General features: G+C 55.1%; 53 protein-coding genes (2 of these 53 running past the window's edge). 26 read left to right on the top strand and 27 right to left on the bottom strand.

All coding sequences use genetic code 11. The features are described 5' to 3' along the window. The 6 genes from rsxD to ydgT all read right to left on the bottom strand — a co-directional run. Positions 1-168 carry the beginning of an electron transport complex subunit RsxD gene (rsxD, locus tag HHI26_RS03160; RefSeq protein ID WP_167864611.1) on the bottom strand. 894 nt of this gene lie to the left of the window's left edge, so 168 of the gene's 1062 nt are visible here — the first part of the coding sequence; it begins with the start codon at positions 166-168; its stop codon lies beyond the left edge, outside the window. Further along, complete coding sequence (gene rsxC, locus HHI26_RS03155) at positions 169-2505, bottom strand: electron transport complex subunit RsxC (protein ID WP_171148575.1); 2337 nt, start codon at positions 2503-2505, stop codon at positions 169-171. Beyond that, a complete protein-coding gene (gene rsxB / locus HHI26_RS03150; RefSeq protein ID WP_133845193.1) occupies positions 2498-3073 on the bottom strand; it encodes an electron transport complex subunit RsxB in 576 nt (191 codons plus the stop codon). Before rsxB ends, rsxC begins: the two co-directional genes overlap by 8 nt. Then, positions 3073-3654 carry an electron transport complex subunit RsxA gene (gene rsxA / locus HHI26_RS03145; RefSeq protein ID WP_133845191.1) on the bottom strand — a complete coding sequence of 194 codons (582 nt, stop codon included), beginning with the start codon at positions 3652-3654 and terminating at the stop codon, positions 3073-3075. The genes rsxB and rsxA overlap by 1 nt, the downstream gene beginning before the upstream one ends. Before the next feature lie 126 nt (positions 3655-3780). Then, positions 3781-4221, bottom strand: coding sequence for a DUF2569 domain-containing protein (locus HHI26_RS03140; protein WP_133845189.1), 441 nt, complete (start codon positions 4219-4221; stop codon positions 3781-3783). 120 nt (positions 4222-4341) lie between these two features. Then, complete coding sequence (gene ydgT, locus HHI26_RS03135; protein ID WP_159337200.1) at positions 4342-4557, bottom strand: transcription modulator YdgT; 216 nt, start codon at positions 4555-4557, stop codon at positions 4342-4344. A gap of 490 nt (positions 4558-5047) precedes the next feature. Between ydgT and ytfQ the strand changes: the two genes are divergently transcribed. The 4 genes from ytfQ to yjfF are packed head-to-tail and all read left to right on the top strand — an operon-like array spanning position 5048 to position 9566. After that, positions 5048-6004: a galactofuranose ABC transporter, galactofuranose-binding protein YtfQ gene (gene ytfQ, locus HHI26_RS03130; RefSeq protein WP_133845185.1), complete on the top strand. Its 957-nt coding sequence runs from the start codon at positions 5048-5050 to the stop codon at positions 6002-6004. Positions 6005-6054: 50 nt separating this feature from the next. Further along, positions 6055-7578 (top strand): galactofuranose ABC transporter, ATP-binding protein YtfR, encoded by a 1524-nt coding sequence (ytfR, locus tag HHI26_RS03125; protein WP_133845183.1) that lies wholly within the window; start codon positions 6055-6057, stop codon positions 7576-7578. Further along, positions 7571-8590 carry a galactofuranose ABC transporter, ATP-binding protein YtfT gene (gene ytfT, locus HHI26_RS03120; RefSeq protein WP_133845181.1) on the top strand — a complete coding sequence of 340 codons (1020 nt, stop codon included), beginning with the start codon at positions 7571-7573 and terminating at the stop codon, positions 8588-8590. Before ytfR ends, ytfT begins: the two co-directional genes overlap by 8 nt. Then, positions 8583-9566: a galactofuranose ABC transporter, permease protein YjfF gene (yjfF, locus tag HHI26_RS03115; RefSeq protein ID WP_133845179.1), complete on the top strand. Its 984-nt coding sequence runs from the start codon at positions 8583-8585 to the stop codon at positions 9564-9566. Before ytfT ends, yjfF begins: the two co-directional genes overlap by 8 nt. Positions 9567-9810: 244 nt before the next feature. Here the strand turns inward: yjfF and HHI26_RS03110 are convergent, their stop codons facing one another. The 4 genes from HHI26_RS03110 to HHI26_RS03095 form a co-directional block, all read right to left on the bottom strand. Then, entirely contained in the window at positions 9811-10947 is a 1137-nt protein-coding gene (locus HHI26_RS03110; protein ID WP_171148689.1) for an amidohydrolase, read from the bottom strand. Positions 10948-11018: 71 nt separating this feature from the next. Further along, positions 11019-12230, bottom strand: coding sequence for a hypothetical protein (locus tag HHI26_RS03105; protein ID WP_133845176.1), 1212 nt, complete (start codon positions 12228-12230; stop codon positions 11019-11021). A 246-nt stretch (positions 12231-12476) separates the two neighbouring features. Next, positions 12477-13982 carry an L-arabinose isomerase gene (araA, locus tag HHI26_RS03100; protein WP_133845174.1) on the bottom strand — a complete coding sequence of 502 codons (1506 nt, stop codon included), beginning with the start codon at positions 13980-13982 and terminating at the stop codon, positions 12477-12479. An 11-nt stretch (positions 13983-13993) separates the two neighbouring features. Further along, positions 13994-15679: a ribulokinase gene (locus HHI26_RS03095; RefSeq protein ID WP_159337198.1), complete on the bottom strand. Its 1686-nt coding sequence runs from the start codon at positions 15677-15679 to the stop codon at positions 13994-13996. Positions 15680-16051: 372 nt separating this feature from the next. Here HHI26_RS03095 and HHI26_RS03090 point away from each other — a divergent pair, with 372 nt between their 5' ends. From HHI26_RS03090 to HHI26_RS03070, 5 genes are all read left to right on the top strand, one after another. Further along, positions 16052-17035: an arabinose ABC transporter substrate-binding protein gene (locus tag HHI26_RS03090; RefSeq protein ID WP_133845170.1), complete on the top strand. Its 984-nt coding sequence runs from the start codon at positions 16052-16054 to the stop codon at positions 17033-17035. Positions 17036-17259: 224 nt separating this feature from the next. Continuing rightward, entirely contained in the window at positions 17260-18783 is a 1524-nt protein-coding gene (araG, locus tag HHI26_RS03085) for an L-arabinose ABC transporter ATP-binding protein AraG (protein WP_171148574.1), read from the top strand. Positions 18784-18800: 17 nt separating this feature from the next. Next, positions 18801-19781, top strand: coding sequence for an L-arabinose ABC transporter permease AraH (gene araH / locus HHI26_RS03080; protein WP_133845166.1), 981 nt, complete (start codon positions 18801-18803; stop codon positions 19779-19781). Between the two features lie 11 nt (positions 19782-19792). Beyond that, the gene (araC, locus tag HHI26_RS03075) at positions 19793-20713 is read left to right on the top strand and encodes an arabinose operon transcriptional regulator AraC (RefSeq protein ID WP_133845164.1); all 921 of its coding nucleotides are present in this window, start codon (positions 19793-19795) and stop codon (positions 20711-20713) included. Positions 20714-20785: 72 nt separating this feature from the next. Further along, positions 20786-21826, top strand: a complete 1041-nt coding sequence (locus tag HHI26_RS03070; RefSeq protein ID WP_133845162.1) for an oxidoreductase — start codon at positions 20786-20788, stop codon at positions 21824-21826. Positions 21827-21878: 52 nt separating this feature from the next. On the opposite strand, the gene add is transcribed toward HHI26_RS03070, so the two are convergent. Continuing rightward, on the bottom strand, positions 21879-22877 hold the full coding sequence (gene add, locus HHI26_RS03065) for an adenosine deaminase (RefSeq protein ID WP_159337196.1): 999 nt from the start codon (positions 22875-22877) through the stop codon (positions 21879-21881). Between the two features lie 172 nt (positions 22878-23049). On the opposite strand from add, the gene HHI26_RS03060 reads away from it, so the two are divergent. The 3 genes from HHI26_RS03060 (at position 23050) to HHI26_RS03050 (ending at position 25474) form a co-directional block, all read left to right on the top strand. Next, on the top strand, positions 23050-24390 hold the full coding sequence (locus HHI26_RS03060) for a hypothetical protein (RefSeq protein ID WP_171148573.1): 1341 nt from the start codon (positions 23050-23052) through the stop codon (positions 24388-24390). A 365-nt stretch (positions 24391-24755) separates the two neighbouring features. After that, a complete protein-coding gene (locus HHI26_RS03055) occupies positions 24756-25076 on the top strand; it encodes a peptidoglycan recognition family protein (protein ID WP_171148572.1) in 321 nt (106 codons plus the stop codon). Beyond that, positions 25067-25474, top strand: a complete 408-nt coding sequence (locus HHI26_RS03050; RefSeq protein ID WP_159337193.1) for a hypothetical protein — start codon at positions 25067-25069, stop codon at positions 25472-25474. The genes HHI26_RS03055 and HHI26_RS03050 overlap by 10 nt, the downstream gene beginning before the upstream one ends. A 130-nt stretch (positions 25475-25604) precedes the next feature. On the opposite strand, the gene HHI26_RS03045 is transcribed toward HHI26_RS03050, so the two are convergent. After that, on the bottom strand, positions 25605-27107 hold the full coding sequence (locus tag HHI26_RS03045) for a YdgA family protein (RefSeq protein ID WP_171148571.1): 1503 nt from the start codon (positions 27105-27107) through the stop codon (positions 25605-25607). Between the two features lie 137 nt (positions 27108-27244). Then, a complete protein-coding gene (manA, locus tag HHI26_RS03040; RefSeq protein ID WP_171148688.1) occupies positions 27245-28429 on the bottom strand; it encodes a mannose-6-phosphate isomerase in 1185 nt (394 codons plus the stop codon). Positions 28430-28628: 199 nt separating this feature from the next. On the opposite strand from manA, the gene fumC reads away from it, so the two are divergent. Next, positions 28629-30026, top strand: coding sequence for a class II fumarate hydratase (gene fumC, locus HHI26_RS03035; protein ID WP_133845150.1), 1398 nt, complete (start codon positions 28629-28631; stop codon positions 30024-30026). A 36-nt stretch (positions 30027-30062) separates the two neighbouring features. On the opposite strand, the gene tus is transcribed toward fumC, so the two are convergent. Next, positions 30063-30998, bottom strand: a complete 936-nt coding sequence (tus, locus tag HHI26_RS03030; RefSeq protein ID WP_171148570.1) for a DNA replication terminus site-binding protein — start codon at positions 30996-30998, stop codon at positions 30063-30065. A gap of 181 nt (positions 30999-31179) precedes the next feature. Continuing rightward, positions 31180-32388 carry an MFS transporter gene (locus tag HHI26_RS03025; protein WP_339506390.1) on the bottom strand — a complete coding sequence of 403 codons (1209 nt, stop codon included), beginning with the start codon at positions 32386-32388 and terminating at the stop codon, positions 31180-31182. A gap of 162 nt (positions 32389-32550) precedes the next feature. Here HHI26_RS03025 and HHI26_RS03020 point away from each other — a divergent pair, with 162 nt between their 5' ends. The 6 genes from HHI26_RS03020 (at position 32551) to HHI26_RS02995 (ending at position 38485) form a co-directional block, all read left to right on the top strand. Beyond that, positions 32551-33438 (top strand): LysR family transcriptional regulator, encoded by an 888-nt coding sequence (locus HHI26_RS03020; protein WP_133845146.1) that lies wholly within the window; start codon positions 32551-32553, stop codon positions 33436-33438. Positions 33439-33618: 180 nt separating this feature from the next. Further along, positions 33619-34836, top strand: coding sequence for an ROK family transcriptional regulator (locus HHI26_RS03015; RefSeq protein WP_133845144.1), 1218 nt, complete (start codon positions 33619-33621; stop codon positions 34834-34836). A 122-nt stretch (positions 34837-34958) separates the two neighbouring features. Further along, positions 34959-35624: a dethiobiotin synthase gene (bioD, locus tag HHI26_RS03010; protein ID WP_133845142.1), complete on the top strand. Its 666-nt coding sequence runs from the start codon at positions 34959-34961 to the stop codon at positions 35622-35624. A 393-nt stretch (positions 35625-36017) separates the two neighbouring features. After that, positions 36018-36209 (top strand): hypothetical protein, encoded by a 192-nt coding sequence (locus tag HHI26_RS03005; protein ID WP_171148569.1) that lies wholly within the window; start codon positions 36018-36020, stop codon positions 36207-36209. Between the two features lie 182 nt (positions 36210-36391). After that, a complete protein-coding gene (locus HHI26_RS03000; protein WP_171148568.1) occupies positions 36392-37657 on the top strand; it encodes an MFS transporter in 1266 nt (421 codons plus the stop codon). A gap of 3 nt (positions 37658-37660) precedes the next feature. Then, positions 37661-38485, top strand: a complete 825-nt coding sequence (locus HHI26_RS02995; RefSeq protein ID WP_171148567.1) for an arylamine N-acetyltransferase — start codon at positions 37661-37663, stop codon at positions 38483-38485. A gap of 41 nt (positions 38486-38526) precedes the next feature. Here the strand turns inward: HHI26_RS02995 and osmV are convergent, their stop codons facing one another. From osmV to HHI26_RS02975, 4 genes are all read right to left on the bottom strand, one after another. Then, the gene (gene osmV, locus HHI26_RS02990) at positions 38527-39666 is read right to left on the bottom strand and encodes an osmoprotectant ABC transporter ATP-binding protein OsmV (protein ID WP_133845136.1); all 1140 of its coding nucleotides are present in this window, start codon (positions 39664-39666) and stop codon (positions 38527-38529) included. Then, positions 39666-40313: an osmoprotectant ABC transporter permease OsmW gene (gene osmW / locus HHI26_RS02985; RefSeq protein WP_159337188.1), complete on the bottom strand. Its 648-nt coding sequence runs from the start codon at positions 40311-40313 to the stop codon at positions 39666-39668. Before osmW ends, osmV begins: the two co-directional genes overlap by 1 nt. A 9-nt stretch (positions 40314-40322) precedes the next feature. Further along, entirely contained in the window at positions 40323-41183 is an 861-nt protein-coding gene (locus HHI26_RS02980) for a glycine betaine ABC transporter substrate-binding protein (protein WP_227536378.1), read from the bottom strand. An 80-nt stretch (positions 41184-41263) separates the two neighbouring features. Then, the gene (locus tag HHI26_RS02975) at positions 41264-41977 is read right to left on the bottom strand and encodes an ABC transporter permease (RefSeq protein WP_133845130.1); all 714 of its coding nucleotides are present in this window, start codon (positions 41975-41977) and stop codon (positions 41264-41266) included. A 312-nt stretch (positions 41978-42289) separates the two neighbouring features. On the opposite strand from HHI26_RS02975, the gene HHI26_RS02970 reads away from it, so the two are divergent. Beyond that, complete coding sequence (locus HHI26_RS02970; RefSeq protein ID WP_133845128.1) at positions 42290-43747, top strand: MDR family MFS transporter; 1458 nt, start codon at positions 42290-42292, stop codon at positions 43745-43747. A 42-nt stretch (positions 43748-43789) separates the two neighbouring features. On the opposite strand, the gene HHI26_RS02965 is transcribed toward HHI26_RS02970, so the two are convergent. Both HHI26_RS02965 and HHI26_RS02960 read right to left on the bottom strand, forming a co-directional pair. Further along, positions 43790-44086: a DUF1161 domain-containing protein gene (locus tag HHI26_RS02965; protein WP_133845453.1), complete on the bottom strand. Its 297-nt coding sequence runs from the start codon at positions 44084-44086 to the stop codon at positions 43790-43792. Between the two features lie 53 nt (positions 44087-44139). Then, positions 44140-44487: a DUF1283 family protein gene (locus tag HHI26_RS02960; protein WP_133845451.1), complete on the bottom strand. Its 348-nt coding sequence runs from the start codon at positions 44485-44487 to the stop codon at positions 44140-44142. 132 nt (positions 44488-44619) lie between these two features. Between HHI26_RS02960 and HHI26_RS02955 the strand changes: the two genes are divergently transcribed. Continuing rightward, the gene (locus HHI26_RS02955; RefSeq protein WP_171148566.1) at positions 44620-44946 is read left to right on the top strand and encodes a YnfA family protein; all 327 of its coding nucleotides are present in this window, start codon (positions 44620-44622) and stop codon (positions 44944-44946) included. A 22-nt stretch (positions 44947-44968) separates the two neighbouring features. Here the strand turns inward: HHI26_RS02955 and ydfG are convergent, their stop codons facing one another. The 4 genes from ydfG to HHI26_RS02935 all read right to left on the bottom strand — a co-directional run bounded on the left by ydfG (position 44969) and on the right by HHI26_RS02935 (position 47601). Beyond that, positions 44969-45715, bottom strand: coding sequence for a bifunctional NADP-dependent 3-hydroxy acid dehydrogenase/3-hydroxypropionate dehydrogenase YdfG (ydfG, locus tag HHI26_RS02950; protein ID WP_133845124.1), 747 nt, complete (start codon positions 45713-45715; stop codon positions 44969-44971). Positions 45716-45877: 162 nt separating this feature from the next. Then, a complete protein-coding gene (locus tag HHI26_RS02945; RefSeq protein WP_171148565.1) occupies positions 45878-46306 on the bottom strand; it encodes a hypothetical protein in 429 nt (142 codons plus the stop codon). Continuing rightward, complete coding sequence (locus tag HHI26_RS02940; RefSeq protein WP_133845120.1) at positions 46303-47004, bottom strand: hypothetical protein; 702 nt, start codon at positions 47002-47004, stop codon at positions 46303-46305. The genes HHI26_RS02945 and HHI26_RS02940 overlap by 4 nt, the downstream gene beginning before the upstream one ends. A gap of 114 nt (positions 47005-47118) precedes the next feature. Next, the gene (locus HHI26_RS02935; RefSeq protein ID WP_133845118.1) at positions 47119-47601 is read right to left on the bottom strand and encodes a type VI secretion system tube protein Hcp; all 483 of its coding nucleotides are present in this window, start codon (positions 47599-47601) and stop codon (positions 47119-47121) included. 592 nt (positions 47602-48193) lie between these two features. Here HHI26_RS02935 and guaD point away from each other — a divergent pair. From guaD to dcp, 5 genes are all read left to right on the top strand, one after another. Then, entirely contained in the window at positions 48194-49525 is a 1332-nt protein-coding gene (gene guaD / locus HHI26_RS02930; protein WP_171148564.1) for a guanine deaminase, read from the top strand. Continuing rightward, entirely contained in the window at positions 49522-50964 is a 1443-nt protein-coding gene (gene xdhA, locus HHI26_RS02925) for a xanthine dehydrogenase small subunit (protein WP_171148563.1), read from the top strand. The genes guaD and xdhA overlap by 4 nt, the downstream gene beginning before the upstream one ends. Continuing rightward, positions 50954-53317 (top strand): xanthine dehydrogenase molybdopterin binding subunit, encoded by a 2364-nt coding sequence (gene xdhB, locus HHI26_RS02920; protein ID WP_133845112.1) that lies wholly within the window; start codon positions 50954-50956, stop codon positions 53315-53317. Before xdhA ends, xdhB begins: the two co-directional genes overlap by 11 nt. Next, positions 53310-54083 (top strand): xanthine dehydrogenase accessory protein XdhC, encoded by a 774-nt coding sequence (xdhC, locus tag HHI26_RS02915; RefSeq protein ID WP_133845111.1) that lies wholly within the window; start codon positions 53310-53312, stop codon positions 54081-54083. The genes xdhB and xdhC overlap by 8 nt, the downstream gene beginning before the upstream one ends. A gap of 64 nt (positions 54084-54147) precedes the next feature. Continuing rightward, complete coding sequence (gene dcp, locus HHI26_RS02910; protein ID WP_167864629.1) at positions 54148-56292, top strand: peptidyl-dipeptidase Dcp; 2145 nt, start codon at positions 54148-54150, stop codon at positions 56290-56292. 44 nt (positions 56293-56336) lie between these two features. On the opposite strand, the gene HHI26_RS02905 is transcribed toward dcp, so the two are convergent. Together HHI26_RS02905 and ascB are read right to left on the bottom strand one after the other, a co-directional pair. Beyond that, the gene (locus HHI26_RS02905; RefSeq protein ID WP_171148562.1) at positions 56337-57320 is read right to left on the bottom strand and encodes a nucleoside hydrolase; all 984 of its coding nucleotides are present in this window, start codon (positions 57318-57320) and stop codon (positions 56337-56339) included. Positions 57321-57418: 98 nt separating this feature from the next. Then, positions 57419-57671 carry the end of a 6-phospho-beta-glucosidase gene (ascB, locus tag HHI26_RS02900; protein ID WP_133845105.1) on the bottom strand. 1142 nt of this gene lie beyond the right edge of the window, so the window shows 253 of its 1395 coding nt (coding positions 1143-1395); its start codon lies off the right edge, out of view; it ends in the stop codon at positions 57419-57421.

The following is a 57671-nucleotide window of genomic DNA, read 5'->3' as shown; positions in this document are numbered from 1 at the left end:
ACCGATGGCAGCGATGGCAGCAATCAGGACCTGAATCAGGTTACCCCAGCCAAAATAGTACCACTGTGCCACCATGCCAGGCACGGCGGCAATCAGCACCAGCAGCATAATGGTGCTGGTGCTGCGGCGGTTGTGGGTGTAAGGCGAACTTGCAATACGAAAAGCCATTTAATCCTCTTGCTGCGTTGAAGGCTGCTGCGATTTACGCGCTTTCACGCGCGCAATGGCCGCTGCCACCGCCGCTTTACGTGCATCATCTGAAGCGGCAGGCGCTTCACTCTCTTCTGTTTTCACTGACTCTGCGGTCTGCGCGGCTTTCTTCGCTTTTGCCCGGGCAATGGCGGCCTCAATAGCCGCTTTGCGCGCATCCACCACCGGTTCAGCCGACGGCGATTCGGCTTCAGCGGGTTGTGCTGCGCTGGCAGTGGCCTGCGCAGCTTTCTTCGCTTTTGCGCGGGCAATGGCGGCCTCAATAGCCGCTTTGCGTGCATCCACCACCGGTTCAGCCGACGGCGATTCGGCTTCAGCGGGTTGTGCTGCGCTGGCGGTGGCCTGCGCGGCTTTCTTCGCTTTTGCCCGTGCAATGGCGGCTTCTACTGCCGCTTTGCGTGCATCCACCACCGGTTCAGCCGACGGCGATTCGGCTTCAGCGGGGTCTGCTGCACTGGCAGTTGCCTGCGCGGCTTTCTTCGCTTTTGCGCGGGCAATGGCGGCTTCTACTGCCGCTTTGCGTGCATCCACCACCGGTTCAGCGGCAGGGGGTTCGGCTTCAGCAGGTTCCGCTGCGCTGGCGGTGGCCTGCGTGGCCTTTTTCGCTTTTGCCCGTGCAATGGCGGCTTCTACTGCCGCTTTACGCGGATCGTCAGTCTGGCGGGTAACGGGTTCGCTGCTGGCCTGTTCTTCCACCTGGCGGGCATGGGCTTCCGCCTGACGCGCTTCCCGCTGCGCCTGTTTTGCTGCCTGATTTGCAGCATCCTGGCCGGATGTTTCAGCCTGCTTCGCTTTGACTCGCTCGCGTGCCGCGCTGATCGCATCGGCGTCACTGGCGGCTACGCTGCGTTTTGCCTGTTGATGTTTGGCATCGCGCGCGGCTTTTTCACGTTCAAGGCGAAGCTGGCGTGCTTCAAAACGGCTCTTCGCCAGCGCATTACGTTCGGCCTCCTGGTCAATAGCCAGGATCTCCGCTTTCTCCTGACGGTAATACTGTACCAACGGGATATTACTCGGGCAGACGTAAGCGCAGGCACCGCACTCAATACAGTCAGCAATATTATGTTCACGCGCTTTATCGTGATCGCCGCCCCGGCTGTACCAGTAAAGTTGCTGCGGTAACAGGGCTGCCGGGCAGGCATCGGCACAGGCGCTGCAACGGATGCAGCCCTGTTCCGGTTCGTTCTGGCCCATTTCGCTGGCGGCGGGCGCGAGAATACAGTTGGTGATCTTCACCACGGGCACATCCAGCGTTGGCAGGGTAAAGCCCATTAATGGGCCGCCCATCACCACCATCTGCTCTGCACCCGGCATAAAATCAGCCTGTTGCAACAGATGGCTGATGGGGGTGCCGAGACGCGCCCAGACATTGCCCGGCTTTGCCACAGACTCACCGGTCAGGGTGACCACGCGTTCGGTCAGTGCTTCACCGTCGACAATGGCGCGCTTAACGGCAAAAGCGGTGCCGACGTTTTGCATCAGTACGCCGATATCGGTTGAACGACCACCGTGCGGCACTTCCTTCCCGGTCAGAATTTTTGTGAGCTGTTTGGCACCGCCTGAGGGGTACTTGGTCGGGATCACCCGGATATGCAAATCCGTGGCGCTGCCTAACGCCTGCTTAAGCGCGGCAATCGCCTCGGGTTTATTATCCTCGATGCCGATTAAGACCTGCTCTGCCTGCAGGATCCACGCGAGGATGCGGCTGCCTTCCAGCACGTCATCGGCACAGTCCTGCATCAGACGGTCATCGGCGGTGATATAAGGCTCGCACTCGGCGGCGTTGATGATCAGCGTGTTTACACCCCGCAGGCCACCTTTCAGTTTTGTCGCCGTAGGGAAACCCGCGCCGCCAAGACCGGCAACGCCAGCCTGATGGACTTTCTCTACCAGGATACTGCGTTCCACGCTGCGATAATCGCTCAGGGTTTGCTTATCCACCCAGAGGTCTTCACCATCAGGGGTAATAAACAGGCACATTTCAGCCAGCGCCGACGGATGGGCCGTCATATGTGGCGCAATCTTCGTGACAGTACCCGACGTCGGCGCGTGGATCGGTAACATGCGGCCGTTGCCGAAGGTCAGCGGTTGCCCGCGCAGCACCTTATCGCCCGGACGCACGCCAATCTCGCCTTCATGGCCAATATGCTGCTTCAGGGGCAGAATAAATTGCGCAGGTAACGGCAGGTGACGCAGCGGCACGCCATTAGACTGGGTTTTCATCTCCGGTGGATGAATGCCACCTTCGAAATCCCAGAGCCGATCTTTTTTAAAGAAATTAAGCAGGTTAAACATGACTTTCTACAGGAATAACCCGGATTGGGATGGTGTTGAGATCCCATTTCCAGTTAGCAGTGGTAGTCGCAACCGGACGCATCTCAATGCAGTCGGTCGGGCAGGGGGCAACGCACAGATCGCAGCCGGTACAGACGTCGCTTAACACGGTGTGCATCGCGCGCGTGGCACCGACAATGGCATCAACCGGGCAGGCCTGAATACATTTGGTACAACCGATACAGTTGGCTTCGTCAATCCAGGCCACTTTGCGTTCCGGCTCCGTGGGCATTTCATCGCCCAACGGTTGAGGATCAACATTAAGCAGCGCCGCCAGCTTAAGCATGGTCTGCTCGCCGCCGGGAGCACATTTATTGATCATCTCACCGTTATTGCCCACGGCGTCCGCGTAGGGACGGCAGCCAGGGTAACCGCACTGGCCGCACTGGCTTTGTGGCAGAATCGCATCGATCTGCTCAACAATCGGATCTTCTTCCACTTTGAAACGGCGCGAGGCATACCCCAGCAGTCCACCGAAAACCAGACTGAGCGCACTTAACACGGCAATCGCTATCCAAATCGCACTCATCAGAACTTGACCAACCCGCTAAAGCCCATAAATGCCAGCGCCATCAGTCCGGCGGTGATCAGTGCAATGGAAGAGCCTTTAAACGGTGCCGGGACATCGGCCAGCACCAGGCGCTCGCGGATACCGGCGAACAGCACCATCACCAGAGAGAAGCCCAGTGAAGCACTGAAACCGTAAAGCGCGGCCTGAAGGAAAGTATGATTAAGATTAACGCTTAACAGCGGCACGCCAAGCACGGCACAGTTAGTGGTGATCAGCGGCAGGAAAATGCCTAACAGGCGATAAAGGTCAGGACTGGTCTTACGCACCACCATCTCGGTGAACTGCACCACCACGGCGATCACCAGGATATACGCCATGGTACGCAGATAGACGAGGTCCAGCGGCAGCAGGATCAGATGGTTCACCAGCCAGGCGCAAATGGAGGCCAGTGTGATGACGAATGTCGTGGCGAGTCCCATGCCAATTGCCGTTTCCAGTTTTTTGGAAACGCCCATAAAGGGACAGAGGCCGAGAAACTTCACTAAAACGAAGTTATTCACCAGCACTGTGCCAATAAAAAGAAGCAGGTATTCGGTCATTGATACGCCTGAAAATATAGAGAAAGCCGCTTATTATCAGGCATTGCGTGCCTGACCACAACCGCTCCGGGTCTGTGGGTTTTTAATAGCGCACTCAGGATTAAATTTATGACGCTTTTTTCGACATCAGGGTGCGATAAAAGTGTTTTTAACCCGCTGAGAACGCTTGAAATAGGGCACAAACACGCTGGCCGCCAGCAGAGCGAGCAGCAAGCTGTTGACCACCGCGCTGTCTTCCACTGGAGCGAAGAGAAAGGCCTTAAGCGCCAGTAGCACGTTGATCAACAGCCAGATAATGTAATGGCGCGGCAGGCGCGGAGAACGCTTGCAGAACATCCAGATAATCCAGGTACTGTAGCTCAGCATCAGTATTGTCGTCAGCAGGAAGGCCCCCCACAGCAACAGCGCAGACGATGGCAGATTGGTTAACGCACTGCGAAAGGCTGGGCCAATCAGTCCGCCCCCATAGATTATCAACACCAGAATCATGTTCATGACGACTAACACCAGCCAGGTCAACGGCACAAAAAGCCAGCCACCGAGGCGCGGTTTAGAATTAACAGGCACAGATTGTCCTTATTCAGCCAGAGACGGCAAAGCGCGCATTGCACAGAGCCCTACGCATGATGAGGAGGATTATACGGAATATCGCGCTTAAGGTCATCAGGACGATAATCAACTGCCGGACTACACCACGTAGTGCCAGACCGTTTTCGGGACGCAGCCGAGGTCGAACAGGCGTCCGCCGGAGGCCAGCTCCGCCCGACGATGGTCGGCGGCGCGGTACATCTTGATAATATCGCTGTCATCGGTCAGGGAGTAATTCAAATGGTCAAAGAGTTTTTCCAGCGTCTCCAGAGAATTAACTTTGCGAAATTTTAACAAATAGTCTTGAACGGTCATTGCGGTCAGCCAGCGACAGAATAATGAGTCGCTGATTATATGTTGCAGAGAAAAAGATTCCACGTTGTTTCGGCTTTGTAATATAAAAATCAGAAAATTCAGCATTCCTTCTAAGCCATACGCAATACGGCACCGGCGGGCAGCTGGTTTTACGCGACAGATTAAACTGTGCAGCAGCTCACAAATCTGCTGTTTGATCGGGGATGAACGGAAGGGGAGTACGGGTGACAGAACTTCACGCGGTATTGTAATCGCTTCCAAATGCTTCTGGCGCAACCGCTTATGTTTATTACAGTTATTTAACCTTCTTTTGGCGCCCTGTGCGCGTTTTTTCCATATCGATTAGCACAGAAACAGATCGGTCTTGTCGCGTAAGCTATTTGATTTGTTGAATTTTGTGAGCATTGTCGTAAATGTTTTGCGGTGAATAGTCCAGGCTTTAGTGGCTCTTAACCCTATACGATAAAATCCCATCAGAGGAAAAATGATCATGTGGAAGCGTTTACTCTTAACCACTCTCATCAGTGCCAGCCTGTCTGCACCGGCACTGGCCGAATCCATGACCGTTGGATTCTCACAGGTTGGCTCTGAATCGGGCTGGCGCGCAGCAGAAACCAGCGTAGCAAAAAGTGAGGCTCAGAAACGCGGCATTACGCTGAAAATCGCGGACGGCCAGCAAAAACAAGAGAATCAAATCAAAGCTGTACGCTCCTTTATCGCTCAGGGCGTTGACGCAATATTTATTGCGCCCGTCGTTCAGACAGGCTGGGAGCCGGTGCTCTCGGAAGCCAAAGACGCCAAAATTCCGGTCTTCCTGCTCGATCGTGCCATCGTCGTCAAAGATAAATCGCTCTATCAGGCCGTCGTCACCGCCGATAACGTTTACGAAGGTAAGTTGATCGGTGACTGGCTGGTCAAACATCAGGCAGGCAAACCCTGTAACGTCGTAGAGCTGCAAGGCACGGTGGGTGCCAGCGTGGCCATTGACCGTAAAAAAGGCTTTGCTGAAGCCATTGCTAACACACCCAATATTAAAGTGATCCGCTCGCAGTCCGGTGACTTTACCCGTAGCAAAGGGAAAGAGGTCATGGAAAGCTTTATTAAGGCAGAAAACAACGGCAAGAATATCTGCATGGTTTACGCCCATAACGATGATATGGCGATTGGTGCCATTCAGGCTATTAAAGAAGCCGGACTTAAACCGGGTAAAGATATTTTAACCGGATCGATTGATGGCGTGCCGGATATTTATAAAGCGATGCTGGCAGGTGAGGCAAATGCCAACGTGGAGCTGACGCCAAATATGGCGGGGCCGGCGTTTGATGCGCTGGAAAAACTGAAAAAAGACGGCACCATGCCGCCAAAAATTATCAAAACTGAAACGAAACTTTTCCTGCCAGCCGATGCTCAGGCACAGCTGGACACCAAAAAAGGGATGGGTTACTGATCCCCTCACCGCCCCTTTCGGGGCGGTTTACTCATGGCCTGAGGCACAACATGACCATCGACACCCCTCTGCCCGCATTGCTGAATATCAGCAACGTCAGCAAATCTTTTCCCGGCGTCCGGGCGCTGGATAATGTCTCGTTTGACCTTCGCCCTGGCGAAATCATGGCGCTACTGGGGGAGAACGGTGCAGGAAAGTCCACGTTGATCAAGGTACTGACTGGCGTCTATCAGCGCGATGCCGGGACCATCATGCTCGGCGGGCAGGCGATAAATCCCCGCAACACGGCAGAAGCCCAGCAGCTGGGAATTGGCACCGTCTACCAGGAAGTGAACCTGCTGCCAAATATGTCAGTCGCTGACAATCTGTTTATCGGCCGCGAGCCGAAACGCTTTGGTCTGATTGACCGTAAGACATTAAATCAGCGGGCGGTGAAGCTGATGGCCGACTACGGTTTTGAGCTGGATGTGACACGTCCCCTTGGACAGTACTCGGTGGCGATGCAGCAAATTATCGCCATCTGCCGCGCGGTGGATCTCTCGGCAAAAGTGCTGATCCTCGACGAGCCGACTGCCAGTCTGGATGCCAGTGAAGTCACCATGCTGTTCACACTGATGACGCAACTCAAAGAGAAAGGCATGAGCCTGATCTTTGTCACCCACTTCCTTGACCAGGTTTACCGCATTACCGACCGTATTACCGTGCTGCGTAACGGGCAGTTTATCGCCACACGCGATACCCGGACGCTGCCGCAAATAGAGCTGATCAAGCTGATGCTGGGGCGCGATCTGCTGGAAACCGCCTTACAGCGGGCTGGCAGCACGCTGAAAAGCAATCAGCCCGTGGTGGAATTTAAAGACTATGGCAAAAAAGGGACGATTGAACCCTTCAGCCTGAGCGTGCGTCCCGGGGAGGCTGTTGGGCTGGCTGGCCTGTTGGGGTCAGGACGGACGGAAACCGCTGAACTGTTGTTCGGCATTAAACGTGCTGACAGCGGCCGTGCCTTCATCAAAGGAAAACCGCAAACAATCCGTTCACCGGCCCAGGCATCGAAGCTTGGCATGGGCTTCTGTCCGGAAGATCGTAAAACCGACGGCATTATTGGTGCAGCATCGGTACGCGAAAATATCATCCTGGCGTTGCAGGCCCAGCGCGGCTGGCTGCGACCGATCCCCAAACGTGAGCAGCAACAGGTGGCTGACCGCTTTATCAAAAGCCTGGGGATCCGTACCCCGGACGCAGAGCAGCCGGTGGAATTGCTCTCCGGCGGTAACCAGCAGAAGGTTTTGCTGTCCCGCTGGCTGGTCACAAAGCCGCAGTTTCTGATTCTGGACGAACCCACGCGTGGCATTGATGTGGGTGCCCACGCAGAGATTATCCGCCTGATTGAGACGCTCTGTGCCGACGGCCTGGCGCTGCTGGTGATTTCGTCGGAGCTGGAGGAACTGGTCGGATACGCTGACCGCGTGGTGATCCTGCGCGACCGCCAGCAGGTGGCGGAAATACCACTGGAGCAACTGTCCGTTGCGGCCATTGTTAACGCGATTGCCGCAGGAGGGGAGCAACATGCCTGAATCGCATCTGATGGCGGGGAAACCACCGATGTTAAAACGAAAACTACCACCGGGATTACCGCAGATTGGCGCACTGCTGCTGGTGCTGATTATTGACAGTCTGGTGGCAAACAACTTTTTTGCTGTCCATCTGCAGGACGGACGACTGTTCGGTAGCCCGATTGATATTCTCAACCGCGCCGCCCCCGTCGCGATCCTGGCTATCGGTATGACGCTGGTGATCGCCACCGGGGGCATCGATCTGTCGGTGGGTGCCGTGATGGCGATTGCAGGCGCAACGGCGGCCACGCTGACCGTGGCCGGGCACAGTATTCCGGTGATTATTCTGGTCACGCTGGGCAGCGGCATTCTGTGTGGATTATGGAATGGGGTGCTGGTGGCGTTGCTTAAGATCCAACCGTTTGTGGCCACATTAATCCTGATGGTGGCGGGGCGCGGTATCGCGCAGCTGATCACCCAGGGGCAAATTGTCACCTTCGACAGTGATGCGCTGGCGCGGCTCGGCAGCGGGACACTGCTGCTGTTGCCCGTTCCGGTTTGGATCACGCTGACCCTCGCACTGCTGGTGTGGTTGCTGACGCGAAAAACAGCGCTGGGGATGTTTATTGAAGCGGTGGGGATCAACCTGCGTGCGGCGCGCAATGCGGGCGTCAACGGCTGGCTGGTGGTGATGAGCACCTATATTCTCAGCGGGCTGTGTGCCGCGGTGGCCGGGCTGATTGTGGCGGCGGATATTCGCGGTGCCGATGCCAACAACGCCGGATTGTGGCTGGAGCTGGACGCGATTCTGGCGGTGGTGATTGGTGGTGCATCTCTGATGGGCGGGCGATTTAATCTTCTGTTGTCGCTGATTGGCGCGCTGATCATTCAGGCCATGAACACCGGTATTCTGCTTTCCGGTTTCCCGCCAGAACTGAATCAGGTGGTGAAAGCGGTGGTGGTGATGCTGGTTCTGTTGCTGCAATCCCCGCGCTTTATTCAACTGTTTAAACGAGGGCACCGCCGTGATTAAACGTCATCTGCCATTAATGATCACCCTGCTGGTGTTTGTGGCGGGGTATCTGTTCTGTCTGAGCCAGTTTCCGGGGTTTGCTTCAACAAGGGTGATCGCCAATATTCTCACGGACAACGCCTTCCTCGGTATTATTGCCGTTGGCATGACCTTTGTGATCCTCTCTGGCGGTATTGACCTGTCGGTGGGCGCGGTGATCGCCTTTACCGGGGTGTTCCTTGCCCGTTTGATTGGTGATTTCCATGTCGACCCGTGGCTGGCCTTTGCGCTGGTGATGTCGCTGGGGACGGCGTTCGGTGCCTTTATGGGCTGGCTCATTGATGCCCTGAAAATCCCGGCGTTTATTATCACGCTGGCCGGGATGTTTTTCCTGCGCGGCTGTAGCTATCTGGTGGCTGAAAGTTCATTACCGATCGATCACCCACTGTATGCCACGCTCTCATCCATGGCGTGGAAGATCCCGGGGGGCGGGCGCCTGAGTTTGCTGGCGGTGATTATGCTGGTGGTGGTGGCGTTCGGTATCCTGCTGGCGCACCGCAGCCGTTTTGGTAATCAGGTCTACGCCATTGGCGGCAACGCCACCTCTGCACAGCTGATGGGGATTTCCACCCGCAGCACCACGGTGCGGATCTATATGCTGTCATCGGGTCTGGCGACGCTGGCAGGCATTGTATTCTCCATTTATACCTCGGCGGGTTATGCGCTGGCAGGAATGGGCGTGGAGCTGGACGCCATCGCCTCGGTGGTGATCGGCGGCACGCTGCTGTCGGGGGGTGTCGGCACGGTACTGGGGACGCTGTTTGGCGTGCTGATCCAGGGGCTGATTCAGACCTGGATTAACTTCGACGGCACATTGAGTTCATGGTGGACGAAGATTGCCATCGGCGTGCTGCTGTTTGCGTTTATTGCGCTGCAACGGCTGCTGACGGTGATGTGGGATCGGCAGCAGAATGCGCCGGTGAAGCGATTAAGTTAAGTTCACAACTCATAACCTCAAGGGCGGGCCTTCTTATGCGGTCCGCCAGTCGCCGCCGCCCTTTGCGGCAGGCGCTGCGTCCACTGCGTGGATGCCTTCGCAAGCGCGGTTCACTTCACGTAGGGGCAGACCCTTTTTTCCGGTTTGCCCGTGATGTTGAGCAGGGGCCTTACCCGGTTTTACGGGGAGATCATCTAAATATGTCTTGCCAGTGATCTGGCAAGACAGTGTCTACGTGATGAGGTTAAAAATCATCCTGTTGCAGGTAGCACCAGGCGTACTGCGCATAAAGTTCGGCCCCGGTCACCATCACATCTTCATCGATATTAAAACGGCCGTGGTGGTGCGCCCAGTCGGTGCCTTTCTCGGCATTGCCACAGCCGAGCAGGGCAAAACAGCCGGGGATATTTTCCATAAAGAAGCTGAAATCCTCACCACCGGTGGTCGGTTTCTCGTCAAACAGCACCCCGGCCCCAAACGCATCGCTGATCACGGACTGTGCCAGTAGCGCACTGCGTGCCTCGTTAATCACCGGCAGTGTGCCGTAGGTGTACTCAACCTGCGCTGTTGCACCATAGATTGCCGCCGTATGCTGCGCATAACGCTCAATCGCCGCTTTAAGACGTTCACGGGTGTCGACGTCAAAGCAGCGCACCGTGCCATCGAGAACCGCATTTTCGGCGATAACGTTAAAACGTGTGCCCACTTCCATACGCCCGATGGTCACCACGGCGGACGCCAGCGCGGACGTTTCCCGCGCCACAATGGCCTGCAGATTCATCACAAACGATGAGGCCACCACCGCCGCGTCAATACAGGCTTCCGGCATCGAACCGTGGCCACCGCGCCCTTTAAACGTGACTTTCAGCAGGTCGGCGGAAGCAAAGGATGAACCGACGTTGCAGGACACTTTACCAGAGGCAGTGGTCGTCCAGATATGCATGCCAAAAACGTTATCAACGCCGTCCACCGCGCCCTGTTTCACCATGGCACGTGCACCCTGGGCGATCTCTTCTGCAGGCTGGAAAATCAGTCGTACATTACCGCGCAAACGGGTGCGATGCTCCTGTAATGCTCTGGCTGCCGTCAGCAGCATTGCGGTGTGGGCATCATGCCCGCAGGCGTGCATTTTACCGTCGGTCAAGGATTTATAGCTGAGTGAGTCGCTGAGCTCCTGCACTGGCAGCGCATCCATGTCGGCGCGCAGGGCAACAGTTTTACCCGATTTACCCCCACGGATCTCGGCAATGATCCCGGTCGGTTGCGTGCGGCGATAGTCGATGCCCATTTCATCCAGCAGAGCGGCCACCGTATTGGTGGTGCGTACTTCTTCCCATGGCAGTTCCGGGTGGGCATGCAGGTCGCGGCGCAGGGCGATCATCGCGTCAACATGCGCATGGACGGATTTTTTAATATCGTGATTAATCACTGTTTAGCTTCCTTGTTGGTTTTTTATGCAGGAATAATATACGCCACCATGACACCGGCCATCACCACGGACACCATGGTCACGGAGATAAATCCACCGACCAGCATCGGGGCCAGCATGTGCTGCATCAGCACCTCGCGCTCATTTTCATCGCGGGTCAGGGCGGTAATGGCTTCATGGGTAATAATATAGTCTGCCGGGAAACCGTACATTGAGGTCAGGGCGATGGCGAAGGCCATCTCGGTGCTGACGCCCAGCAGCTTACCCACCACCCAGCAGACGATAAACATGCCGATAACCGCAGTGGCGATCAGCACCAGCATGGGCAACAGCAGGCGCAATAACATCTCCGGCGTCGCGCGGTTCAGCGTATCAAAGATAAACAGCATCAGCCCCATCACCGCAAAGCCAAAACCGTTGGCTTTCTGTAATGGCTGCTTCTCTAAAAAGCCTAGCGTGGTCGCCACCACGCCAAACAGCAGGCACAGGACAAACGGGCTGACGGAGATGACTGGCGCCAGCCAGCCAGACACCCGATACGCCAGATAGCCGACGGCCGCCAGGCGCAGGAATTTAAAGTAGCTGGTGTTGTAATGGGCTGGAAAGCGTTTAAACAGGCGTGGCATGACATCCGCTGACGGGTGCGCTGTCACCGCAGGCGTCTCTGCTGTCACGACTGCCTGAGGCCACGCCCCGCTGCGGTACAGGCTCAGCACTCGCTTGCCCTCGCGTTGCAGCATAATGGCGGTTAGCGGATAACCGGCAAAGCCCTGCATCACGTAGATCAGAATGGCGAATACCGACAAATCGACCAGACCCGCACTGGCCGCGCCTTTCGACATAATAATTGCCGAAACGATACCGCCAACCAGTGGCGGGATAGTGACGATAGCCGTATTAAAATCGAACAGTAGCAGGCAGACGCCAAAGACTGTGACAAAAATACCGGCGATACCGGCCAGAGAAATAACAATCGTCTTCCACTGACGGATCAACTCCGGCACGGACAGCAGCGTGCCCATATTGGTGATCAGCAGATACATCAGCATCACCGCTACCACCGGCGTGATCCCGGCAACGCTGACAATATCTTTGGGGAAAAAAGTCCAGTAACCGATTAAAAACAGTACCGCGCAGACAAAGACGGAAGGCACCCACGCTTTCGTTCTGACTGAAACCAGATCACCGAGATATAGAATAGAAATAATCAGTAAAAGAGCGAGCATTTGCGACATGAACCACTTCCATTTGAATAATTATCAGAATAATTCCTCTGACCGAGGCGCGAATGACGATGTGATTAAAACTCAATGAAATCATGGAGTTTCCAGCTTCGGGGTTTCATAGTAAGCGGAATGCAGCCGTGCTGACCAGCAGAGATTGAAATAAAGTGAAAGGCGGTGGAAACAGGAAGGCACGACGGTGGGACGGGAGGGGCGGACCTCTTGCGGTCCGCCTGATATCTCCCTGAACCCGTGGGATTAACGCTGATTCAAACGGTAGTACGCTTCGTTCCAGCGCAGGGCATCGCGGAACCCGTGCAGCGTTGTCTCCTCATCAATCACCAGCACCTCAATTCCGTGCAGTTCAGCATAGAGGCGCATATCTTCCACCGTCAGCGCCTGGCTGAACACCGTATGGTGTGCACCGCCGCCGAGGATCCAGGCTTCAGACGCTGTCGCCAGCGAAGGCTGCGCACGCCACAGTGCACGGGCCACCGGAAGCTTAGGCAGGGCCTGCGGCTGTTCAATCGCATCCACCACATTCACCAGCAGGCGGAAACGGTCGCCCATATCTATCACACTGGCGTTCACCGCGCGCCCGGCAGGGGCAGAGAAGATCAAGCGGGCCGGATCGGCTTTGCCACCTATACCCAGCGGCTGCACATCCAGCAGCGGTTTGGCTTCGCGTGCAATGGTCGGGCAGACTTCAAGCATATGGGAACCCAGCACCAGATCGTTACCCGGTGCGAAGTGATAGGTGTAATCCTCCATAAACGAGGTGCCGCCCGGTAAATCCCCTGCCATCACCTTGAACACATGCAGCAGTGCAGCGGTTTTCCAGTCACCTTCACCGGCAAAACCATAGCCTTGCTGCATCAGGCGCTGAACCGCCAGACCTGGCAACTGCGTCATGCCATGCAGGGTCTGGAAATTCGTGGTAAACGCACGGCAGCCTTCATCGTCCAGGAAGCGCTTGATCCCCAGCTCAATACGGGCAGCATCCAGCACATTCTGGCGCTTATTACCGTTTACCGCTGCCGCCGCGCTGAACTCATAGCTGCTTTCATACTCGTCGATTAGTGTGTTCACATCGCCGTCGCTGACCTGGTTGATCACGTCCACCAGATCGCCCACGCCCCAGCCATTGACCGCATAGCCGAACTGGATCTGTGCCGCGACTTTATCGCCTTCGGTCACCGCGACTTCACGCATATTGTCGCCAAAGCGCGCCACTTTGAGCTGCTGGCTGGCGAGCAGGGCGGCGGCACCGCGCATCCATTGGCCGATACGCTGCTGGGAACGCTCGTCCTGCCAGTGTCCGGTCACCACCTGATGCGGCAGGCGCATACGCGCGCCAATAAAGCCGAACTCACGCCCGCCGTGTGCGGTCTGGTTCAGGTTCATAAAGTCCATATCCATCGTGTCCCACGGGATTTCCGCATTGAACTGGGTATGGAACTGCAACAACGGTTTATTCAGGATCGACAGGCCGCCAATCCACATTTTTGCCGGAGAGAAAGTATGCAGCCAGGTGATAATGCCCAGGCAGCTTTGATCGTGATTAGCCTCGCGGCACAGCGACAGCGCTTCATCAGGGGTTTTCACCAGCGGTTTAAGGACCAGCGGGAAGGGCAGTTTACCCGCCCGGTTTAAGCCATCCACCACCTGCTGTCCGTGCTGCTCCACCTGGCGCAGGGTTTCCGCACCGTACAGATGCTGTGTACCAATCACAAACCATACGCTACGGGCGTTTAACTGTGTCATAAAACGATTCCTTAACTGACTGATGAAGGTTGTGGGGCAAACTGCGGTTCCGCCAGTTCACACCATTCAAGATAACGTTGATAAAGCTGCTGGAAGCGGGCAACGCGCATCGGGTCCGGTTGCAGGGTTTGTTCCAGCGGGCTGGCCATCTGCGCCTGTGCTGCGGGGATATCCGCATACACGCCAGCGGCCACCGCAGCAAAAATCGCTGCACCAAGGGCACAGCACTCATCGGAGGCGACAATATCCAGTGGACGGTTCATCACATCGCAACACACCTGCATGATGGTTGGTGATTTGCGGGCAATCCCACCCAGCGCGAGGATTTGCTGTACCGGAATATCCTGCTGTTCGAAACACTCCATAATGGCGCGCGCGCCAAATGCGGTCGCCGCAATAAACCCGCCAAACAGCGTTGGGGCATCGGTGCCCAGATTCAGATCGGTGATCACGCCTTTCAGGCGCTGGTTGGCAAAGGGGGTACGACGACCGTTAAACCAGTCGAGTACCACCGGAAGATGGTCGAGCTGTGGGTCAGCCGCCCAGGCGGCGGTCAGCTGTTCCAGCAGGCTGTGCTGGATCGCTTCCAGCTGCGGCTGCAGGTCGGGGTGCAGCGTGGCCGCCTGCACTAACGGCCAGCTCAGCAGGCGGCCAAACCAGGCATACATATCGCCAAAGGCTGACTGTCCGGCCTCCAGGCCAATCATGCCCGGTACCACGCTGCCGTCCACCTGGCCGCAGATGCCTTTAATCGCCCGGTCAGCCACGCGATCCGCATCGGCAATCAGAATGTCGCAGGTGGAAGTGCCAATGACTTTCACCAGGGTATAAGGCTGTGCGCCTGCGCCCACCGCGCCCATATGGCAGTCAAATGCCCCGCCGGACAGCACGACATGGTCTGGCAGACCAAGACGTTCGGCCCATTCGGCGCTCAGCTTGCCGACAGGCACATCGGCGGTCCAGGTCTCGGTGAACATCGGGTGATCGAGATCGGCCGTGAGCAACGGATCGAGAGCATTAAGGAATTTCGCTTCCGGCAGTCCCTGCCATAAAGGGTGCCAGAGGGATTTATGACCGGCAGCACAGCGGCCACGCTTCAGCTCGGCAGGGGCGGTAGTGCCGCTGAGCAGGGCGGGTACCCAGTCGCACAGTTCCACCCAGGAAACGGCGGCCTCACGTACCGCCGCATCGTTGCGGCTGATGTGCAGGATCTTGGCCCAGAACCATTCGGACGAATAGATACCGCCGATAAAGCGCGAGTAATCCTGATAGTCACCGCTGTGGCACAGCCGGGTAATAGCTTCGGCTTCTTCAATCGCGGTGTGATCTTTCCACAGCACGAACATCGCATTGGGGTTGTCTGCAAACTCCGGGCGCAGCGCCAGCACGCGGCCTTCACGATCGACAGGGGCGGGGGTGGAACCGGTGGAGTCCACGCCAATACCCACCACGTTAAGGCGCTGCTCAGGGGTTAATTTAGTGACAACGTCACGAATGGCCTGTTCCAGGGCATCAATATAGTCCTGCGGATGGTGACGGAACTGATTGTTCGCCGGGTTGCAGAATCGCCCGGCCTTCCAGCGAGGATAGGCAACCACGTGCTTGTGCAGCTCACGACCACTGGCGCAATCGACCGCCAGCGCCCTGACCGAGTCGCTGCCGAAATCCAGACCGAGGGTAATCGCACCCTTATGCATAGTTGTTCTCCGTTATGTTCAGAAGAGGCTCTTTTACTGTTCCTCTATCCTGGAAACATCGCGGCGGAGTGGTTAGGTGCGGCTGGCTGCAAATATGCACTTTTCTGTCATGCAGGGTGGGAATGTGATGGGCTTCAAATGTTGCCTGTCGGTTAAATTGGCTGAATAGATGGACAAAACGACTGTAATTTCAGGGTGTGATAGCGCTCTACATATTTCCCTTTACTTGCGGGTAAAACTAGCGCACTACCGCCACTGTTAAGTTGTCAGTGCTCAGGTAAGGTCTTGTTTAAATGCTTTTAATTTTTTCAACAACCGATTGTTACCGTTTACACAATCCCGCCCTGAGCGGGCACTGAGCCGGAGAGCCTCATGCACAAATTCACTAAAGCGCTGGCCGCGATTGGCCTCGCAGCCGTTATGTCACAATCCGCTATGGCGGAAACCATGAAGCTGGGTTTCCTGGTGAAACAACCGGAAGAACCCTGGTTTCAGACTGAATGGAAATTTGCCGATAAGGCCGGTAAAGATCTCGGCTTCGAGGTGATCAAAATCGCTGTGCCGGATGGTGAAAAAACCCTGAATGCTATCGACAGTCTGGCGGCCAGCGGCGCGAAAGGGTTTGTTATCTGTACACCTGATCCCAAACTCGGCTCTGCCATTGTGGCCAAAGCACGCAGTTATGGCCTGAAAGTGATCGCGGTGGATGACCAGTTTGTGACCGCGAAAGGCAAACCGATGGACACCGTACCGCTGGTGATGATGGCTGCCACCAAAATTGGCGAACGTCAGGGCCAGGAACTGTACAAAGAGATGCAGAAACGCGGCTGGGATGTGAAAGACACCGCGGTGATGGCGATCACCGCCAATGAGCTGGACACCGCCCGCCGCCGTACCGGTGGCTCTATTGATGCCCTGAAAACAGCCGGATTCCCGGAAAAACAGATTTACCAGATCCCCACCAAATCTAACGATATCCCCGGCGCCTTTGATGCCGGTAACTCCCTGCTGGTTCAGCATCCTGAAGTGAAGAACTGGCTGATTGTTGGCATGAACGATAACACCGTACTGGGTGGCGTCCGTGCGACCGAAGGTCAGGGCTTTAAAGCGCCGAATGTGATTGGGATTGGCATTAACGGTGTGGATGCAGTGAGTGAACTGTCGAAAGGCCAGGCGACCGGATTCTATGGTTCGCTGCTGCCAAGCCCGGATGTCCACGGTTATCGCAGTATCCAGATGCTGCATGACTGGGTGACGAAAGATATCGAGCCTGCCAAATTTACCGAAGTGACCGATGTGGTGCTGATCACCCGCGACAACTTCAAAGCAGAACTGGCGAAAAAAGGCCTGATGTAATCCGTGGCAGCGGGTCGGGCATGCCCGACCCCTACATAACACATGACCGCTGGGGTAAGGGATGCCCGCCCCTGCAAAACACATGACCGCAGGGGTGAGGGATGCCCGCCCCTGCATAACACACGACCGCAGGGGTGAGGGATGCCCGCCCCTGCATAACACACGACCGTAGGGGCGAGGCATGCCTCGCCCGGATGCCTCCACCCAAAAATGCAGGAGACACCATGACTTCGCAACCACCGTACCTCAGCTTTCACGGCATCAGCAAAACCTTCCCGGGCGTGAAGGCGCTACAGGACATCAGTTTTGACTGTTATGCAGGACAAGTGCATGCCCTGATGGGGGAAAACGGCGCCGGGAAATCAACGCTGCTCAAAATTCTCAGCGGAAGCTATCAGGCCAGCGGCGGTGAGATTCGCCTGCAGGGCCAGCCAGTTAATTTTCAAAACACCACCGATGCGCTCAATGCCGGGGTGGCGATTATTTATCAGGAACTCCATCTGGTGCCGGAAATGTCGGTGGCAGAAAATATCTTTTTAGGCCAGTTGCCACAACGTGCCGGGCTGGTCAATCGCTCCCGCCTGCGCTCAGAAGCCGCGCGTCAGCTCAAAATCCTCGGTATGGATATTGACCCGGATATGCCGCTGAAATACCTCTCTCTCGGGCAGTGGCAGATGGTGGAAATTGCCAAAGCGTTAACGCGTAATGCGCAGGTTATCGCCTTTGATGAGCCGACCAGCTCGCTCTCGGCGCGTGAAATTGATCAGCTGTTCCGCGTGATCCGCCAGCTGCGTGCCGACGGCCGCGTGGTGCTGTATGTCTCCCATCGCATGGAGGAGATTTTTGCCCTCAGCGATGCCATCACGGTGTTTAAAGATGGCCGCTACGTACGTACCTTTACCGATATGGTCACCACCGGAAACGACGAACTGGTGCAGGCGATGGTGGGGCGTGAAATTGGTGATATCTACGGTTACCGACCACGCGCGCAGGGCGATGTGAGACTGAAGCTGGACAATGTGCATGCCAAAGGCGTGCGCAGTCCGGTATCGTTCAGCGTGCGTGCAGGGGAAATTGTCGGGCTGTTTGGCCTGGTGGGGGCCGGGCGCAGTGAGTTGATGAAAGGGTTGTTTGGTGCCACGCGTCTGACCAGCGGTGAACTGTGGCTGGATGGTAAAAAACTCCAGATTAATGAGCCGATTGAAGCCATTCGCGCCGGTATTATGCTCTGCCCGGAGGACCGCAAGGCCGATGGCATCATCCCGGTACATTCCGTGCGCGACAACATCAATATCAGCGCCAGGCGTAATAACCTCAAGGCAGGTTGTCTGATCAACAACAGCTGGGAAGCCAGTAATGCCGGAGTGCATATCCGCTCGCTCAATATCAAAACCCCGTCGGCAGACCAGCTGATTATGAATCTGTCCGGGGGCAATCAACAGAAGGCGATCCTCGGTCGATGGCTGTCCGAAGAGATGAAAGTCATCCTGCTGGATGAACCCACGCGCGGCATTGACGTCGGCGCGAAAAACGAAATTTATCAGCTGATTTACGCCCTGGCCGACCAGGGTATTGCGGTGCTGTTTGCCTCCAGTGACCTGCCCGAAGTGATGGGGCTGGCTGACCGTATTCTGGTGATGCGCGAAGGCGAAATCGCCGGAGAGCTGGACCATAACGACGCCACTGAAGCCCTGACGCTGAGTCTGGCGATGCCAAAAACCGCCAAACCTGCCACACACGTGGCCTGACTATGCAGGAGAAATCTATGTCAACGACCTCATCTGTTACACCCGCTGCCCCATCGCGCTTCAGTCTGAGCCGCGTGTGGGACAACTTCGGCATGCTGGTGGTGTTTGCCGCGCTGTTTATTGCCTGCATGGTGTTTGTGCCGAATTTTGGTTCCCTTATCAATATGAAAGGCTTAGGGCTGGCGATGTCGATGTCCGGCATGGTGGCCTGCGGTATGCTGTTCTGCCTGGCGTCCGGCGACTTTGACCTGTCGGTGGCCTCGGTGATTGCCTGTGCCGGTGTCGTCTGCGCGGTGGTCATCAACATGACCGAAAGCCTGTGGATCGGCGTGATTGCCGGGCTGTTACTCGGCGTGGCCTGCGGCTTTGTGAACGGTTTCGTGATTGCCAAACTGAAAATCAACGCCTTGATCACCACGCTGGCCACGATGCAGATCGTGCGCGGGCTGGCGTATATCTTCTCCGACGGTAAAGCCGTGGGTATCGAAGACGAGCGCTTCTTCGCCCTGGGTTATGCCAGCTGGCTGGGCGTGCCGGCCCCGGTATGGTTGACCATTATTACCCTGGTATTGTTTGCTTTCCTGCTGAACAAAACCACCTTTGGGCGCAACACGCTGGCGATTGGTGGCAATGAAGAAGCCGCCCGTCTGGCCGGTGTGCCGGTGGTACGCACCCGTATCATCATCTTTATTCTTTCCGGCCTGGTGTCGGCAGCGGCGGGAATTATTCTGGCATCGCGTATGACCAGCGGCCAGCCGATGACCTCGCTGGGTTATGAACTGATTGTTATCTCAGCCTGTGTGCTCGGCGGCGTCTCCCTGAAGGGCGGTATTGGGAAAATTTCTTATGTGGTGGCCGGGGTTTTGATCCTCGGAACGGTGGAAAATGCGATGAATTTACTCAATATATCGCCTTTCTCACAGTACGTGGTACGTGGTCTGATATTGTTAGCAGCGGTGATTTTCGACCGTTACAAACAAAAAGCGAAAGCGGTCTGACAGGAGGCGTTATGTATCATCGTCTGGCGCCCGTGGCGCAATCCAACCCGTTACTGCCCGGCTATCCGTTTAGCGCCTGGCTGGTGGCGGGGCTGACGCCCATTAATGCGATGGGGCCGCTCGATTTCTTTATCGACCGTCCCCACGGCATGAAAGGCTACATTCTCAACCTGACGATCAAAGGGCGCGGGCGGGTGTTTGACGGTGAAGCGGCCTTCGATTGTGAACCCGGTGACCTGCTGCTGTTTCAGCCTAAAACACCGCATTATTACGGGCGTCTGCCGGACAGCGATTGCTGGTATCACCGCTGGGTTTATTTTCGTCCGCGCGCCTACTGGAGCGACTGGCTGGAGTGGCAGGATGAGGCGCAGGGCGTGGGGCGACTGCGGCTGCCGGAGTCATTACGCGGTGAGTTTGACCGTCTGTTTGCCAATATCGAACATACCCATAACTCCGGGCGTCCGTTTGCAGAAGAGCTGGCAATGAACCTGCTGGAGCGTTTGCTGTTGCGGGCGGTACAGGAAGATCCGCGCAGCCAGCAGCAGGTGCGCGATGCGCGTGTGGTAGAAGCCTGCCAGTATGTGACCAACAACCTGGCCGCAGAGGTGAAAATCGAAGAGGTGGCCAAACATGTCTGTCTGTCACCGTCACGGCTGGCGCATCTGTTCCGTGAGCAAATGGGCGTGAATCTGCTGCGCTGGCGTGAAGACCAGCGGGTGATCCGGGCCAAACTGCTGTTGCAGACCACTCAGGAGCCGATAGCCAGCATTGGCCGTGAAGTGGGCTATGACGACCAGCTCTATTTCTCGCGCGTGTTCCGCAAGCGGGCGGGTGTCAGCCCCAGCGACTTCCGTCGCCGCAGCCTGGACGCCCATGATGCGCTGGTTGCTCAGGAAACCTGGCATTTACCCCGACGTGCCCAGGAGGCGTAATTCAGCCAAATCCTTCTTGTGGTTAGTGAGTTGATCGTCTTAAATCAACGGGTAACCACGAGAGGGATTAATATGAGTGACAAGATTCGAGTTGGCCTGGTCGGCTACGGCTTTGCCAGTAAAACCTTCCATGCACCGCTGATTGCCGGCACATCAGAAATGGAACTGGCCGCCATTTCCAGCAGCAATGCGACCAAAGTCCAGGCCGACTGGCCGTCGGTACAGGTTGTGTCCGATCCCCAGATGCTGTTTGACGATCCCACCCTGCACCTGATCGTCATTCCTACCCCCAATGAAACCCACTTCCCGTTAGCCAAAGCCGCGCTCACCGCGGGTAAGCATGTGGTGGTGGATAAACCGTTTACCGTGACGTTGTCACAGGCGCGGGAGCTGGATGCGCTGGCGAAGGCCAAAGGCCTGTTGCTGTCGGTGTTCCATAACCGCCGCTGGGACAGTGATTTCCTGACGGTGAAAGCATTGCTGGCTGAAGGGACGCTGGGGGACGTGCGTTATTTCGAGTCACACTTTGACCGTTTCCGCCCTCAGGTACAGCAGCGCTGGCGTGAGCAGCAGGTGCCGGGCAGCGGTATCTGGTACGATTTGGGTCCACATCTTATCGACCAGGCATTACAGCTGTTCGGTTCCCCGGTGGCGATTAATGTTGATACCGCCGAGTTGCGTGCGGGTTCAGTGACGACCGACTATTTCCACGCCACGCTGATCTATCCACAGCGCCGCGTGGTGCTGCACGGCAGTTTACTGGTGGCCGCCGAATCTGCGCGTTATCTGGTGCATGGCACCAAAGGCAGCTATGTCAAATTTGGCCTCGATCCGCAGGAAGACAGCCTGAAGTCCGGTGCACGTCCGCCGCAGGAAGACTGGGGCTACGATATGCGTGACGGCGTACTGACGCTGGCGGATGGGGATGTGATGATAGAGAAAGCGCTGCTGACCATTCCCGGTAACTATCCGGCGTACTATGCAGCGATCCGTGATGCGGTGAACGGCACAGGTGAAAATCCGGTGAAAGCGGAAGAGGCGATTCAGGTGATGGAACTGATCGAGCTTGGCCTGCAATCGGCTGAGAAACGCCAGACGATGTCACTGAAATAGCAGACGGGCTGATGCCCCGGTAGGGGCGGGTCATGACCCGCCCTTGTTAGCGTTACGCCGTAACGCGAGCGCGAACCGCTGCTTTCTCAGCATCGCTGAGGAACGCAATCTTCAATCCGTTCTCCTGCGCCGTCCGCATTTGTGCCTGGCTTAAACCGGCTGCCGGGGCTGCCACATGGTACTCGTGACCAATCTCAATCCCCTGGACTGCCGGGTCATCCGTATTGATCGTGGCCAGGATGCCGTGCTCCAGGAACGTTTTCAGCGGATGACGGTCCAGTGAAGCCACGGTGCTGGTCTGAATATTGGAGGTCAGGCAGGATTCCACACCAATGCTGTGTTTCACCATAAAGTCCATCAGCGCCGGGTCTTCCACCGCTTTCACGCCGTGACCAATACGTTCTGCCCCCAACTCACGAATCGCCTGCCAGATGCTTTCCGGCCCTGCGGCTTCTCCGGCGTGGACGGTAATGCGCAGTCCGGCATCACGGGCGCGCGTAAAGTGGCTGAGGAACTGGCTGCCAGGGAAGCCAAGCTCATCTCCGGCAAGATCCAGTGCGGTAATGCTGTCACGGTGTGCCAGCAGGCCGTTCAGCTCATCCAGACAGGCTTCTTCACCAAAGGTACGGCTCATAATGCCAATCAGACGCACATCAATATTATTTGCGCTGCAACCCGCTTTAATCCCGTCGATAACGGCTTCAACCACACCCGCAATCGGCAGGTTGTGGGTCATTGCCATATAGCCCGGGGAGAAACGCAGTTCAGCATAATGAATACCGGCACGTGCCGCATCCTGCACGTTTTCCAGCGCCACACGGCGGCAGGCATCCAGAGAGCCCAGCACTTTTACGCCCCAGTCCAGCTTATTGAGGAAACTCACCAGGTCAGGCTCGGTTTCAATCACCTGCACATGCGGGCGCAGGGTTTCCAGCGTGCTGGCAGGCAGCGTCAGATTAAACTCACGGCCTAAATCGAGGATGGTTTGTGCGCGAATATTGCCGTCAAGGTGGCGGTGAATGTCGGTGAGGGGAAGCTGGGAATCGATCATATCGGCACTCTCTGTTTTTTTAATAAAGTGCGGAGCATTATAAAAACTTATTGCGCAACAGCGCCAGTTAATTGCGCATCAGGTTAAAGGTTTTAGTTTTTTTGCCGAAAATAGCATCAGAAGTACCACATTTACTGTGACGCTAAGGCGTAAGACCAAGGGACTGAACGCAATGACTGTTATTTCTTCTGTTGGAAACCTGTCAGTGAACACGTTGCCGGGCGCAACGAAACTGGCCACTACCGCTGCGGCGGTAGACACGTTACAAACGCCGCCCCTCTCCTCAACCACGGTGTCTCTCGGCCAGTCTGCGGCCGCGCCCCCCGTTTATTCTCTGCCACGTGTTTCAACAGCTGCGACGCAAACCGACAATCAGGGGACTCTGAGCGTAAAAACCGCCAGTGGCGCAGAGGTTGAACTGACCCAGGCCAGTGACGGGTCGGGTGTTCAGATCAAAGTGAACAAGGGAACCTTGAGTGAAGCTGAACGCAGCGCGCTTGAGAAGCTGTCGGACGGTTTTAAGAAGGCGATGGAAGGGCTGACAGGTCAGCCACCGCGTCTTGACCTGAGCGGCTTGACCAGATTTAACAGTGCAGTACTGACGTCAGTCGATCTGCAGGCGAAAGTGACAGGCGAAAATAAGCTGACGCTGGCTTTTCATGCTGACACTAACACGCGTTCGGTAAAATCCACCGGCACCCTCGGCACCGTAGATATCAGCGTGGATATGAGTAAGCGGGCGATCCTGGGTAATGAGAGTCAGCAGCAGCGGGCGCTGAGCCAGTATCTGAAGCAGTTCGACCGGGCGCAAAGCCGGGGTGAGGGTAACAGTACGCTGATGACCATGTTCAAGGATGCCTTTACGGCGCTAAACAGTCACTACGACAGCAGTACGCCCGCCCAAAGTCGTCCGCAAACCCTTTATCTCTCCCTGACGCGGACGGACAAAAACATGCTGACCGGACTGGCCGATTTTACGGCTTCTGTCACGCAAACCCCGCAGTCGCCAAATCCGATACGTCTAAGTGAGGGTGATACCTTCTCGTATCAGGTATCGCAAACCAGCACGCTTTCCGGCACCAGCGACCAGAATCGTCATATCACCCAGAAGCAGCAGTCGCATCTGACCGCCAGCTACCATAAAGCGCTGACCTCCGGGCTGCAACTCGCGCTGACCGCGGACAGAAACGCGCAGAATTATTTCTACACGCAGATTGATGATAAGGCGGAAAGCACCACAGAAGTGCAGTATCGCAAAGGGGCGCTGGTGTCGGCGACGCTTGACCAGTCGGCGAGTACCTCAACGCGAGTGCAAAAGTATGTGAAAGGGGAGCTGATGTCTGATGTGACAACCCCTGAGCAGAAATCAACGTCAACCGACCTGCTCGGAAAGTTGCAGTCAGCCTGGAAAGCGGAGAATCCACGGGCATCCTTTGCGGATTATCTGCGCCAGCATACACTGCCAGATTTCGGGGAAGAGGTGCTGTTAAATTCAGATCCTTCCAGTCTATAAAGCCAACGGGCCGCTGTCGCGGCCCGTTGGTTAACACATCTTACTGTGGCATACCTTCCGGTATGGCATAACTACCCAGCATATTTTGTTGCGAAACGCCGAGTCGGGGCAACAGTTTTCGGACTTTCTGATATACCGTGCCCGCTGGACTCACGCTGAGTCCGTCCGTAAGTGGATCGTCCAGCGGACAGTAAAGACGGATTTATTGTATTCCAGGAAAATCACTACTGACGCAGTCTCATACGACTGGTACAGTATCAACCTTTATTACCGAACCCTAATCGGACACGTAATAAAATAGGAGAGTGATGGTTTATAATATGAAAAGGACTGCTGCAATTTAACATCATGTAAAGGAATACACTATGTACGTAGATGAAGACGGTTATATTTTTGACGTCCGAATTGAAAGGAAAATATTTAAAGGGATAGAACGGGGTAACCTGGATAACGTTAATGGCATTGTAGTCCATCAAACTGACAGCACGTCGGCTCAGAGTACATTTAATAGCTATCATAATACGTCCGCGAATGGGGCGCATTTTTTAATTGATAAAGATGGAACGGTCTATCAAACAGCCTCTCTATTAAAAATGACATGGCATGTTGGATTGATGCAATCCCGATGTATTCCTGATGTAGGTAGAAAAAACGAAACTGAGGCCAGTACAGCGATATGGGAATAAAAAATCTCTTACTAAGCGCTATGCTCTTATTATCTTTGTATGCACAGGCCGGTAGGGAAGTAGTGCAACTTGAAATATTACAAAGCGGTCATTATGGGGGGGCTTCTAAGGAAGATCCCTACAACTACACTGCGGAATGTAAAGGCTGGAATCCCACCAAAGAACAATTGATGGACTACTTTGTCAATGCTAAAGAAGCGGATTCTAGCGAGGGTTGGCTACACGAATACTACTCTCCCTGCATTGCGACTGGGAAAGTAACCTTTAAAGATGAATCCTTTGGGGAGTGGGGGATTTACGATACCGGTTATGGGGTGGTGGATTTTAAGGACAAGGCGAATAAAACCGTAAAGCAAAAATATTTCCTTAACTTAAAGAATGGATGGGATAGCGAATAAGTAAACGTCTTACTGGATTATATGCGCCAGCATACACTGCCAGATTTCGGGGAAGAGGTGCTGTTAAATTCAGATCCTTCCAGTCTATAAAGCCAACGGGCCGCTGTTGCGGCCCGTTGGTTAACACATCTTACTGCGGCATACCTTCCGGTACCGCTCCGCCACCCAGCATATAGCGGGAGAGGAACTGTTCCAGCGGCATCTTCTCACCGTTCATGGTGATCTGACCGGCGCCATATTGCAGGCTGATGGTGATGTTATTATCCTGCTGCGTGGTCAGTTTGAACATCTGGCCCATCGCCGCCAGGCCTTTCACCTGCTGGTCAGCCAGTTTCACCGCATCTTCCTGCTTGTAGCCTTCACCCATGGCGACGTGAGTCATCATTTCGGTCGCCATTGGCATCGAAACAGCCAGTTTGGTATCCAGCGTTTTCAACACACTGTCCACTTGCTGACCCAGATTCTGCACAGGGGCAGTGGCAGTAGACGGATCTTTGAACTGTGCATTCAGGGTATAGGTGCTTTCCCCTTTGTCATTTTTCCAGCTAAATGGCGCAATGCTGATGGACGGATCGCCCTTCAACAGCAACGACAGGTTAGCCGTCAGCAGTTCACTGGCGCGCTGCTGATAAAGCTCAGGGTTTTCCTGCATCGCTGGATCGTTGGTCAGCGCCTGCACCTGGCGATTATAGTTTTCAGAGAAGGTCTTGACGGCTTTGCCATCGAAGCCATCCAGTTTAATCGTCAGCTTGCCCTGGCCAAAAGGCTGACCCTGCAATTTCAGGCTGTCTAAACTGTAGTCAATCAGGCCGGAAACGCGGTTGTTGGTGGAGTCAAAACTGGACTTACCGTTCAGTCCTTCAGCCACCATCGCTTCTTTACCTTCCACCGCCGCGCTCAGTTTTTTCAGATTGATGGTCTGATCGCCAATGCGCAGTCCTTCCGGGCTGAGATGGGTATTGGCATCAATTTTCAGGCCGTTGACGGTAAACAGCACCGGCATATCCAGCTCATTTTTGGTGGTCATCACCAGGCTGTCGATATCACCGCTAAAGTCGACCTTATCGCCTTTGTCATCGGCGCTCACCTTCAGGGTGCCGCCATTGAAGGCAAAGCGCTCACCGGTTTGCGCATTGCTGTAATCGGCCGGCAACAGGCGAATGTCTGAATCGGTGCTGCCGCCGTAGCCGATACGGGTTTCTGCCTGCACGATGGACTGACCTTTGGTGATTTCAAACAGCTTTTTCACCACATCGGTATTCTCCAGTTCACTATGAACGGAGGCCATGCTCGGCATCAGGTTGAATTTTTTCAGCTGGGCCAGCGGGAAAGGGCCATGATCGATATTTTCACTGAAAATGATGCTCTGGCCTGGCTTCAGAATAGAGTTATCTTCGGTTTGTGAACTCGACTGTAAGACAAAGCGCGCATGGCTGCTGAATACGCCACGCTGGAAATCCTGGTAGCTCAACTTCAGCCGGCTTTCCGGTGCCGTGTTCTGGATTTGCGCGTTAGCCTTCTGAACCATCTGGTCCATGTTTTTTTCCAACTGCTTGCCAGTAAACCAGGCTCCCGCAGTCCAGGCCACGCCAAGAGCAATCACTACACCCACGGCAATCTTTGTTTTTTTCATCTGTAATATCGTCCTTTTCTGTTCACGAAGACGGGCGTACCCGTTCAGGTCCTGCAGGTAACCCTTTGGCGATAAAAAACGCCATAACGGCGTTTTTGATAATTCCTGGATAATCTTAGCAATTATGGTCGCTGACGTCAGCCGCAATTCGGCAGATCGTTATAGACTCGCGCCACGCGACCGCTACCCCTTAGCGTAAGGGGAGACTCGCTGGCGGTAATCCATGCCGATTCGCCTGCTGTTAACGACAACATCTGTTCACCACAGTTCAATAGCGCTTCACCGTCAATACAAAAAAGGATCGCAGCGCTTTGCTGGCTAACGGTTAACGGATCGTCGGTCAGCGTGTGGATGGCAAAGGCGAAATCATCCACCGGAATCGGGAAGTTAAGCATCGTTCCCTGCTGCACGGGTGTGGTCAGCAGACTCTCTGCTGGACGGGAATCAAAGCGCAGATTGGCCAGCAACTCCGGGACATCGATGTATTTCGGCGTCAACCCGGCACGCAGCACATTATCTGAATTTGCCATCACCTCCAGCGCCACACCGTGCAGGTAGGCATGCGGTGTTTCGGCGAACAGAAACATCGCATCAGACGGCTGTAAGGTGATGACGTTCAGCAATAGCGGGGCAAACAGGCCGCTGTCATAAGGATAAACGTCAGCGATCTCAGCGATGGTCTGCCAGGGTTCAACAGACTGACTGGCAACGGTGGTGCGCAGGATATCCAGCGCGAGGGATTTCTCTTCATCCTGCATAGAGAGCAGGCTGGCAAACAGCGAAGCGAGAGACGTGGTATCTGGCGTATTTAGAAAATGGGCAATGGCCGGATGAGCGCCTGCGACCGGCTGTAGCAGCGAGACGATTTCAGACAGCGGACGGAAGCCGTTAATTGCTTTAAACGGCGTCAGCGCGTACACCAGCTCCGGTTTATGATTGGCATCTTTATAGTTTCGCGTGGCCGCATCCAGCGGAACGCCGCTGGCGTTTTCGCGTGCATAGCCAACTTCGGCCGCCGCTTTACTCGGATGCACCTGAATCGACAGCGGCTGTGCAGCGCACAGCACTTTAAATAAAAACGGCAACTCGCCAAAACGCTGCGCCACACCGGCACCTAACTGCGCAGGCGGGTCAGCATCGATCACATCGCGTAGCGAGCGAGATTTGCCATCGACGACGATGTGCGATGGGCTTTTCGGATGGGCTCCCATCCATAATTCGGCCATCGGCTGCTGCGACGGATTAGCGATCCCATACAGTTCAGTGAGCGCGGTTTTACTGCCCCATGCGTAATTTTGCAGCGAATTGATTAATTTTTGCATCATATCTCCCTGGTCATTCACTGGTTACTGGATGTATTAAAGCAGAAAAGCACCGCTGAAAGACAATCGGGATGCAATAAACGCGAATGAGTCGCATAATCGTAACCTGGTGTATGTCAGACTACCGCCGCGCTTTTTAACCGCAAAACGGCTAATCAGCGTCAATAATATTCATATGTTTGTGCTCAAGGAGACAGAAATGGCTGCGAACCGCGTTGAAAAAGACTCAATGGGACCGATTGATGTACCTGCCGACAAACTCTGGGGGGCGCAAACGCAGCGTTCTCTGGAACATTTCCGTATCTCCACGGAGAAAATGCCTGCTGAACTGGTGTATGCGCTGGCGCTGACTAAGCGTGCGGCGGCAAAAGTGAACAATGACCTCGGTCTGTTACCGGATGACCGCGCGGGCGCGATCATCAAGGCGGCTGATGAAGTGCTGGCCGACAAGCATCAGGGTGAGTTCCCGCTGGCTATCTGGCAGACCGGCTCGGGTACACAAACCAATATGAATATGAACGAGGTGCTGGCGAACCGGGCCAGCGAGATCCTCGGTGGCGAACGCGGCATGTCACGCCTTGTGCATCCCAATGATGATGTGAACAAGAGCCAGAGTTCCAACGATGTCTTCCCAACCGCGATGCATGTGGCGGCGGTGGTGGCCGTGCAGGAACACCTGATCCCTGAGCTGAAAGTGCTGCAACAGACGCTGCATGAAAAAGCTGAAGCTTATAAAGACATTGTCAAAATTGGTCGTACTCACTTGCAGGATGCCACACCGCTGACGCTGGGCCAGGAGATCTCCGGGTGGGTGGCGATGTTAAGCCACAACCTGAAGCATATTGAACAGAGCATTCCACATGTTGCCGAGCTGGCACTGGGTGGTACAGCGGTCGGTACCGGGCTGAATACTCACCCTGAATATGCCGTGCGCGTTGCCCAGGAGCTTGCTGAGCTGACTAAACAGCCTTTTGTCACCGCGCCGAACAAGTTCGAAGCCTTAGCCACCTGTGATTCGCTGGTTCATGCCCATGGTGCGCTAAAAGGCCTGGCGGCATCACTGATGAAAATCGCCAACGACGTGCGCTGGTTATCATCCGGCCCGCGCTGTGGCATCGGTGAAATCGCTATCCCGGAAAACGAGCCGGGTAGCTCCATCATGCCGGGTAAAGTGAACCCGACGCAGTGTGAAGCCATGACCATGCTGTGTTGTCAGGTGATGGGCAATGATGTGGCGGTAAACATCGGTGGCGCATCCGGTAACTTCGAGCTGAACGTTTACCGTCCGATGGTGATCCATAACTTCCTGCAATCTGTTCGTCTGCTGGCGGATGGGATGGACAGCTTTAATCACCACTGCGCTATCGGTATTGAGCCAAACCGCGATCGTATTACTCAATTGCTGAATGAATCTCTGATGCTGGTGACCGCGCTGAATACGCATATTGGCTACGATAAAGCGGCTGAAATTGCCAAGAAAGCGCATAAAGAAGGGCTGACCTTGAAAGGGTCTGCGCTAAAGCTGGGTTATTTGACGGAAGAAGAGTTTGATGCCTGGGTGCGTCCGGAAGAGATGGTCGGTAGCATGAAGGTGTAAGTTGTTGCCAAAAACCAGGTCTTAGACCTGGTTTTTTTATGCCTGCACCAGACGATCGGTATAAAGATGCAAGCGAGGGATCAGTAAATAGAGCGGCTGAGCATCAGGTTTGTAACGATGGGTCACGTTAGCGGCATCATAATTCAGCAGCTCTCCCAGTTTTGGCACGCTATTGGCGTCCGGGCACAGTACCAGCAGCGGAGAAGGGCAGGCCAGCTGGGTTTGTTTTCGATCGCTGCTGCTCCAGACGCGGGCAATCGGTTGTACTTTCACCGGGCGTTTAATTTTCAATGCCGCGCCTGCAGGCAGTGATTTTACCGCTTCAATTTCGCCCTGGACGCGTTCTGCCCATTGCTCACGTGTCCAGGGGGCCACGGCACGTCCGGCCTTCAGGCTTTTTTCCAGCGTTGCCAGCATCTCATCAGGACTGATATTTTTAATAATATGCTTATTCGCCCAGCCAAAGCGCACGGAATCGGGCGCTTCAAGCAGCGTCAGCGAACGGTAAGCGTTCAGGGTAATCAACCCGCGCAGATGACGGTGGACAAACTCGAACCGCTCCTCGCTCGGCAGGCCCGATTCCACGGTAATAATCTGCTCCAGCCGTTGTTTCAGTTGATTGATTGAGGCGACCTGCTGGTGGAGCAGGGCAGATTGCGTATTATCGGCTTCCAGGCACACCGCACCAGGAAGACGCACCGCCGCCTTAGTGCTCAGTTTTTCTGACTGGTGCTGCATAAACAGACGCGCAAAATGCGTCAGGGAGCGCTGCAGGGCGGCCTGACCAGTCAACTGCTCAACCTTAACCTGCGTCAGCGGGTCGTGCTCCTTACCTTTTTCCACCTCTGGCAGTTCAAACACCCTGGCGGTCAGCAGACGCATACTCAGGATCTGCTGCTTTAATGCCTCCAGTTCTTGTTCGAGATCGGCCACACAGCGGTGAAGCTGCTCAACAGTATCGTAATGACGCATGACACCTCCATTAGTTACAACATACTAATGACTATAGCAGTCGAAAACAGAGATGAACATCAACAACGGTGTTTTTTGCGTCGGGCAGGGGAAAATGGTGCCATTGATCAGAGGGATTCATTTTTTGTAGGGGCGGACCTTCTTTTTCGGTCCGCCTGTGACAACACATTGTGCCCGGAAGTTAGAGTTTTCGTCCGTGTAGACGGCTTCCTACCAGTAACGCCAGCACCAGCATGGCAGCAATAAACGCTGTAATTCCGTACCAGCCAAAATGATGCCAGAACACACCGCCGAGCGTACCGGCAACGCTTGACCCCAGATAATAACTGAACAGGTATAGCGATGATGCCTGGCCTTTAGCGCGGCGCGCACGATGGCCAATCCAGCCGCTGGCAACGGCATGTGCAGCAAAAAATCCGGCGGTAAACAACATCATACCTGGCAGAATAAACCAGATATTGCTGGCGAGAGTGATCAGAAGACCGCTCAGCATCAGTGCGGTGGAGAACAGCAGCACCGGTGCGCGTCCATATTTTGCCGTCATCGCACCCGCTTTAGGCGAACTCCATGACCCCGTGAGATAGACCACCGACAGCAGGCCGACAATCGCCTGATTCATTGAATAAGGCGGCGAAAGCAGACGGTAGCCGATGTAGTTAAACAGGGTGACAAAGGCCCCCATCAACAGAAAACCTTCGGCAAACAACAGCGGCAAACCGTTATCGCGCCAGTGCAGCCGGAAGTTAATCATCAGACTACGCGGTTTAAGCGAAGCAGGGCGGAAATGGCGCGAGGCAGGCAGAATTTTCCAGAACATCAGCGCAGCGGCCAGTGCACAGCAGCCGATGGCCATCACGGCAATGCGCCAGCTGCTGAAATCGGTGATCACCCCGCTGAGTAAACGGCCGCTCATACCGCCAATCGAGTTCCCGCTGATATACAACCCCATTGAAAACGCCACCATACTGGGATGAATTTCTTCACTCAGGTAAGTCATCCCCACGGCCGCAACACCGCTCAGCGACAGGCCGGTCAGCGCACGCATCAGTAAAATCCCGTGCCAGCTGGTCATGCTCGCGGACAGCAGGGTACAAATTGCGGCCAGCATCAGCGCGGTCACCATCACCGATTTACGCCCGATGGCATCGGATAACGGACCGGTTACCAGCAGCCCAAGCGCCAGCATCCCGGTGGAAATCGACAGGGAAATGCTGCTGGTCGCCGGAGAAACGCCAAACTCCTGCGACAGAACCGGAAGGATCGGCTGTACGCAATAGAGCAGGGCAAACGTCGCCAGCCCGGCTGAAAATAGCGCCAGCGTGACGCGCATAAATTGAGGAGTACCACGTTTGATATAGAGATTTTTATCGACAGCAGGTGAGTCGGTGATGGCAAGAGATGCACGGTCAGCAGAATACGGCGGTCTGACGGCATGGGATGAGCGGTTCACAACAGATCCTTAGAGATATTCAGGGAGTTCACGTTGTAAAGGGTAAGAAAGTCAGATTATGATGTCTAATATATTAATAATCTCGAATGATACTTTTAACATATGAATATCGAGTTGCGTCACCTGCGTTACTTTATCGCCGTGGCAGAAGAGCTACATTTTGGCCGTGCGGCACTGCGCCTGAATATTTCCCAGCCGCCGCTCAGCCAGCAAATTCAGATCCTCGAGCATGAAATAGGCGCACGCCTTTTCGCCCGTACCAACCGCAGCGTCCAACTGACGGCGGCCGGGCAGCAGTTCCTGCAGGATGCTCGTCTGGTACTGCAACAGGTCGATCAGGCTGCCGACAAAGCTGCGCGCCTGCATCGCGGTGACGAAGGCGAAATACGTATTGGTTTTACGTCATCCGCCCCGTTTATCACCGTCGTATCAGACGCATTGTTCACCTTTCGTCAGCGCTTCCCGGCGGTCCATATCCAGATGCAGGAGATCAATACCCGCCAGCAACTGGCGCCGCTGGGTGACGGGCGGCTTGATTTAGGCGTGATGCGCAATACCCTTCTGCCGGAAACCCTCGATCATCAGCTGCTGCTTCGTGAACCCATGTATGCGCTGGTGCATCGTGCCCATCGCCTGGCAGGCAGGCCGCAAATTGCACTGAGCGATTTGGCGCAGGAGCCCTTTGTCTTCTTTGACCCGCAGGTGGGAACAGCGCTGTACGGTGAAATTCTGGGGTTACTTGGCCGTTACGATATTCAACCTAATATTGCTCAGGAAGTGGGGGAAGCAATGACGATTATCGGCCTGGTGTCTACCGGACTGGGCGTCTCTATTCTTCCGGCATCTTTCCGACGCGTGCGCCTGAGCGATGTGGTGTGGATCCCGCTGGTGGAGCAGGACGCGCGTTCGGAAGTGTGGCTGGTGTGGTCGAAGCAACGTGAGATTCCTGCCGTGGTTGCCGCGATGATGACGTTGTTATTGCCGAAATGATCTGGCAATCGCGGAAAACATGAGCGTTCAGCAACGGTTTATGTGCGGCAAATCACATATCGAATCAAATATTTGACGCCATCTGATAAGTGTTTCACCATGAGCGAAATGCTTTATTTTGAAGCGTGAAAATAACAGACAGCAGCGCCTTTTAAGACAGGTGATAAGTGGGAGTGGGGTGTGATTGCGGATAGTCAGCCTGGTCATATTGACCAGATTAAACAGACTAATGCCGGAGCGGTGTACCGACTGATTGATCGGTTTGGTCCCATCTCGCGTATAGAGCTGTCCAAAAAAGCGCAACTGGCCCCGGCCAGCATCACGAAAATTGTGCGTGAAATGTTGGAAGCGCATCTGGTGCAGGAAACGGAATTTCAGGACCCAGGCAGTCGTGGTCGTCCGGCTGTCGGACTGGTGCTGGACACCCAGGCCTGGCACTTCCTGTCTGCCCGTATCGGTAATGGCGAAATCACCCTCGCGCTGCGCGATCTCAGCAGCAAAATGGTCGTTGAAGAGCAATTCCCCCTTCCCGCAGAGGCCGATTTGCCGTTGTTGACGCGTATCGTCCAGCAAGTCGACCAGTTCTTTATTCACCACCAGCACAAACTCGAGCGTCTGACGGCCATTGCCATCACACTGCCGGGCATCATGAACAGCCAGTCAGGTATTGTTCACCGCATGCCGTTTTACGAGGTTGATGATATGCCGCTGGGCCCGGTTCTTGCCGAGCGCACCGGATTGCCAGTGTATATTCAGCATGATATCTGCGCCTGGACGATGGCAGAATCGCTGTTTGGTGCTTCACGCGATGCCAGCGATGTGCTTCAGGTGGTGATTGATCACCATGTGGGCGCCGGGGTGATTACCGGTGGGCGCTTGCTGCACGGTGGTAGCAGTTCGCTGGTTGAAATCGGTCATACCCAGGTCGATCCCTGGGGAAAACGCTGCTATTGCGGGAATAATGGCTGCCTGGAAACCGTGGCCAGCATCGACAATATGCTTGAGCTGGCAGCGCAGCGCATGCAGGCGTCGATGAGCTCGGTCCTGCATAATCAGCCGTTGACCATTGATGCACTGTGTGAGGCGGCGCTGGCGGGCGATCATATTGCCTGCGATGTCATTACCGGCGTTGGTAACAGCGTAGGGCGCATTCTCGCCATCATGGTCAATCTTTTCCATCCACAAAAAATCCTGATTGGTTCCCCGCTTAATCAGGCGCAACGGATTCTCTTCCCTGCCATCGTTAACTGTATTCGCCAGCAGGCATTACCGCGCTACAGTGCCGATCTTAAGGTAGAACCTACTGAGTTTGTGAATCTTGGCACCATGCCGGGTGCCGCACTGGTGAAGGATGCGCTCTACAACGGATCCTTATTAATCAAACTGCTACAAGGCTGATAAATTCACTAAACATTGCGCTAACGCAATCCCCGACATCCGGCACTACCCTACAATTTTCGTTCATTCATCATGTTCGAAAATTATCAATGAGGCCAGGCAGTGCCTGTCGGAGTCATCCCATGTTAAAACGTTTATTTGTCACCGGCACAGATACGGAAGTCGGTAAAACCGTGGTGTCGCGCGCGTTATTACAAAAGCTGGCAACGGGCAGTAAACAGGCCGTAGGATATAAACCCGTCGCGAAAAGTAGCCAGCAAACGGAAGAAGGGCCACGTAATAAAGATGCTCTGGTTCTACAGGCATCCTCCTCAGTGCAGTTGCCTTACCATGCCATTAACCCGGTCACCTTACTGGAAGATGAGATCAGCACCAGTTGCACGCCCATCAGCTATGCCGCGCTCAGTAGCGGCCTGCAAGCATTGGATCAGCATGCGGACTATATCGTGGTGGAAGGGACGGGCGGCTGGCGTAGCCTGATGAATGATCTGCGCCCGTTGTCTGACTGGGCAGTGCAGGAGCAGCTTCCGGTCGTACTGGTGGTAGGCATCAAACTGGGTTGCATCAGCCACGCTTTGCTAACCGCGCAGGCGGTGATCAACGATGGATTGCCGCTGTTGGGCTGGGTAGCGAACCGCATCAATCCGGGGCTGGCACATTACGCGGAAATCATTGATGTGCTGCGCGATAAAATCCCGGCACCGCTGCTGGGCGAACTACCGTATCTACCACGAGCGGAGAGTCGCGATCTGGCGCATTATTTGGATTTGACTGCGCTGAATTTGTAACAATCACCTCCTTGTACTGGCCAAAGTCGCTGCTTATTCGGCCGTTTTTCGGACGGTCGGATAAGCTCAGGCATGGTGTAATACTGCAAACATATAGCCTGAGTATGCGACGTAAATGCCCCCTGGATGCTCATTCCCCTCTTGTTTTATCCTCCCTTTCTGTCCTTCAGGCTTCAGTGTCAAATGCGTCTGAATGACAAATTTATAAACAAATCATTTTTTTTTGTAAATTTAGTTAAATAAATGTGATTAACATCACGATTTTGTTATCAAATTGTGAAGGGTAACTGATATTTCTTTGCTCCAATCAACGCTAATGATAAGTATTGTTACTATATTATTCTGCTGGTGACGTTAGTTTTCCTCGAAGTCGCGGCACGTTCACCAGGACTGATGACGGTACCGGCTTATCAACGCTGGGAAGGCGTCAATATGTATGACTTGGTGTTGCTGATCCAGTGTGGTATGCCTGCTTCCGATATTGCATTACCGCACAGTCAGCACCGGTCACGCCCCTCCTTCTTTGTCGTCTACCCGAAAATTTCCGGTAGCATCAATGCCCTGAACACCCCTGAACACCCCTGAAACAGAGGCTGAGATTGACATTGACTGGCAGGTCACGGCGGGGCAGGAGGTCAGCGATACCACCACGAATATTGATTATGCGGCGCGATTTTTTGTCACCTGTAATAACGTCGATGAGGCAAAGCGTACGTTTGAATACCTCACTCGGGAATTTAAAGCCGTTGACTATGCATAAAAGCGACGTGACCTTAAGAAAGGAAAAAGTGCCACTTTTCCGTCCTTTCCGACACCGGACTTTTCGCCATCTGTGTGTGGCGAACTTTATGGCGAATATCGGTAGCTGGATGCAGATTTTTGCCACGGGTTGGCTGGTCGCCTCGCAAACCCGGGACCCTTCCGTCGCGGCGCTGGCGCAGACACTGACTCAAATTCCGGTTTTTCTCTTTTCCGTGATGGGGGGAGTGCTGGCGGACAGATATGCAACCTACCGCTATCTTGGTGGTGTGAATAGCATGATGTTCCTGTCGGCAGCGGTACTGGGAGGGATATCTGTTTTTGCCACTCCGGAGATCAGCGTCATTTTCCTGTTCACCTTTCTGACGGCAACGGGGACCGCCTTGAAAGCCTCTGGCTGGCAAGCGTCAATGTCATCAATGGTTGAGCCGGATGAAATAGAGGCTGCAGCAACCCTGAACGGATTGAGCTATAACCTCGCCTCCGTTATTGGTCCTTCTCTGGGCTCTCTGCTTTTCCTGCTGGCGGGACCTTCCATCCTCTATTTCACTCATGCACTTTGTCTGGCATCTCTGGTGATGATTTATATCTGGATGCAGCGAAGAGACCACCAGGCCGTGTCGCAAAAGCGACAGGGCTATAGCGCCCTGCTGGCCGAAGGCATGAAGGTGAGTGCCGGTAATCAACATTTTCGCAGTATTTTGTTTACGACGGTCATCGTGTTTTTTTCTGTTTCAACGTTTCAGGCTTTGTTACCTGCCTATGTCAGTCTGGCATTAAACGAAGACAGCCACGCGCTGGGACTATTGATGAGCGGATTCGGCTGCGGCGCAGTGATTTCAGCGTTTGCATTGCCCACGCTAAGAAGCGTGTTTGAGCGACACCAGCTTCTGGGAGGGGCTGCTCTGATTTACGGTATTTCTCTGCTGGTGTTTTCCGCTACTTTACCGATGGTTGCGCTGGTGCCAGTGGCGGTAGTGGGAGGTTTTTCATGGGCGGCGATTGTCTCGACGCTTAACTCAGCGGCGCAGTCTGTCTTTGGCGTATCCGTCCGGGCGAGGGCGTTGTCGGTGTACAGCATGTGCTTTTACGGTGCGCTGACGCTGGGCAGCCTGACCTGGGGAAAAGTTTCCGGGCTTCTGACTATCCGCAGTGCTTTTCTGATTGCCGGGTGCCTGATGATCTGCACGGCATTATATGTATGGGCTGCGCGTAAAACCGCGGACGAAAATACGGGTCATAATCTGGCCTCCGATTTAACCGATAAGAGATAAAACGTGTCTGAACAGATGACGATATCACCGGCACTGGCGGAACAGGTGTTGGAAAAACTCGCCTTCAGCTATTTTCCTGCGGTGACAGAAGCAGGACTGGCTGCCCTTTATCAGGCGTGGTGCAGGAAAGTGCCTTTTGACAATATCCGCAAGCGCATCGACGCCTGCAGTGAACAGCGTCGCCCTTTGCCTGGCGCAACGGCAACGGATTTTTTTGATCACTGGCTCAGATTAGGTACCGGCGGCACCTGCTGGGCAGGGCATGGTGCGCTTTATGCATTGCTGCGTTTTCTTGAATTTCCGGTCTCCGTGGGCCTGTCTACCATGCTCTCTCAACGGACATCACTTGCGGGTTCTCCGGGTCACGGTACCTTGCTGATTAACCTGGAACAGGGCAGCTTTATTGTCGATGCCACCATGCTGCATGGTGAGCCACTTCCTCTCAGAGAGTGGTACTCAACCGATCCATTGTGGGGGACGCAGGTGCATCGCAGTGACGGTTACTGGTGCGTCAACTGGAAACCGTTGGGACGCCCCCGACTGGATTGTCGCCTCCTTGAGCGAAATGCCCCGACCAGTGAGTATCCGCGCCGTCATGAGATGAGCAGGCACAACAGCCGCTTTGATGGCGCACTGCTGATCCGTCTCGCCGAGCCTGAGGCGATTATTGGCATTGTGAAGGGTGAACAGGTGGTCAGAAATGCCACCGGCACTGAAACCAAAATGACGCTTTCAAATGAAGAACAGCGTAAGCTGCTGATAGAACAATTTGGCATTGCTGAAGAGATCGCCGTCATGCTCCCGGATAATCTTGTCGAAACACATTGAGTATAATGGGGGGACCGTTTACCCCCCATTTTCTCTGTTCGTTAAGCCGGGTTCAGTACCCGCCGCGTGCGCCCTGAACTGAGGTAATCTGCAATATAATCCTGCGAAATCTCCCCGCTGTAACGACCCTCTTCATCGACAATCGGCATCCATACCATATTGTGTTCGTACAGTTTCGACAGCACCACGCGCAGGTTCTCTTCAGCCCGTCCCGTCACCGTAAAGTGGTGCAACAGGTCAGCACACTGACCGCTGGCACCACGCGCCTCACGGCGCTTCACAAAGCCCAGTGGTTTACCGTCCTCGTCCACCACGGTAATCGAGCGCAGATCGTTATCATCCATGATGCCGAATGCATCAGACAGCGGCGTGGATTTACGCACGGTGAGGGTCGGTTGCTGGTCGGTCACATCACCGGCCTGCACCAGAAGCAGACGTTTTAACGTGCGGTCCTGGCCGACAAAGGAGCCGACAAACTCATTGGCGGGTTTCGCCAGCAGCTCGTCCGGGCTGGCACACTGCACGATTTTACCCTGGCCAAACACGGCAATACGGTCACCCAGCTTCAGCGCCTCATCAATATCATGACTGACCAGCATCACGGTTTTTTTCAACTGACGCTGCATATCCAGAAACTCATTCTGAATCACTTCACGGTTGATCGGGTCGACCGCACCGAAGGGTTCATCCATCAGCAGCACCGGAGGATCCGCCGCCAGCGCACGGATAACGCCAATACGCTGCTGCTGTCCGCCGGACATCTCACGCGGATAACGATGCAGGAATTTCTTCGCATCCAGCGCCATCATGCTCATCAAATCGCTGGCGCGTTCTTTACAACGCTGCTTGTCCCAGCCCAACATCCGCGGCACCACGGTAATATTCTCTTCAATGGTCATATTCGGGAACAGACCAATCTGCTGAATGACATAGCCAATATTACGGCGTAACGTCACGGTATCCAGCCCGCTGGTGTCTTCTCCGTTGATCAGGATCTTACCGCTGCTGGCAGGGATCAAACGGTTAATCATTTTCAGCGTGGTGGTTTTGCCGCAGCCGGAAGGGCCGAGCAGCACGCACATTTCACCCTCCGGGACGTTCAGGCTGACATTGTCCACCGCATTCACGCTGGAGCCATTTTTCTGTTTGAAGGTTTTGGTGAGATTTTCCAGTTTTATCATTATCGGATCCCCTTAGGTGTCAGTGCGACCTGCAAACGGTGCAGCAGCCAGTCAAGAACGACGGCCAGTAAACAAATCATCAGTGCGCCAGCGACCAGCATGCGGACGTCACTTCCGCTAATACCATCCAGCAGCAGCAGGCCCAGACCGCCAGCACCAATCACGGCCGCGATAGCCATCACGCCAACATTCATCACAACGGCGGTACGAATACCGCCAAAAATCACCGGTAACGCCATCGGAATTTCTACCCAGCGCAGACGTTGCCAGAAGGTCATGCCAATACCTCGTCCCGCCTCGCGCAGCCCGCCGGGCAGATTCTCCAGCGCAGTGTGGGTGTTGCGCACAATCGGCAGCAGGGAGTAGAGAAACACTGCCGTGACGGCGGGCAGCACACCAATACCCTGACCGATCAGCGAAAACAGTGGGATCATCAGACCAAACAGGGCGATAGAGGGAATGGTCAGTACAATGGTGGCCAGACCGAGTACCGGGGTGGCCAGCCACTTAAAACGCACAATCAGAATACCGACGGGGACGCCAATTACGATAGCGAAACCCACAGCCAGCGCCACCAGCCACAGATGCTGGAAGGTGAGGCTCGCCAGGTAACCGCTGTTGTCCATGATGTAATGAATCGTTTCCACCAGGCCTCCTTAAAGCATGTTATGGGATGTCAGGAAATCATGTGCCACCTGTTGCGGCGACTGATGATCGATATCCACACGTTTGTTCATTTCAGTAATCGCCTCATCGGTGATTAACGGCGACAGCTTATTCAGTGCGGCATCCAGACCCGGATGGTCCTTCAGCGCTTTTGCCGTGACCACGGGCGTTACGGCGTAGCTGGGGAAAAATCCTTTATCATCTTTCAGTACTTTCAGGTCGAAGCCTTTTACGCGGCCATCGGTGGTGTACACCAGCCCGGCATCGACAAAACCGTCGCGAATGGCGTTATACAGCAGCCCCGGATCCATCTGGCGGATCTGCGGACGATCCAGCGGCATGTTGTAGGCTTTTTGCAACGGTTTCAGGCCATCTGAGCGCCCGGCGAATTCCAGATCCAGTCCCAGCATCCAGTTGTTATCCGGGTCGGTTTGACGCACGTGCTCCAGCTTCGCCACCATCTGTGAAATCGTCTCAATATGCTCGGCTTCGGCCCGTTTGGCCGACATGGCAAAAGCATAGGTATTGTTCATCGGTGCCGGGTTAAGCCATACCAGACCCAGCTTCGCATCCAGTTTTTTCACCGTCTGCCAGGTCTCATCGGGTGACATCCGCTGCGTGATATGGTTGAAGATAATCAGTGAGGTCCCGGTGTATTCCCAGGTCATATCAACCTGCTTATTGATCATCGCATTACGACCAATTACCGTGGCGATATTGGTTTTGGGTTCGATCTCAAAGCCCTGTTTGCGCAGATACTGCGTGGTCAGCGCAGACAAAATATGCTGCTCGGTAAAGCTTTTGGTGGTCATCACAATCGGGGCTGCCGTTGCCATGCTGCTCAGTGTCATCGAGGCAGCAAGGGCGAGGGCGGCTGCACGCAGCCAGCGGGTCAGTACAGTAGCATCAGCCATTATCCGTTCCTTATTCTTCAGGCAGTGTGTGGGCTGAGGAGACGGCCAAGGCCGGCCAGCAACAGATCGAGGATCAGGGCAAACAGCGCAGTTGCCGCAGCACCCAGGATCAACGTCGGGAAATCATTGAGGTAAATACCGGGAAAAATCAGCTCGCCGTAGCTACTGGCCCCAATCAAAAACGCCAGTGGGGCGGTGCCAACGTTGATGGCCATTGCCACGCGGATGCCGGACAGCATCACCGGCATAGCGTTCGGAATTTCCACCTGACGCAGGCGCTGACCTTTGGTCATGCCGATGCCATTGGCAGCCTCAAGCAGGGAGTCCGGCACTGAACACAAGCCGGAATAGGTGTTGCGCACGATGGGCAGCAGTGAGGCCAGGAACAGCGCGATGATCGCCGGGCGATCGCCAATGCCGATCACCACCATTGCCAGCGCCAGTACCGCCAGCGGGGGTAACGTATTACCGACGTTAAAAATCTGCATCACATACTCGGCCCAGCGACGGGCGCCGGGACGGCTGAGAATGATACCGCTGGGAATACCGATTAACAGGGCAAACAGCATAGACCAGAACACCAGCGTCATGTGTTGTTGCCCGAGGTAGATCAGATCGACGCGTTTCGCCTTAATGGTCTCAATCCCCAGCCCCCAGACCAGCAGGGCGATGATCGCAGCGACAAACAGCGTCGCCAGTAAGGCACGCCGTAACAGCGTGGAATGTGGCATATCAGTGTTCTCCCTGGGGGGCAAATAAGCATTAAAAGTGTTTATCTCGTGGGCGATTATCACTTTACCCGGTAAACTTGCTTTCAAAGCTATAGCAGCGTAACGGCAGATTTGCCAAATTTCTGGCCGAAAATCAGCAGGATACTTTTTCGGCAAAACAGGCGTCAGCCGTTGATAGCGCTGGGAAAATCGTCGATGAAAAAAATTCATCGATGTTAAGTGACACCGTCACAGACGGCATAGAGCACAATCCGAAAACTGTTGTGTGGAATATCATGCACACTTTCAGGACGTACGACAGAAAGGGGATATATGACGGAACAGACTGCGACACAAGTGACACACCGTCACTGGGTGCTTATCGCTTCAATGCTGGCGATGTTTATGGCCGCCATTGAAGTCACGATTGTTGCCACCGCCATGCCAACGATTATTGCCGAGCTGGGGGGCTTCTCTCAGTTTGGCTGGGTGTTTTCAATCTATCTGCTCACTCAGGCGGTCAGCGTGCCGATCTACGGTCGTCTGGCAGATCTCTGGGGCAGAAAGCGGATGTTTTTTATCGGCACCGGGCTGTTCCTCATCGGGTCGGTGTTATGTGGGTTCGCCACCAATATGGGCTGGTTGATCCTGTTCCGCGCCTTCCAGGGGCTGGGGGCCGGGGCGATTATGCCGCTGACCTCGACGATTATTGCCGATGTCTATCCGCCGAAAGAGCGCGCGGGCGTGCAGGGCTGGCTGTCGAGCGTGTGGGGTATCGCGGCGATTGTCGGGCCGCTGACCGGGGCCTGGCTGGTGCAGCACTTTAACTGGGCGTTGATCTTCTGGGTCAATGTCCCCATTGGCATTGTGTCGATGCTGTTGCTGGCGCGGTTTTTCCCTGAGTCGAAGGAACGTAGCCCGCATCGGCTCAATCTGGCAGGCAGCGCCTGGCTGATGCTGACCGTCAGTGCATTGCTGGTGGCCCTGCTGCAGGCAGAAGCACTTGGCACCCTGTTTGTTGTTGCACTACTGGTCCTGGCCGTGCTGGCGGGTACCGCGCTTCTGCGGCATGAGCGTCGGGCCAGCGAACCGCTGTTTCCACTGGCGATCTGGCGCAGTCGCACACTGCTGGCGGGTAACGCGGGAAATCTGCTGATTGGTGCGGCGATGATGGGGATCAGTGCGTTTCTGCCCACCTGGATCCAGGGCGTCAATGGCGGAACGCCACTTCAGGCGGGCAGCGCACTGGCGATGATGTCGATCGGCTGGCCGCTGGCCAGTACGCTCAGCGGGCGTCTGATGCAGCGTACCTCGTACCGGTTTACCGCGCTGCTGGGTTCCGCCTTGCTGATCGCCGGCACCGCATTGTTACTGACGCTGCACCGGGAAAGCCCGGTATGGCACGCCGGGCTATTTGCTTTTGTCATTGGCACCGGCATGGGCATGACCAGCACCACTTTCCTGATCGCGGTACAGAACACGGCCGACTTTGCCATCCGGGGCATTTGCACTGCCTCGATTATGTTCAGCCGTATGCTGGGATCGGCACTGGGAACAGCGTTAATGGGTGCGGTACTGAATTACAATTTACTGCTGCGTTTGCCTGGCGATAATGATCCGGTACAGCAGGTGATGTCACACGCTCAGCGACAGCAGATTGATGCCCCCAGTCTGGAGGTGATGTTGAGTGAAATTGCGCATTCGCTGCACTGGGTGTTTGCGGTATCGACGGTGATTGCGGTAATGAGCCTGGTGATTGCGCGCTTTGTGCCGGCAGAGAAGCCACACTAGCGGTAAGGCAGGGCGGCCCTGGAAGGATCGCCCTAAAGAAGACTACTGCGCAGGGGCATCCTGAGAGGTGCCTGCACTGGCGGGAACACTGCTGTCACCATCGTTGCCCGTGCGTTTGTAGACAATTTTCTGTGTGTCATTTTCGCAATGCCCGACAACCTGTCCTGCAGCCTGATCGGCCTGGTCGTTAGGGACAATATCAAGCGTAAAACCGGAAGCCGGCACGCCATTGTTAATGATTTTCTGATTAATATCGGCTTTGACCGTTTCGCACGACGCCTGAACAGCGAGTGGCATCGCAACAATCAGCCCGGTTAACATCCACTTAAACCCTTTCATCATTTCATCCTTATCTGTGTGAAAATCCCGCTAACTATAGCAGTTAAATCCACTTATGGCGCAACCGGACGGCCGGTGCGACGGTCGAGGCAACGCAGCGTATTGGGTTCCCAATAGGCATTCACATTCAGGCTATGTTCGCAACCGTCACGGGTATCAAACGCACGGTCAGTTTTATCAAACTCTTTCTCCACGCGGGTGTTCACCTTGTTACGCAGGCTACGGGTCGCATCCCACTGCTCTTTCTGTTCGCGTGCCTGCTCGGTCGTGAGGGCATTATCGCCTTCTGAAATAATCAGACGGTCAGTACGCGCCTGAGCGCTGTGCTGAACAGAAAACAACGCGGTCAGCAGCAGCAGTGGGACAGTGGCTTTTGTCAGACGGCTTTTCAGGGTATTCATCATCGGTTCCTTTATATGGGCAGCCACGGCAACGGCGACTGAACAGGTCATGTCATGTAGTATATCACCAGCTTTCAGGCCCTCACCAGTCTGCCTGACACTGCCGTTTACCATTGAGAGAGAAAAGAAAACGTGCTGACCACGATACTGCTATTTTTTGCCACGGCATTAGCCGAAATCATCGGCTGTTTCCTACCCTGGTTGTGGCTGAAGAAAAATGCGTCTGCCTGGCTGTTGCTGCCTGCGGGCGTCAGCCTGATGGTGTTCGTTTGGTTGCTCACGCTGCATCCGGCAGCCAGCGGGCGTGTTTACGCGGCTTACGGCGGGGTTTATGTGGTCACGGCGCTGTTGTGGTTGCGTATTGTCGATGGGGTAAAACTGAGCACCTATGACTGGGTGGGTGCCGCCGTGGCGTTCTGCGGAATGTTGATTATCGTAGCAGGATGGGGACGGGCCTGAAGGCAGGCCCGAACAGCGTTGATTACGCCTTGTGCACGCGCAGGCCCGCCTGGCTCTGACCCACCGGCATCATCTCCAGCGCGCTGATATTGACATGCTTCGGCAGGGTGGCAACCCACCAGACGGCTTCGGTCACATCTTCCGGCGTCAGCGGTTCAGTACCGTCGTACACGCTGCCCGCACGGGTGTCATCACCTTTGAAACGCACGTTGGAAAACTCGGTGCCGCCGACCAGACCGGGTTCGATATCGGTCACGCGTAACGCCGTGCCGTGCAGGTCGGTACGCAGGTTGAAGCTGAACTGGCGTACAAAGGCTTTGGTGGCACCGTAAACATTCCCACCGGGATAAGGCCAGCTTCCGGCGATTGAACCGATGTTGATAATGTGGCCAACATTACGTTCTACCATCGCGGGCAGCAGGGCGCGCGTCATGTACACCAGCCCTTTATTGTTGGTGTCGATCATATCTTCCCAGTCTTCCAGGCTGGCGCGCTGCGCAGGCTCAATACCGAGCGCCAGCCCGGCGTTGTTGACCAGAATATCAATGTTGCGCCACTCAGCAGGCAGGCTGGCGATGGCGGCATCAATGCCCGCGCGGTCGCGCACATCCAGTACCAGCGTATAAATACTCTCACCAAACTCCTGTTGTAGGGCGTCGAGACGCTCCTGACGGCGACCGGTCGCAATGACTTTATGGCCCTGGGCGATAAAGCGGCGGGTAATGCTTTGACCAAAACCGGCGGTGGCGCCGGTAACAAATACGATCATCTCACTGTTCCTCAACACATTTTGGATTTTTATCACCTTACCATCTGATGGCCGAGGTGATAAGAAGCGAATTGTTATGATGAATGAGAAAGAATGGATAACACCCCCTGGCAATAAAAACTGCACAAATTTCACGCACCCCCTGGCTGCTTCTATGCATGATCAGAACTGTGGTGAGTTATCGACTTGCACCATCACCACATTAATTTTTGAAACTGAACTAACAGTGACAGTTTCAGCAGGATCACTGCCTTTCCAGCAATATCCCTCCACTGAACAGAACTTTTGCTTAGTGTAGCCAAGAGATGCCAGATAAGCGTTAACCCTACTGGCATCAATTGTATTGTAAAACGTAACCGAATAGACAAGTGATCCGGGACCCGCCACGTTATAAAAATCAAACTCATAGCGGTCAGATATTCTTGGTATTTTTTTCAGGATGTCCGGGGTGTAAAATTCATATTCCCGCTTATCTTGTTCAGTGTAGTGTGCGCTACCCGCCAGCTCTATTTTTATCGTTGGCCAGCAGTAAAAAAACACGCCTGCTATCACAACGATAATGAACAGTGTTGCTTTAAGTGAGCTTTTCATACAATTAAATCCTTCCTCTTGCCATCTTGTATGAAAGAGCCATCCATGGTTGCAATAGCAACGTTTCCTGATTTCCAGTCATTGTAGGGTTTTATGGCCTGCATGAAATTAGGCAACTGGCCTAAGCGTGGTTTAGCGTTTGGGAATCGCTCTGGGTTCGGGAATAATAATGGTCGGAAGGTTTCATTTTTCCAGGAACCGATTTTTCCGTAATAATCCCATCTTTTCAGTGCCTCTGCTTTGCTGACTGGACGCAGCATTGCGAAAGGATTCTGAACGGAAACAACACGGTAAAAGCCCAGCAAGTCTGACACCAGGTCTTCTCCACTAAATCCACTGTCAGTCACCATATTGTTAGGAAATGAACCCTGAAATGCTTCAAACTTTCGCGCCATTGTCATCATCATAGCGAGTGCGATGCTTTTGCGTTCTTGATAAGGACGTCCCTTTCGTATACGCCATTTGATAAACTTTCCTACCCGAATTATCCGGTACGGAGATACCATAGACTGGGCATAGGTGGCATCGTAGCGACTTGCACTCATTGCTTCACCAGCGTCGAATTTGCTCATCAATATTCTGATGTCATCTCCTCTCGCATGACCAAGATCAATCCAGCCCAGCACTTCCGTGTAGATCAGGCCACCTCTGGCACTTGCCGCTTGTGAGCCATCAATGATTTCATTCCGTGTACTCATTCCTCAAAATTCCCTTTCTGTTAAAAAATACAATTTAATTATTACGGCATAGCAAGTCTGGGCTCCAGGCTTACGCTTAGCAGGGATGGCATTGGTTAAATCTGACAATCAGGGTTATATCTCTCTGTTTTCTTTGATATTCCATCCTGACGAGAATTCAGCGCCACGGGAACCTTCCTGTGTTTGCTCAAAATAATGATTACTGACCTCTGCTGCTCTGAAGCAATAGGTGACGCCAAATAAATCCTGTTCCGATGCACCATTAAATATTACATCCGTTACCATGACCTGCTTTAGTGTTATCCTAAAAAATTCTAGTTGTTCGCCACCAGCCTTACATGAAGAAAGCTGTACCGAATTAATATGTTTCCCATTCGATACATAGCGCACAAGACCAGATGTTGCTTTATCGATAAACGCATTCACCGTTAAATCACGATATATGACTTTCCCGGAGCCTCCGCCGCTTCCTGTTTCCATGCCAGATGGTTGCGTAGCACCCCAGCTGAATGATTCTATCTGTATCCATCCCTGATGGCGGGCATCTCTTGACTCCCCTGTGACACCATCAATTTTTAAGAAAATGTCCGTACTCATATCGTTCTCCCTTAGTTATATATTATGTGGACATTACCTTAAAAAGGGAATTATGGGAAGTGGACATAAACATTGAATTACATATTAAAAGCACAAAGGATATTTCTTAAATAAAGCCAGTAATTTATAAATGAAAGTGTTTTTTATTATTATTTTTTTAAAATTAGTTTTTAATATCAGGTTGATATAATAATTCTTCTGCCCATGAAATTATATAGATGTTTTTGGTTATCTTTTGTTGTTATTTGTCCAGGCCGGTATATCTCTGTGTTTCTATAAAAATTGTCACAAGGCATATTGCACCGTCAGCGCGCAACGGCGGGAGATTCTGCGTTAGCGCGGTGCAACGCCATCAGGATGATGAGGTAAAACCGGATAAAAGCTGGGTAAGCAATCGGTTGCTTTTCAGGCAACCGATTGCGTGGGCATTTTCCGAAAAAGAGAAGATAACGCGCAATTAAAATATATAACTAATTGTTTTTTAATGTTAATTAACAGGAGTTCTTTCATGGCATAACTCTTGCATTATTGCTTTCATCTGCCAGCCCGCCATGACGCACCATGAGCAGGCCGCTTAATGAAAGGAATTGTTATGTCTCAGAATGCAACCCAGGCTATCCGCGCCAGTTTTTTTGATATCACCCACACGGTGGACCATCCGCAGCAGTTGCCGGAGGCCGCTCGCTATATTGCCGACGGGCTGCTGTTGCTCAATCAGGGCGTTATCGTCGGGTTGTCAGACTGGGAAGAGGGGCAGCACCGGCTGACGTCGGAGGTGGATCTGCTGGACTGCCGTGGTCGGTTGATTGTTCCGGGTTTTATCGATACGCATATCCACTACCCGCAAACCGAAATGATCGGCGCATTTGGTGAACAGCTGCTGGAGTGGCTAAATCAGTACACGTTCCCGGTTGAAAGCCAGTATCACTGTCCGCAGCATGCGGCACGCATGTCGGCATTTTTCCTGCAACAGCTGCTGAGTAACGGTACCACCACTGCTCTGGTGTTTGGCACCGTCCATCCGCAGTCGGTGGATGCGCTGTTTACCGCGGCATCGGCCCTCGAAATGCGGCTGATTGCGGGCAAAGTGATGATGGACCGTAATGGTCCGGATGCGCTGATGGAGACGCCGGAGCAGAGCTACCAACAGACCCGTGAACTGATTGAGCGCTGGCATAATAAAGGGCGCCTGAGCTATGCCCTGACACCGCGCTTTGCCCCGACCTCATCGCCCGAACTGCTGGCGAAAGTGCAGCAGCTGCGTCATGAGTTCCCGGATACCTGGGTACACACGCACCTCAGCGAAAACCCGCAGGAGATCGCCTGGGTAAAAACACTTTTCCCGCAGCATAACGGCTACCTGGATGTGTATCACCAGTATCAGTTGACCGGGAAGCGCAGTCTGTTTGCGCACTGCCTGCATCTGGACCGACACGAATGGGACTGCCTCCACCACACCGATTCCGCCGTCGCATTCTGCCCGACCTCCAATCTGTTCCTGGGCAGCGGCCTGTTTGACCTGAAAACCTGCTGGCACAAAGGGGTGAAGATGGGCATTGGTACGGATGTCGGCGCGGGCACGACCTTTAACATGCTGCAAACAATGGGAGAAGCTTACAAAGTGGGGCAGCTCCAGCGCTATACACTTTCAGCCTGTGAAGCCTTCTACCATGCCACGCTGGGCGGGGCGAAAGCGCTGGATCTCGATGACCGCATTGGCAACTTTATGCCGGGTAAAGAGGCCGATTTTGTGATCCTCGATCCGGCAGTCTCCCCGCTGCAACAGATGCGCCACGCCAACAGCCGTGATATCTGGGAGAAACTGTTTGTACTGATGACGCTGGGTGACGATCGCAATATCGCCGCCACCTGGGTCAATGGTCGCTGCGTCTGGCAGCGTGAAGAGAAGGAGCAGGCCGCATGATCCAGTTTTTACTTAACCAGCGCCTGGTCAGTGAGCAGGACCTTGACCCCAATACCACGATCCTGAACTACCTGCGCCAGAACCACCGGCGTTGCGGCACCAAAGAGGGGTGTGCCTCCGGGGATTGCGGTGCCTGCACCGTCACGCTGGGCCATGTGGATCAAGGGAAAATGCGCTATCAGACGGTGAACAGCTGTCTGACGTTTGTCAGCCATTTACAGGGAAAACAGCTGATCAGCGTGGAAGATCTCCGCCAGCCGGAGGGCCTGCATGGCGTACAGCAGGCGATGGTGGACTGCCATGCTTCACAGTGTGGTTTCTGCACGCCGGGCTTTGTGATGTCGATTTTCACCCTGCAAAAAAATGGCGGCGGTCATCACCAGCAGATCGAACAGGCGCTGGCCGGCAATCTTTGCCGCTGCACCGGCTACCGTCCGATTGTCGATGCCGCCCGCCAGGCCTGCGCGCTGGCACAGCAGGACAGCTTTGATCGGCAGGAAGCGGCGACTGTGGCGCAGTTGCTGACGCTGCAAACCCCGGAGATGCAGGAAATTAACCACCGGGGCAACCGCTGCCTGCTGCCGAAAACAGTGAAGCAGCTGTCCGATGCGCTGCTAGCCCATCCGCAGGCGAAACTGCTGGCCGGGGGAACTGACCTGGCGCTGCAGGTGACCCAGCGCGGCGAAGCGTTACCGCTGTTGGTCGCCCTTGATCAGATCGATGAGCTGAAGCACTGCACGCTCAGTGACGATGAGATGGTGCTGGGCGCCGGGACGTCCCTGAGCGACTGCTGGCAATGGCTGGAGGAGGGTATCCCCGCGCTGACGCAGATTCTGGCGCGTTTTGCCTCGCAGCAGATCCGCAACCTCGGCACGCTGGGGGGGAATATTGGCAACGCCTCTCCGATTGGCGATATGCCGCCTATGTTGCTGGCGCTGGATGCATCGCTGATTTTGCAACAGGGCGGCAGCCAGCGTCGTCTGCCGTTAGACGACTTCTTCCTCAGTTACCGTAAAACGGCGCTGCGCGAGGGCGAATTTATCCGCGCTGTGGTGATACCACGGGCCATGATCGCGCAGCATTTCCGCGCCTGGAAAGTGTCTAAACGGCGGGAGGATGATATTTCCGCTGTGTTTGCCGCCTTCACGCTGGCGACGGATGACGCGGGCCGCATCAGCAGCGTGCGCATCGCGTTTGGCGGGATGGCCGAAACACCACGCCGTGCCCATCACTGTGAGCAACAATTACTGGGACAAATGCTGACGACGACCGCGGTAGAAAGCGCCTGTCGTGCACTGGAACAGGATTTTCAGCCGCTGAGCGATTTCCGCGCCAGCGCTGCGTATCGCCTGCAACTGGCGAAAAACCTGCTGCGGCGTTATCACGCCACGCTGAGTGGCGAACTGACCGTGACGGAGGTATCAGACTATGTCTTATAAACCCCCGGCGTTAAGCCCGGACGCGCTGGCCCGCCAGTTTCAACAGCACAATGCGGGGGGCGTGGGTAAAAGCACGCGACATGACAGCGCAGCGATGCATGTCGCCGGAGAAGCCCTCTACATTGACGACCGTCTGGAACTGCCGGGCATGTTGCATCTCTCTCCGCGCCTTAGCGAACATGCCCATGCGCGTATTCTCAGCATCGACGTTGAACCGTGCTACCGCGTACCCGGCGTGGTGCAGGTGCTGACCTGGGAAAACGTTCCCGGTGAGCTGGATATTGGTCCGCTGGAGCCGGGCGATCCGCTGATGGCGAAAGCGATTGTGGAATACGTCGGGCAGATGGTGTTGGTGGTGGCCGCAGAAAGTGAGCAGGCAGCGCGTCAGGCGGCCGCGCTGGCGGTGATTGAATATCAGCCGCTGACCCCGTTGCTGGACGTGAAGCAGGCGCTGGAGCAGGGCAGTTTTGTCCAGCAGCCGCATGTTCACCAGCGCGGGGATGCTGATGCAGCGCTGGAGAAGGCACCCCATCGCCTGAAGGGCGAGTTTCATATTGGCGGTCAGGAGCATTTCTATCTGGAAACCCAGGTGGCGCTGGTGGTGCCGGGCGAAGATCGCGCGTTGCAGGTTTACTCCTCTACCCAGAACCCCACCGAAGTGCAGAAGCTGGTGGCATCGGTGATGGGGCTGACGATGAATAAAGTGACCATCGATATGCGCCGCATGGGAGGCGGTTTCGGCGGTAAAGAAACGCAGGCAGCAGGCGTCGCCTGCCTCTGTGCGCTGGCGGCACGTCTGAGCGGGAGGCCTGCCAAAATGCGGCTGTCGCGGCGTGACGATATGCTGACGACCGGAAAACGGCATCCGTTTTTCGTGCGTTATGACGTGGGTGTGGAGGATGACGGGCGTTTCAGCGGGGTGAAGATCGACCTGGCGGGGAACTGCGGCTACTCGCTGGATCTGTCCGGTTCGATCGTCGATCGCGCCATGTTCCACGCCGACAACGCCTACTATCTCGGTGATGCGCTGATCACCGGCTACCGCTGCCGCACGAACACCGCGTCCAATACCGCCTATCGCGGTTTTGGCGGCCCGCAGGGCATGGTGGCGATTGAGCAGATCATGGATCATATCGCCCGTGAGCTGGGCCTTGACCCGCTGGAGGTGCGCAAACGTAACTACTACGGCAAACAGACGCGCAACGTCACCCACTATTATCAGACGGTCGAGGATAATCTGCTGGATGAGATCACCGCACAGCTGGAACAGAGCGCGGACTATGCCGCACGCCGTGCGCAGATCACCGCCTTTAATGCTGCCAGCCCGGTGATGAAACGCGGCCTGGCCCTGACACCCGTGAAGTTTGGCATCTCCTTTACTTCCAGCTTTCTCAACCAGGCGGGAGCACTGATCCTGATTTACACCGATGGTACGGTACAGTTGAATCATGGCGGCACCGAAATGGGCCAGGGGCTGAACACCAAAGTGGCGCAGATTGTCGCTGAGGTGCTGCAAATCGATATTAACAGCATTCAGATCACCGCTACCGATACCGGGAAAGTGCCTAACACCTCGCCCACGGCGGCCTCCAGCGGCACAGACCTTAACGGTAAGGCGGCGCAGAATGCGGCTGAAATCCTGCGTGAAAGACTGGTCAGCATGCTGTGTAAGCTGCATGACTGTCGCGCAGAACAGGTAACGTTCAGCAACGGCATTGTTCACGTCGGCGATAAATACTTTACCTTTGCCGATGTCGCCCAACTGGCATGGCTGAATCAGGTTCCGCTTTCTGCCACCGGCTACTACCGTGTGCCGGGCATCCACTACAACCGCCTGGCCGGGCGGGGGCAGCCGTTTTATTACTTTGCCTATGGCGCGGCCTGTGCCGAAGTGCTGATCGACAGCCTGACCGGGGAATACCGCCTGCTGCGTGCCGATATTCTGCATGACGTGGGGGCTTCGCTGAACCCGGCCATTGATATCGGTCAGGTAGAGGGCGGTTTCGTACAGGGTATGGGCTGGCTGACCAGCGAAGAGCTGGTGTGGAACGACAAAGGTCGTCTGCTGACCGATGGCCCGGCCAGCTACAAAATTCCTGCGATTGGCGACGTGCCGCACGATCTGCGGGTGACGCTGGTCGAAAATCGCAAAAATCCGCAGGACACCGTGTTCCATTCTAAAGCGGTGGGAGAACCGCCGTTTATGCTGGGGATCGCCGTCTGGTGCGCCTTGCAGGATGCGGTGTCCAGCGTGGGCGGCTACCGCCAGCATCCGCTGCTGGATGCACCCGCCACGCCAGAGCGCGTGTTCTGGGGCGCGGAGAAACAGCGTTCAGGAGGTGAAGATGCGTAGCGATGACTGGATTACTGTTCTGGCAAACCTGCGCGATCGTGCAGAGCCCTGTGTGCTGCTGACGGTACTGGATGATAAAGGGTCTGTCCCACGCGATCGCGGCAGTAAAATGGTGGTGACCGCCGATAAAACCTGGCTGACCATCGGCGGCGGCCATCTTGAGTTTCAGTCGGTTGCCATTGCACGCGAGATGCTGCTTGCCGGGCAGACGCAGGCGCGCTACGAGCAGTTTAACCTCGGGGCGCGTCTTGGGCAGTGCTGTGGCGGCATCAGCAGCGTGCTGTTCGAACCGCTGATCCAGGCGCAGCCGCAGATAGCGGTCTTCGGTGCCGGGCATGTTGGTCAGGCACTGGTGACGTTACTGGCAACGTTACCCTGTCACGTTCACTGGGTGGATGAACGGGCGGAACAGTTTACCCAGGTGCCACCCGGCGTCACCGTTTGCTGCCTTGAAGACCCGACAGAGCAGGTAAAACGTATGCCTGCGGGCAGCTACTACGTGGTGATGACCCATCATCATCCACGCGATCTTGAACTCTGTGAAGCGATCCTCCGCCGTGATGATGTCGCTTATTTCGGCATGATCGGCTCAGACACCAAACGCCAGCGCTTTGACTATCGGCTGGAGGGCAAAGGCTTCAGCCGTGACCAGCTCAATCGTCTGCGCTGCCCGATTGGCTTGCCGGATGTGAAAGGTAAACTCCCTGCGGAAATCGCGGTGGCCGTGGCGGCGGAGATTATTGCCTGCTATCAACGACGGGAATGATTTTGCGCCACGGCGCGCGGGCGATTATGCTGGAGGTTCAGCCAAAGGGAATGGGAGCAAGGAAATGAGGATCGCACCGTTAGTCTGGGCCATTAGTCTGGCACTGACCGCCAGCGCACAGAGCGCACTGGCGGCAGAGCCGCAAAAGGAGAGTCGTCACATGTCGTCGCAGCACAACAACCCCTTCAGTCAGGCCAGTTCACTGCCTTTCCAGGCACCGCCTTTTGACCGTATCACTATCGATGACTACCGTCCGGCGCTGATAGCGGCGGTAGCGGAAAAGCGCGATGAGATTGCACGCATTGCAGATAATCCCGCCACGCCGACGTTTGAAAATACCTTCCAGGCACTGGAACAGAGTGGGCAACGCCTGCGACGCGTCAACAATGTGTTCAGCGCCATGACCTCGGGAAACACCAGCGATGAACTTCAGGCACTGGATGAGGAGATGTCACCGACGCTGGCCGCACTGGATGATGATATCAAGCTGAACGGTAAGCTGTTTGCCCGGCTGGATGCGGTTTACCAGCAGCGGCAGCAACTGGCGCTGGACCCGGAGTCACTGCGCCTGGTCGAGGTCATCTGGCAGGCGTATGTGCTGGCGGGCGCACGCCTGACGGAGAGCGACAAAACGGCGCTGAAAGCTCTGAATCAGGAGTCAGCCACACTCAGTACGCGCTTTACCAACCGTCTGCTGGCCGCCACCAAAGCGGGAGGCGTGGTATTTGACGATGCGCAGGCACTGGCAGGACTGAGTGATGCAGAAAAGGCGGCGGCGGCGGAAGCAGCAGGGGCGCGCGGATTAAACCATCAGTGGCTGCTGGCTCTGCACAACACCACACAGCAGCCCGATCTGCAAACCCTGACGGATCGCGCTACCCGTGAGACGCTTTTCACCGCCAGCTGGACGCGCGCCGAAAAAGGCGATGCCAATGATACCCGCGAGGTGATCGTGCGTCTGGCGCAGGTGCGCGCACAGCAGGCAAAACTGCTGGGTTTTGACAGCTACGCTGCCTGGAAATTACAGGATCAGATGGCGAAAACCCCGCAGGCGGCTTTTGACTTTATGCGTCAAATTGTGCCGGCCGCCACTGCGCGGGCGCAGCGTGAAGCGGACGATATTCAGGCAGTCATTGACCAGCAGAAAGGCGGCTTTACTCTGGCCCCCTGGGACTGGCAGTTCTATGCCGAGCAGGTCCGTCGTGCGAAATACGACCTCGATGAAACGCAGATTAAACCGTATTTTGAACTGAACAACGTGCTGGAAAATGGCGTATTTTATGCGGCCACCCAGCTGTACGGCATCACCTTTAAACCGCGCCCGGATATCCCGGTTTATCACCCGGATGTGAAAGTCTATGAAGTGCTGGATAAAGACGGCAGTTCGCTGGCGCTGTTCTACGCCGACTGGTTCAAACGCGACAACAAGGGCGGTGGCGCATGGATGGGCAATTTTGTTGAGCAGTCGACGCTGTTAGGGACAAAACCGGTGATTTACAACGTGGCTAACTACAGCAAGCCCGTAGTCGGGCAGCCTGCGCTGTTGTCATGGGATGATGTGATCACCATGTTCCACGAGTTCGGCCATGCGCTGCACGGCATGTTTGCTGAACAGCGCTACCCGAGCCTCTCCGGTACCGAAACGCCACGAGATTTTGTCGAGTTCCCGTCGCAGTTTAACGAGCACTGGGCCAGCAACACTCAGGTTTTTAACCACTTTGCCCGTCATTACCAGAGCGGGGAGCCGATGCCTGCGGCATTGCGTGAAAAGATGCTGCGCGCCAGCACCTTTAATAAAGGTTATGACATGAGTGAACTGCTGGCTGCCGCGCTGCTGGACCTGCACTGGCACAGCCTGAGTAACGGGCAGCCCTTGCAACAGGCCGATCGCTTTGAACAGGCGGCGCTGGAGAAAGAACATATCCATCTGGCTGCCGTACCGCCGCGCTACCGTTCCAGTTATTTCCAGCATATCTGGGGCAATGGTTATGCCGCCGGCTATTACGCCTATCTGTGGACCGAAATGCTGGCCGATGATGGATTTGCCTGGTTTGAAGAGCACGGCGGGCTGACGCGGGAAAATGGTCAGCGTTTTCGCGATAATGTGCTGTCGCGCGGTAACAGTGAAGACCTCAAGCAGCTCTATCATGACTGGCGGGGACAGGAACCGGCCATTGAACCGATGCTGCATCACCGTGGGTTGAAATAACGTTATCTAAAACGGGCAGGCCGGTAAAGGCCTGCCCCTGACGCTTACTGACCGTAGGCCAGCTGTAATTTGGCGTAAAAATCTTCCAGCACAAAGCGCGCATCAATTGCGTTATAGACACGAATTTCGCGATGGCTTTCATCGATACTGTATGTCAGATCATCATTCAGCTTCGGTGCTTTCACCATCGTATAGTGATACTCGTGATCGTCCAGCAGCAGGGCAATCGCCGGGTTGTCGCCCAGCACCCAGACCTCACTTTTTGGCCAGGGAATGCCTTTCAGATTAGCCGATGCCCAGTCGTTAAATTCCAGCATCTGCTGCCAGAGATACTCCCCGGTTTTCCCCTGCGGTTTGACTTTCACGGCCAGCTCGGCCAGTGACACACGCATCGACATATAAACGTTGTGCGGTACCTGCCACAGCGGGGCTTTTGATGCGAACAGAATGCGTCCGGCCTGCGGGTCGTTATACAGGTTGTATTCCCAGCCGCCTTTTGGATACGGATTGCCGCCAATCCATACCACGGTTAAGCGACTGGCAATCTCAGGCCGCGCCTGCAAGGCCAGCGCCACATCGGTGGCCGGGCCGAGCACCAGCACAAACAGCGGGCGTGTGTCGTTGCTCAACGCTTCCCGAATAATGCCCTCAGCACCTTCACTTAGCGGCTGGGTCTGTTGATTGATTTCATGCTGTGCACCGTGCCAGACCGGGGTGGAGGCGTGCATCAGCGAGGTCAGATGCTGCAACTCCTGATAGCTTTTCGGTTCGGTCGGGTCAAACTTCTTCATCATTGTTGCCGTGCGTTGGTAGTGGGCAGCAATCAGCCCGCGCACATCAAAGGTCGGTGTCAGCAGGGCGTGTGCCACGGCAAAGTCATCATCCGCTTCATTTTTGGCGTCGCTGCTGATAATCACCCGTACCTGTTTCGCCACATCGGGTTTGAAAGGCAGTGGATGCCCGGGCGTGGTGGCCAGCAGCGGGGCAGAAAACGACAATGCCAGCACCATCAATAACGGTTTGAACATGATCTCTCCAGAGGATGTCACATAAAACAACGCCCTGCGCGATAGCGCGCATCGTCACAGGGCGTGGAGTAAAGGGCAGCCAGGCTGCCCGGGGGGGATTACTTCAGTGATTCGCCGTGCGTTTTAATCACGTTCTGATACCAGAAGAAACTCTTCTTACGGCTGCGGGCGAGGGTGCCGTTGCCCTGATCGTCACGATCAACGTAGATGAAGCCGTAACGTTTGGAGAACTCCGCTTTTGACGCACTCACCAGGTCAATCGGGCCCCAGCAGGTGTAACCGAGCACTTCAACGCCATCGTCAATCGCTTCACGCACCTGCACAAGGTGGTCGTTCAGGTAGGCGATACGA

Source organism: Erwinia sp. JH02, assembly GCF_013074405.1.
Taxonomy (GTDB): Bacteria; Pseudomonadota; Gammaproteobacteria; order Enterobacterales; family Enterobacteriaceae; genus Erwinia; species Erwinia rhapontici.
This window is presented reverse-complemented; position numbering and strand designations above follow the sequence as displayed.

What these genes read in the sequence shown, in the direction of transcription:
- araH (WP_133845166.1), top strand. Translation starts at nt 18,801, where the DNA reads ATGTCAACGACCTCATCTGTTACACCCGCTGCCCCATCGCGCTTCAGT.
- HHI26_RS03045 (WP_171148571.1), bottom strand. Translation starts at nt 27,107, where the DNA reads ATGAAAAAAACAAAGATTGCCGTGGGTGTAGTGATTGCTCTTGGCGTG.
- HHI26_RS02965 (WP_133845453.1), bottom strand. Translation starts at nt 44,086, where the DNA reads ATGAAAGGGTTTAAGTGGATGTTAACCGGGCTGATTGTTGCGATGCCA.
- osmV (WP_133845136.1), bottom strand. Translation starts at nt 39,666, where the DNA reads ATGATAAAACTGGAAAATCTCACCAAAACCTTCAAACAGAAAAATGGC.
- ydgT (WP_159337200.1), bottom strand. Translation starts at nt 4,557, where the DNA reads ATGACCGTTCAAGACTATTTGTTAAAATTTCGCAAAGTTAATTCTCTG.
- HHI26_RS02980 (WP_227536378.1), bottom strand. Translation starts at nt 41,183, where the DNA reads ATGACACTGAGCAGCATGGCAACGGCAGCCCCGATTGTGATGACCACC.
- HHI26_RS03110 (WP_171148689.1), bottom strand. Translation starts at nt 10,947, where the DNA reads ATGATCGCCCTGCGCCGCGACCTGCATGCCCACCCGGAACTGCCATGG.
- HHI26_RS03060 (WP_171148573.1), top strand. Translation starts at nt 23,050, where the DNA reads ATGACTGTTATTTCTTCTGTTGGAAACCTGTCAGTGAACACGTTGCCG.
- HHI26_RS02945 (WP_171148565.1), bottom strand. Translation starts at nt 46,306, where the DNA reads ATGAAAAGCTCACTTAAAGCAACACTGTTCATTATCGTTGTGATAGCA.
- HHI26_RS03095 (WP_159337198.1), bottom strand. Translation starts at nt 15,679, where the DNA reads ATGCATAAGGGTGCGATTACCCTCGGTCTGGATTTCGGCAGCGACTCG.
- guaD (WP_171148564.1), top strand. Translation starts at nt 48,194, where the DNA reads ATGTCTCAGAATGCAACCCAGGCTATCCGCGCCAGTTTTTTTGATATC.
- HHI26_RS02935 (WP_133845118.1), bottom strand. Translation starts at nt 47,601, where the DNA reads ATGAGTACGGACATTTTCTTAAAAATTGATGGTGTCACAGGGGAGTCA.
- add (WP_159337196.1), bottom strand. Translation starts at nt 22,877, where the DNA reads ATGATCGATTCCCAGCTTCCCCTCACCGACATTCACCGCCACCTTGAC.
- HHI26_RS03070 (WP_133845162.1), top strand. Translation starts at nt 20,786, where the DNA reads ATGAGTGACAAGATTCGAGTTGGCCTGGTCGGCTACGGCTTTGCCAGT.
- rsxA (WP_133845191.1), bottom strand. Translation starts at nt 3,654, where the DNA reads ATGACCGAATACCTGCTTCTTTTTATTGGCACAGTGCTGGTGAATAAC.
- rsxC (WP_171148575.1), bottom strand. Translation starts at nt 2,505, where the DNA reads ATGTTTAACCTGCTTAATTTCTTTAAAAAAGATCGGCTCTGGGATTTC.
- xdhC (WP_133845111.1), top strand. Translation starts at nt 53,310, where the DNA reads ATGCGTAGCGATGACTGGATTACTGTTCTGGCAAACCTGCGCGATCGT.
- xdhA (WP_171148563.1), top strand. Translation starts at nt 49,522, where the DNA reads ATGATCCAGTTTTTACTTAACCAGCGCCTGGTCAGTGAGCAGGACCTT.
- araG (WP_171148574.1), top strand. Translation starts at nt 17,260, where the DNA reads ATGACTTCGCAACCACCGTACCTCAGCTTTCACGGCATCAGCAAAACC.
- HHI26_RS02960 (WP_133845451.1), bottom strand. Translation starts at nt 44,487, where the DNA reads ATGAATACCCTGAAAAGCCGTCTGACAAAAGCCACTGTCCCACTGCTG.
- HHI26_RS02940 (WP_133845120.1), bottom strand. Translation starts at nt 47,004, where the DNA reads ATGAGTACACGGAATGAAATCATTGATGGCTCACAAGCGGCAAGTGCC.
- ytfR (WP_133845183.1), top strand. Translation starts at nt 6,055, where the DNA reads ATGACCATCGACACCCCTCTGCCCGCATTGCTGAATATCAGCAACGTC.
- HHI26_RS02975 (WP_133845130.1), bottom strand. Translation starts at nt 41,977, where the DNA reads ATGCCACATTCCACGCTGTTACGGCGTGCCTTACTGGCGACGCTGTTT.
- HHI26_RS03020 (WP_133845146.1), top strand. Translation starts at nt 32,551, where the DNA reads ATGAATATCGAGTTGCGTCACCTGCGTTACTTTATCGCCGTGGCAGAA.
- HHI26_RS02970 (WP_133845128.1), top strand. Translation starts at nt 42,290, where the DNA reads ATGACGGAACAGACTGCGACACAAGTGACACACCGTCACTGGGTGCTT.
- ytfT (WP_133845181.1), top strand. Translation starts at nt 7,571, where the DNA reads ATGCCTGAATCGCATCTGATGGCGGGGAAACCACCGATGTTAAAACGA.
- ydfG (WP_133845124.1), bottom strand. Translation starts at nt 45,715, where the DNA reads ATGATCGTATTTGTTACCGGCGCCACCGCCGGTTTTGGTCAAAGCATT.
- xdhB (WP_133845112.1), top strand. Translation starts at nt 50,954, where the DNA reads ATGTCTTATAAACCCCCGGCGTTAAGCCCGGACGCGCTGGCCCGCCAG.
- HHI26_RS03055 (WP_171148572.1), top strand. Translation starts at nt 24,756, where the DNA reads ATGTACGTAGATGAAGACGGTTATATTTTTGACGTCCGAATTGAAAGG.
- HHI26_RS03090 (WP_133845170.1), top strand. Translation starts at nt 16,052, where the DNA reads ATGCACAAATTCACTAAAGCGCTGGCCGCGATTGGCCTCGCAGCCGTT.
- tus (WP_171148570.1), bottom strand. Translation starts at nt 30,998, where the DNA reads ATGCGTCATTACGATACTGTTGAGCAGCTTCACCGCTGTGTGGCCGAT.
- HHI26_RS03050 (WP_159337193.1), top strand. Translation starts at nt 25,067, where the DNA reads ATGGGAATAAAAAATCTCTTACTAAGCGCTATGCTCTTATTATCTTTG.
- araC (WP_133845164.1), top strand. Translation starts at nt 19,793, where the DNA reads ATGTATCATCGTCTGGCGCCCGTGGCGCAATCCAACCCGTTACTGCCC.
- bioD (WP_133845142.1), top strand. Translation starts at nt 34,959, where the DNA reads ATGTTAAAACGTTTATTTGTCACCGGCACAGATACGGAAGTCGGTAAA.
- rsxB (WP_133845193.1), bottom strand. Translation starts at nt 3,073, where the DNA reads ATGAGTGCGATTTGGATAGCGATTGCCGTGTTAAGTGCGCTCAGTCTG.
- manA (WP_171148688.1), bottom strand. Translation starts at nt 28,429, where the DNA reads ATGCAAAAATTAATCAATTCGCTGCAAAATTACGCATGGGGCAGTAAA.
- HHI26_RS02905 (WP_171148562.1), bottom strand. Translation starts at nt 57,320, where the DNA reads ATGTTCAAACCGTTATTGATGGTGCTGGCATTGTCGTTTTCTGCCCCG.
- araA (WP_133845174.1), bottom strand. Translation starts at nt 13,982, where the DNA reads ATGACACAGTTAAACGCCCGTAGCGTATGGTTTGTGATTGGTACACAG.
- dcp (WP_167864629.1), top strand. Translation starts at nt 54,148, where the DNA reads ATGAGGATCGCACCGTTAGTCTGGGCCATTAGTCTGGCACTGACCGCC.
- HHI26_RS03005 (WP_171148569.1), top strand. Translation starts at nt 36,018, where the DNA reads ATGACGGTACCGGCTTATCAACGCTGGGAAGGCGTCAATATGTATGAC.
- fumC (WP_133845150.1), top strand. Translation starts at nt 28,629, where the DNA reads ATGGCTGCGAACCGCGTTGAAAAAGACTCAATGGGACCGATTGATGTA.
- ytfQ (WP_133845185.1), top strand. Translation starts at nt 5,048, where the DNA reads ATGTGGAAGCGTTTACTCTTAACCACTCTCATCAGTGCCAGCCTGTCT.
- HHI26_RS03105 (WP_133845176.1), bottom strand. Translation starts at nt 12,230, where the DNA reads ATGTCGCAAATGCTCGCTCTTTTACTGATTATTTCTATTCTATATCTC.